Source organism: Chryseobacterium sp. (assembly GCF_041914225.1).
Lineage (GTDB): Bacteria > Bacteroidota > Bacteroidia > Flavobacteriales > Weeksellaceae > Chryseobacterium.
In genome coordinates this window covers 115343-173013 of the sequence record NZ_JAYSDT010000002.1, presented here as the reverse complement: position 1 = coordinate 173013, position 57671 = coordinate 115343, and the positions used below count along the sequence as shown (strand labels likewise).

Genomic DNA, 57671 nt, shown 5'->3' with positions numbered 1-57671 from the left:
TCTTCTCCTTTTTCGGACTTAAGATTTCTTCAGCAAACTCAAACTTTGGTTCTTCGGTTTTAGCAGGCTTTATTTCGATTTTAAGATCAAAATAGCCTTTCATATCTTCCTGGGAAATTAATTTTTCGCTTAATAAAAGTTCCAGGATTTCCTTTCCTGAATCACTGAAAAAATTATGAGAAAGCTCTTCCAGCAGGAATTTTTTGTACTCTTCCAATGGAACAATCGTGGTGTATTTGAAGATTCTTCCTTCTTTTACGGTTGACAGATAGCCTTTTTCAACTAATATTTTCAAATAAGTGGAAACCGTATTCTGATGTGGTTTCGGTTCCGGATGCTGTTCCATAACGTCCTTCAGATAGAAAGATCCCATTTTCCAAAACAGCTTCATAAAGTTTTCTTCTGCGGCAGTAAGATGATGTATTTTCATAGAGTATTCTAATGTTGAAATTGAATATTGCAATAAAGATAGATAAAAGATACCATAAAAGCTATTCCAGCTCCCATAAATACCTCTTTTACGGTGTGTCTTTTTAATATAACGCGGGTAATTCCGACTAAAATTGCGATTCCCAGCCATACCAGACCCATTTTCCAGTCAAGTGAGAAAAACAGTGCTGCTACAAATATATTAAATGCTGTGTGCATCGAGCTTTTAATAAACAGATTGCTAATCTGAAGCGCAAACAGGAGGATCAGAATAAAAAGCATAACCAGATCGATATATCCGTTTCTGATATAATTAAAAATAAGATAGACGATTACACAGACTGCAATAAATATATACAGCGTTTTTCTCTGAACACGGTTGGAAACATCCATGTTGGTATATCTTCCCGTCTTCACATTCCAAACCAGCCATATGATTACCGGCACAATGATCATTAATAATACAGGAATAAAATACAGCATGGAATCTTTAAGGGAATATTCCCTGATGCTCATATATACAAAAAACAGGATCAGAGAGACCAGAGGATTAAAAAAATCAGAGATGATTTTTGAAATTTTGTGTAATAATGAAGATTTCTTTCCTTCCATAATCAGGTTTAATGATCAAATATACCACTATAACCTCAAAAAGCAAGTAAGAACAATGATAGAGAACAGCCGGATAGTGCAGAACTTATTTGATTGTCAATAGCTTTTTGGAAGTAAAATATTTCTCAGTTTTTTAAACGCTCTGCTACATTCACTGATAGAAGTAAGGAAAGAATTTTAAAACTTAAACTTTCATTCATTTAAAAAAAGAAAGCTGGTGAAATAACCAAAAGCTGTGTTAACAATAATTAAAAGTGAAACAAATTGATGGATGAATATGAATCTTTTCTGATGCTTTATATTTATTTGCTGTTTTATAAAAGCCGGATAAACAGGCATATTTTATAGATGTGATAGTAATGAAGAATAATGGATAATACCGTTTTACCGGGACCTGCAGGGCTCGAAAATTAAGAATAATCCATTCAGCCCGCAAATAGATTTTACAGAAAAATCGAAAAGTTATCTATGTATAGAATAAAAACAAAGTTTTTTTCATAATTTTGCTCAACTATTTCATCATAAAAAAGCAAGAGCTAACACATGAAAGAATTTTCTAAAGAGGTATACCTGAAGTGGTATGAAGATATGACAATGTGGAGAAGGTTTGAAGACAAATGCCGTTCTCTTTACCTAAAACAAAAGATCAGAGGATTTTTACATTTGTATAACGGTCAGGAAGCTATCCCTGCCGGGTTTACACATGCAATGGATCTGACAAAGGACAGTATGATTACTGCTTACAGATGTCACATTCATCCAATGGCGATGGGAGTGGATCCTAAAAGAATCATGGCGGAACTTTGTGGTAAAGCTACAGGTACATCCGGAGGTATGGGTGGATCTATGCACATTTTCAGTAAAGAACACCGTTTTTACGGAGGACACGGTATCGTTGGAGGACAAATTCCTTTAGGTGCAGGTATTGCTTTTGCTGATAAATATTTCGACAGAAAGGCCGTAAACATCTGTTTCTTCGGAGACGGTGCTGCAAGACAAGGTTCTTTACACGAAACTTTCAACATGGCGATGAACTGGAAACTTCCTGTTGTATTTGTTGTAGAAAACAACCAGTATGCAATGGGAACTTCAGTAAAAAGAACTGCCAACCACGAAGATATCTATAAATTAGGATTAGGATATGAAATGCCTTGCCTTGCTGTAGATGCAATGGATCCTGAAAAAGTGGCAGAAGCTGCTTATGAGGCTATTGAAAGAGCAAGAAGAGGAGACGGGCCTACTTTCATCGAAGCAAGAACTTACCGTTACAGAGGACACTCTATGTCTGATGCTGAGCCATACAGATCTAAAGAAGAAGTAGCTCTTCATAAAAATGATGACCCAATCGAATTGATAAAACACAGGATTTTAGAAAACGGATGGGCTACTGAAGCAGAATTGGAAACTATCGATAACAAATCGAGAGATTTTGTTGAAGAGTGTATTGAGTTCATGGAAAACTCTCCATATCCGGATCCGGAAAAAATCTATGAGTATGTATATGCTCAGGAAGATTATCCATTCCTAGACAAATTAGAAAACTAAAAGATAATGAGTTAATTTGACAATTTGAGAATTTGAAAATGTGATAGATTATGTCCTTTTTTAATTTTCAAATTTTCAGATTGCTAAATTTTCAAATTAAAATAAATTATGGCAGAAGTAATTACGATGCCCCGCCTGTCCGATACGATGACGGAAGGTAAGGTGGCAAAATGGCATAAAAAAGTAGGGGATAAAGTAAAAGAAGGAGATATTTTAGCTGAAATTGAAACTGATAAAGCAGTTCAGGATTTCGAATCTGAAGTAGAAGGTACCCTTTTATACATTGGTGTAGAAGAAGGAGGTGCTGCTGCTGTAGACTCTGTTTTGGCAATTATCGGAAATGAAGGAGAAGATATTTCAGGATTAACAGGAGGAGCTGCTGCTCCAGGTCCTGGTTCTGAAGAAAAAAAATCAGAAGAACAGCCTAAAGCTGAGGCTCCTGCAACTGAATCTGCTGCTGCAGAAGTTCCGGCTGGAGTAGAAATTATTACAATGCCAAGACTTTCTGATACAATGACAGAAGGTAAGGTAGCTAAATGGCACAAAAACGTAGGCGATACAGTAAAAGAAGGAGATCTTCTTGCTGAAATCGAAACAGATAAAGCAGTACAGGATTTCGAATCTGAATTCAATGGAGTATTATTGAAGCAAGGTGTAGAAGAAGGGGGTGCTGCTCCGGTTGATTCCGTGTTGGCAATCATTGGTCCTGCTGGAACAGATGTTTCCGCTGTAGGTGCTCCGAAGGCTGCTGGTCAGTCAACTGCAAAACCAGCTGAGCAAAAAGCAGAAGCTAAAACAGAAGAAAAAGCTGCGCCTGCTGCAAACACTTCATCTTCGGACAGAGTTGCAATTTCTCCACTGGCTAAAAAAATGGCTCAGGATAAAGGAGTTGATATCAACAGTATTCAGGGATCTGGTGAAAACGGAAGAATCGTTAAAAAAGATATTGAAAACTATCAGCCAGCTGCGAAACCAGCTGCTTCAGCTCCTGCAGCAAGCGCTGCTCCGGCTGCAGTAAGCTTCGTACAAGGTGAAGATACAGAGACTCCTAACTCTCAGGTAAGAAATGTTATCGCGAAACGTCTTTCTGAAAGTAAATTCTCTGCGCCTCATTACTATCTGATGGTTGAGATCAATATGGATAAAGCCATTGAGGCCAGAAAAGAAATCAATTCTTTGCCGGATACTAAGATCTCTTTCAATGATATGATCATTAAAGCAACTGCAATTGCCTTAAGAAAACACCCTCAGGTAAATTCAAGCTGGGCAGGGGATAAGATCATCCACAGAGGAAATATCAACATTGGGGTAGCAGTAGCTATTCCGGACGGATTGGTAGTTCCGGTATTGAAGAATACAGACCAGATGACTTATACTCAGATTTCTGCAGCTGTAAAAGATATGGCTTCAAGAGCTAAAAACAAAGGCCTTAAAGCTAATGAAATGGAAGGATCTACATTCTCTATTTCCAACTTGGGAATGTTCGGAATCGAAACATTTACAAGTATCATCAACCAGCCAAACTCTGCTATCCTTTCAGTAGGAGCAATCATCGAGAAACCAATCGTTAAAGACGGTCAGATTGTAGTTGGAAACACCATGAAACTTTCATTGGCTTGTGACCACAGAGTAGTAGACGGTGCTACAGGTGCTCAGTTCTTACAGACATTAAGAACCTATTTAGAAAGCCCATTAACATTGTTACTGTAATTTCTGAATTGAAAATAATAAAAACCTCCCAAACCGGGAGGTTTTTTTGTGAACTGAAATTCAGATGTCCAATAAAAAATAAAACCTGTAAGTTTTTTGCCAAAAAACTGAAGGAAATAATTAAAAAAATTAATAGAAAAGACTGATATAAATGGATCAGAAAAATCGAATGGAAGTAAAACTAAAATAAAATATAAACAGGTTCAAAAAGCGGTTTTTTATTTGCAGGCAATTCACTATTTTTGAATCATGATTAAAGCAAGAAATATCCATAAATCTTATGGGAATTTAGAGGTACTGAAAGGAGTTGATATTCATATCAAAATAGGAGAGGTGGTTTCTATTGTAGGAGAATCAGGAGCAGGTAAGTCTACATTGCTGCAGATTTTAGGAACGCTGGATCATCCGACCCAGTCTGGTAAGTATGATACTGAAATTGAAATAGCAGGAGAATCATTTATCAATATGAATGATAAACAGTTATCAAAATTTAGAAATCAGAATATCGGCTTTGTATTTCAGTTTCATCAGCTCCTTCCGGAGTTTACCGCTCTGGAAAACGTATTGCTTCCGACAAAAATTGCCGGGGCTAATGAGAGAGAAGCTATTGAAAAGGCTTATGCTTTATTTGAAGATTTAAAGATAGAACAGAGACTGAATCATAAACCTAACCAGCTTTCCGGTGGAGAAGCACAAAGGGTGGCAGTAGCGAGAGCTTTAATCAATTCACCAAAAATTATTTTTGCAGATGAGCCAACAGGTAACCTGGATTCCAAGAATGCGGATGACCTTCACAGATTGTTTTTTGATCTCAGAGACAAATACAATCAAACATTTGTGATCGTTACCCACAACCCGAATCTTGCAGAAATTACTGACCGCAAGCTCGTCATGAAAGATGGAATGATCATAGAATAAAAGTATATAAAACCGGATGATGAAACACTTTATTTTTCTTTTTTTAATTGTAATTTCCCGTTCAAAGGCTGAGCACCGGCAGTTGAATTCACCGGGCGTGCCTCAGGCAAGAATTTCGGAAATTAAGAATTATATTAAAGGGAAAGAGTATAATCAGGAAATGGCTGTTTTTATCAATTTTAAAATACCTTCCGGGAAATACCGTTATTTCATTTATAACCTGAAAAACAACAGGATTGTACAACAGGCTGTTGTATCCCATGGCTCAGGTTCTGTTATTCCAAAATCAGACGCTTTAAAATTCAGTAATACTGAAGGATCTTATCAGTCATCGCTGGGTAAATATGCCATTGGAGAAAGCTATGTAGGAAAGTTTGGCAAAGTCTATCGGTTGATAGGGCTGGACTCTACCAACAATAATGCCATGCAGAGGGCTATTGTTCTTCATTCTTACGGATGCGTCCCCGATATGGAATCCCAGACCCCGGTATGTCTGAGCTTAGGCTGTCCCATGCTTTCGGTAAATGCTTTTAAAGAAACGGCTAAATACATTGATCAGTCTAAGAAACCGATGATCTTATATGCATTTTATTAATTCATAATATCTTATTTCATAATTTTTTCCATGGCTATAAAATTTCTTGCAGAAGATGACAGACCCAGAGAAAAGTTTTTGCAGAAAGGCAAAAGCTCACTTTCTGATTCTGAGCTGCTCGCGATCATCATGGGAAGTGGAAATAGGGAAGAAAATGCCATAGAACTGGCACGAAAGATCTTAAACTCTGTTGGTAACAGCTGGCATCAGTTAAGCTTGCTTTCCGTTCAGGATCTGATGAAATTTAAAGGAATTGGAGAGACAAAAGCTATTTCAATCATTTCAGCCCTGGAAATCGGCAGGAGAAGAGCTGTACAGGAAATTCCTGAAAAAACGATCATAGGTAACAGTCATGATGCTTATGCAGTTCTTAGAAACCAGCTTTCCGATCTGCGGACAGAAGAGTTCTGGGCAATTTTCCTGAACAACAGTAATAAAGTGATTCATATCTCCCAACTTACGCAGGGTGGGATCAGCCAGTCTATTGTAGATGTAAGAACACTTTATAAAGGAGCTCTGGATCATTTTTCAACAGGAATTATCATTGCACACAATCATCCCTCCGGAAGCTTAAAACCAAGCAGGGAAGATATCAATATCACACAGAAAATAAAAGAAGCCGGAAATACCTTAAGTATCCAGCTTTTGGACCATATTATTGTTACGCAGAATTCCTATTTTAGTTTCTCGGACTCAGGATTATTATGATTAGAAGATTAAAATACCATGAAATTGACTTTGTAAAATATGCTCAATGTTTAGAAAATTCCGAACAAAGAAAATATTCTGCTACAAAGCATTTTTTAGATACTACTTCTACAATGCCCTGGGAAATTCTTGTTTACAAAGATTACGAAGCAGTAATGCCTGTTCCTTTTGTAAGAAAATATGGGATGAAAATTGTACATAATCCTAAGCTTTGCCAGCAGCTTGGTGTTTTTTCCGGTAAAGATAATGTGGACCTTAATGAAGCTTTTTTGGAATATCTTGAAAAGAATTACATGATCCGCGCGTATCCATTCAATGATGTCAATCAGCTTCGTACGAAGATCAGAATCAAAAAGAATTTTTTATTGTATCCTGATGCTTATGAGAAAGTGTACGCAAAATATTCACCCAAAAGAAAAAGAAAACTTCGGTTAGATGAAGCTGTTTTAAAAGATTCTGAAATCAAAACAATTCCTTATGAGAAAGCAAAAGCTTTTATTGAATCCAACACAATAGGATTGAACAAAAACCATGATCTGCCTGAATTCATGAGAATTTTTGAAAGCTTTTATAAGTCAGGATATCTTAAGTTTACCGCTTTTTACTATCAGCATAAGATCATCAATGTAATTGCTACTTATTCAGACTGCAATATGGTAGCGCTTTTAGGTAATTTCAATGATAAAAACTATGTGAAGTTATCGGGAGCATCTGTATTGATTGATCATCTCATTAAAGAAAACATTGAAACACATATTTTTGATTTTGAAGGAGGAGAGCTTCCCAATATTGAAGAATTTTTCAGGGGATTCCGTCCCGAGTTGAGACCTTATGGTATTATTGAGAATTCAAAAACAAATCTTTTTAAAAAGCTGGGCTATCTTATCCTGAGAGGAAAGTCTTTTTTATGATGAAAAGCATTGTTTAGATTGGTTCTAATTAAGTAATAATCCGTAACTTTATAAAATCCTTAGTAAAACAGTTATGTTACAACAGATTCGTCAGTACAAATTATCATATATGCTTTATAATCTTTTTAAAAAGAGTAAATTAAAGCATAATATTCCATTGTATAAAAAATACGGAATCAATAAGAGCTATTTCTCAAGCATTTCCAGTAAAGATTTTGCCCACCTGCCGGCCAGTGAAAGGACGTTAGATTATGCAAAGCTTAAGGAAACTCCTTTTTTTAATAAGCTTTCTGAAGAAAACAAAGAAAGTGCTCTTCAGTACGACGATAACGGGTATATGATCCTGAGGAATTTCCTTACTCCGGAAACGGCAGATCAGATCAATTTTGAAATTGATAAACTGATGAAAGACGGGACTTTGAAGTTTATTTACGGAGGAAAGCTGATGTTTGCCATTCACCATTCGGAAATCATTAAAAATATAGGAAGTGATTCGGAACTGTTAGATTTTTTATCTGTTTTACTGGACGGAAAATCCAAACTTTTTCAAAGCATCAATTTTATCAACGGAAGCCAGCAGAAAACTCACTCAGACAGCATCCACATGACTACTTATCCGTTGGGAGGACTGCTTGGAGTCTGGATTGCTCTGGAAGATGTTGATGAAAGCAACGGAGCTTTGCATTATATTCCCAAAAGCCATAAACTTCCTTATTTCCTGAATTCTGATTATGATAATGAAGGCACTGCTTTCAAGATCGGCAAGAAAAGCTACAGAGCTTATGAAACTTTCCTTGAGGAAAAGGTAAAAGAATTAGGATTAAAAAAAGAAATATTTAAAGCAAAAAAAGGAGATTTATTAATCTGGCATGCCAATATTCTTCATGGCGGAGAACCTCACACAGATAAAAACAGAACCAGAAAAAGCCTTGTCTACCACTTCTTTGATGAAAACAGTGTCTGCTATCACGAAGTGACACAAAGACCGGCTCTGTTTGAACTCTAGTATAAGTGACCCTTTCGTAAGCTTTTCATGAGAATACAGATTAAAAGATAGTTTTTTTACATTTGTATTCATATAATATCAGTATATGGAAAAAAAGAATGGTATTCTTGTTTTTATCTTTTCAATCTATGTATGCTTCATGTCATACTATCTGTATACCAACCATTATTACAATACTGATATGGAAGCCTATATGGGGCTGATTTATAAAACGGAATATCCTGATATGAAAATTGAAGATATTCATAAGAAGGTATATGATGAACTGAGGGAAAAGAATCCTGATTTTGCCGGGCTTGGTCCTGTTGATCCAATGGTTGAAGAAATAGCAAAAGGGGAGAGTACATACTATAAAATCATTTCGCAGAATCCCAAAGCCTACGAAGAAGAGCTGCAGCTTTTTGTGGTAAAGCCTTTCTATAACTTTATCAGCTGGTCATTCTTTAAACTTGGTTTCAGTGCTTCTGCCTCGATCTCTTTAATTTCGGCTATTTCTTATGCATGTATTCTTATTCTGATTTTTAGTTTTTTAATAAGGATCCTGAAAAATTATCCGCTTGCCTTTATCCTCACTATTTTAATTTCAATGTTCAAACCTTTGCCGGAATCTGCCCGGCATGTTTCTGCAGACTCTTTATCATGTCTGCTGTTGCTTCTCAGCTTCTATATTTTTTTAATGAGGAAGAATCTTTTCTGGGCAGGTATATTAGGTATGCTATGCGTGCTTACAAGACCGGAATATTTTATTTTTTATTCATTCCTGTATGGCTTTATTTACTTGTACAGAGATAGGTTTCAGATTAAAACAGCGCCGTTTTTGATATCATACGGATATTTGTTTCTTTCCTTCTTTTTGATACAAGCTTTTAATCAGGTGTCGTGGTCTACGCTTTTTATGAATCAGTTTACGAAAGTTCAGATTTATCCCGTTTCACAACCTGATCCGTTTTCCTTTTCAGATTATATTCATTTTATCAAGAGTAAAATAATGCTGGAATTTAACACTTCCTATTTTCCGGTTCTGTTAATTTTTATAGTGGTCATTCTGGCCAGTCATTTTTCATTCCGCAATAAAAAAAATCAGGCCCGGGTCTTGTTTTTTGCTGTTATTTATGGAACTGTTATGTTGAGATTTCTGATTTTTCCGGCTCTGGTAAACAGGATGATGGTTGGCTTTTATCTTATCATTATTCTCTCTTTGATCTATATACAGATTTCTAAAGTGGATATCTTTAAAAACTCTTTAGAAGACGGAAAATAATTAGTAATTTTGCAGTCTAAAATTATGACGAGTCTCTCAGGATATCTACCATATGCATTTGCATTGATTATTGCAATTCCTTTTCTGGTTTTGCTCAGACAATTTGTACACTCATATATTACGCTTAAAAACCAGGAAATCAAACTGCTTACCGTGAAATCAAATTCAGAGAACAAAGCACATTCTTATGAAAGAATGACATTGTTTCTGGACAGGATTAAACCTTCAAACCTTATTCAGAGATTTGACAGAGGGCTGGCCGTTCATGAGTTTATTTTCCTTACAGAAAAGGCAATCAATGAAGAGTTTGAATATAACTCATCCCAGCAGTTATACATTACAAAAAATTCATGGAAGAATATCGTAGATTCAAAAAATGCAATCATTGAACTGCTTCATAAAACTTACGATGGATTGAAGGGAGAGGTTCAGCTGGATGAATTCAAAACGGTTTTCATCATGAATTATATGGAAGGCAACGACTATGTTGCCGAAACAATAGAAGATTTAAGAAAAGAAATTTTAATAATAACTTAAAAAATAACAGATAAATAATGATTCCAAATTTTAAAGCACATCCATGGCACGGAATTTCTGCAGGAGAAGATGCGCCAAATGTTGTAAAAGTATTTGTGGAAATTGTTCCTTCAGATACTATTAAATATGAAGTAGATAAAGAAACAGGATATTTAAAGGTAGACAGGCCGCAGAAATTTTCTAACATTATCCCTGCTTTGTATGGGTTTGTTCCAAGAACATACTGTGATAAAGAAGTGATGAAACTTGCTGTGGAAGCCGGAGCTGATGATGTTACAATGGGAGATCATGACCCGCTTGATATTTGTGTTTTAAGTTCTCACAATATCCACGCCGGAGGTCTGTTGATGGAAGCTATTCCAATCGGAGGTTTCAAAATGATTGACGGAGGTGAAGCTGACGATAAAATTGTTGCAGTAATGATCAATGACCATGCTTTCGGACATTTCAGAGATATTGCTGAATTACCTGAAGCAGAAGTGAAAAGATTGATGCACTATTTCCTTACGTACAAAAACCTACCGGATGAACCGGCAAAGTGTAGAATTCAGGAAGTTTACGGTGCAGAGCATGCAAGAAAAGTGATTAAAGCTTCTCAAATAGATTATGCAGACAAATTCGGAGGATAAAATTCTCTTAATTCAATACAATAAAAAGGATAAACAGCAAGCTGTTTATCCTTTTCTGTTGAATAAGTCATTGCGAACAGAATGTGAAGTTTTCTTATTTCCCGTTCAAATATTCTTCTGAGCCCTATTTAACTCCATTTTTTACAGGTTTTAATTATGGGTACGCCATCTCTGCTCTTCTGTTTTTTTTGCAGATACGCATCATACTGTTAAATTTTTTAATGCTTTGATGGTAATTATTTATTATATTTAATTTTCTATTACCAAAAAAATATTAAACTATGGATCTATTTGTGTTAGTGCCAATTTTTGGTGTCGTAGCTTTGCTTTATACATTTCTTCAGAGCAGCTGGGTCAATAAACAGAATGCCGGAAATGAAAAAATGAAAACAATCAGCGGCCATATTGCAGACGGTGCAATGGCTTTTCTAAAAGCTGAATACAAAATCTTAACGTACTTTGTAGTAATAGTCGCCATTCTGTTGGCAGTGATGGGCTCAACCAATGCCAATTCACACTGGAGCATCGGAATTGCCTTTGTGGTAGGTGCCATATTCTCAGCATGCGCAGGCTTTATCGGGATGAAAATTGCTACCAAAGCCAATGTCAGGACGGCAGAAGCGGCAAGGACTTCACTTTCTAAAGCTCTTAAAGTCTCCTTTACCGGAGGTTCAGTAATGGGAATGGGAGTTGCCGGACTTGCTGTTTTAGGTCTGGGAGCTTTATTTCTGATTATTAAACAGATTTTTGCCCCGGAGGCCACAGTAGATTCCCATGAAATGGAAAGAACCATTGAAATTCTCACCGGATTTTCTCTTGGTGCAGAATCCATAGCGCTTTTTGCAAGAGTGGGTGGTGGTATTTATACGAAAGCGGCAGACGTAGGGGCTGACCTTGTAGGAAAAGTTGAAGCCGGAATCCCGGAAGATGACCCCAGAAATCCTGCAACCATTGCAGATAACGTAGGAGACAATGTAGGAGATGTAGCAGGGATGGGAGCTGACCTTTTCGGATCTTATGTGGCAACGGTTTTAGCCACCATGGTATTAGGAAGAGAAACAGTTTCTGATGATGCTTTCGGAGGTTTTGCCCCGATTCTTTTGCCGATGCTCATTGCAGGAACAGGAATTATATTTTCAATGATCGGTACTTTATTTGTAAAAGTAAATGATAATGAAGGTTCATCCACTTCCAGTGTACAGAATGCACTCAACCTTGGAAACTGGGGGAGTATTGTGATTACTGCCATTGCGTCTTACTTTCTGGTAACTTATATCCTTCCGGAAAAAATGGTTCTCAGAGGCCATGAATTTACTAAAATGGGAGTGTTCGGAGCGATAATGGTCGGGTTGGTTGTAGGAACCTTAATGAGTATCATTACAGAATATTATACAGCAATGGGTAAAAGACCGGTTTCCAGTATTGTGAGACAGTCTTCTACCGGTCATGCAACCAATATCATCGGAGGGCTATCCGTTGGTATGGAATCTACCTTGCTTCCGATTATTGTACTGGCTGGAGGGATCTATGGTTCTTATCTCTGTGCGGGACTTTACGGAGTAGCTATTGCAGCAGCCGGAATGATGGCTACTACAGCCATGCAGCTTGCCATTGATGCATTTGGTCCTATTGCAGATAATGCAGGAGGGATCGCTGAAATGAGTGAGCTTCCTAAAGAGGTACGTGAAAAAACAGATATTCTGGATGCTGTAGGAAATACAACGGCTGCTACCGGAAAAGGATTTGCCATTGCTTCAGCAGCTTTAACTGCATTAGCCCTATTTGCAGCTTTTGTAGGAATTGCAGGAATTGACGGTATTGACATTTACAGAGCAGACGTTCTGGCAGGACTATTTGTTGGCGGAATGATTCCTTTTATTTTCTCATCATTGGCAATCACTGCAGTTGGGCAGGCGGCTATGGCGATGGTAGAGGAAGTAAGGAGACAGTTCCGCGAAATTCCCGGAATTCTGGAGGGAAAAGCACAGCCTGAATACGAAAAATGTGTTGCTATTTCTACAGATGCATCCATCAGAAAAATGATGCTTCCCGGTGCGATAGCCATCATTTCACCTTTGCTTATTGGGTTTATTTTCGGACCTGAGGTTTTGGGAGGATTCCTGGCAGGTGCCACTGTATGCGGAGTGTTGATGGGAATGTTCCAGAATAATGCCGGAGGTGCATGGGATAATGCCAAAAAATCATTTGAAAAGGGAGTGGACATCAACGGACAAACGTATTACAAGGGCTCAGAGCCTCATAAAGCTTCCGTAACCGGAGATACGGTAGGAGATCCGTTTAAAGATACATCAGGGCCGTCTATGAATATCCTGATCAAATTAATGTCAATTGTTTCTTTGGTCATTGCGCCTACTCTGGCAGTATTGCATAAAGATAAAATTGAAGCCAACAGAAGAGCAAAGATTGAAAGCCTTACCGGAGTGTCAGGTGCTGCTGTCGTTAGTGATTCCAAAGCAGTTCAGGTTGTTCCCGGCCAGATTCAGGGACATCTTAATGAAAACGGGGACTTTGTGTATGAAACGGGAAATATTCAGAAAATAAAACTGGAGGGAGGAAAAACAATTGCTATCGGAGACGGAAGCCAGCTTTATCAGCTGTATAATGTGGTTAAACAAAAAGATAAATCTGCCCTGGATCCTAACAAATGGTATACAATAGAAAATCTTTATTTTGAAACAGGTTCAAGCGATTTAAAACCAGGTTATGAACTTCAGTTAAACAATTTGGCTGAAATTTTAAATGCTTATCCTGATCTTAAAATAAAATTAGGAGGCTATACAGATAACAGCGGGAATGAAGAAAGCAATCTTAGTCTATCTAATCTAAGAGCCCAAACTGCCAAACTTAAATTACTTGAGTTAGGGATTTCAGGAGATAGAATAGAAGCAGAAGGCTACGGATCTCAGCATCCTGTATGTGAAGCTAATGATACAGATGAGTGTAAAGCAAAGAACAGAAGAATTGATGTAAGAGTTCTGGCTCTTTAGAATCAATATTAAAATAAATAGGAAAGCATCGCTGTGGCGGTGCTTTTTTTATCATATCTGTTTGTCATTTATGTCAAGAAAGAATCTGTGTGATCTGCGGGAAAAAACAAATATGTGAAATGATTAAAGGTTCTTTCTCAAATATTCCAGTGCCTGAATAATCAGTTCATCCTTTTTAGCAAAACTGAACCTTACATAATCCGAATTCTGTCTTGAATTGTAAAAAGCCGAAAGTGGAAGACAGGATACCTTTTTTTCAACCGTCAGCCACTTGGAAAATTCTACATCCGTCATACTTTTAGAAATGTTCCTGAAATTTACAACCTGGAAAACGCTTCCTTCCGCCAATTGTTCAATCTGAAGTGGTGTTTCTTTAATCATGTCATTAAAAATATCTCTTTTCTTCTGCATGAACTTTTTATTGATATTCGGATCAAATACGTCAAGATATTGTGCGATGGCATATTGAGCCGGAGCATTGGCGCCGTAGGAAATATACTGTTGATGGCATCGAAATTTCTTTGTTAAAGCTTCAGAAGTGAGCATATAGCTTACTTTCCACCCGGAAGTATGAAACATTTTGCCGAAAGAAAAAATACAGAAGGTTTTTTCCCTGAGTCCTGGATGAATAAACGAACTGTAATGTTCCGTTTCATTGTAGCAGTACGTATCATATATTTCTTCGGAAATCAAATAGATATCCCGGTCTTTAATCAGTTCATATAACTGCTACCAGTCTTCCTTTGTCCATACTTTTCCGGTTGGGTTCTGGGGAGAATTGACAATGACTGCTTTTGTTTTTTCAGTAATGCAGTTTTTAAACAAGTCCCAGTTGATTGTAAAGTCTTCTTCAAGATCATAATACACAGGAATTCCTCCATTCATGACAACGGCAGGTCCGTAGGTATAATAAGACGGCTGAATGATGATAACTTCATCATTCTGATTAAGAACAGATTTGAGGGAGGTATATAAAGCAAAGGTTGCACATGGAACAACGGTAACTTCACTGGTGGTAACAGAAATTTTATGGGTTCTTTTTGCGTTGAAACGGATAATACTCTCAATCAGCAGCGGATTTCCTGCAAGAGGTTCATAGTGGTGAGTCTGTTCATCTGCTGCTTCTTTTAAAAACACCTTTAGGCGTTCATCAATATCAAAATCGGGAAGTCCAAGAGAAAGGTCAAAGCTTCCGTGTCTGGCTGCCAGTTCAGACATTTCCGTAAAAAAGGAGTAATGCGTAAATCCGTAAATTTTATCCACCTATTTTGTCTTTTAATCAAATATAATAAAATTTTAATACCAAATTATTTTTTAAGCTAATGTGTTGTTAAATTCATAATGAGTCGTTTATTATTTTGCAATATGATTAATTATAGTGCTATTCCATAAAAATTGTTATTTTTAAGAAATTTATTCTTTATGAAAAAAATACTTATTCCGTTATTTGTAATGGCGATAATGACCAGTTGCGGAACGGCAAAAATATCTGACGGAAACGCTTCACATCCTGTTTCAACAAAACATAACAGAGCATTTAACAAAGCGTATGAAGTGATTAATGCTGATGACCTGAAGAAAAATCTGTATGTAATTGCAGCAGATGATATGGAGGGGCGTGACACGGGAAGCAAAGGACAGAAAAAAGCGGGTGAGTATATCGTTGATTACTATAAAAATCTGGGCATTTCAGCACCTAAAGCATTAAATTCTTACTATCAGAAGGTTCCGTCTGAATTTATGAAAAAAAGAGGGGGAGGAAACCTTCCTGATTCCGAAAATATTCTTGCCTTTATCGAGGGCAGTGAAAAACCTGAGGAAATTGTGGTTGTCTCTGCACACTATGATCACGTAGGTACCAAAAACGGAGTAGTATACAACGGGGCAGACGATGACGGAAGCGGAACGGTTGCCGTAATGGAAATTGCCAAAGCATTCCAGCAGGCTAAAAAATCAGGAAAGGGACCTAAAAGATCTGTTTTGTTCCTGCATGTTACCGGAGAAGAGCATGGGTTGTTTGGCTCAGAATATTATTCAGAAAATCCTGTTTTTCCATTAGCCAATACCATTGTTGATCTTAATATAGATATGATAGGACGTGATGATCCTGCCAACAGGGGAAAACAGTATGTGTATGTAATTGGTTCTGATATGTTAAGTTCTCAGCTTAAAGTAATTAATGAAGCAGCAAATAAAAGAACCAACAATCTGGAACTGAATTATAAATATGATGATTTGAACGATCCTGAACAATTGTATTACCGTTCAGACCACTATAATTTTGCCAAGCATAATATTCCTGTAGCATTTTTCTTTGATGGTATTCATGAAGACTATCATAAACCAACAGATGACCCTGAAAAGATTGATTATCAGTTGCTGGAGAAAAGAACCCAGCTTATTTTTACTACAGCATGGGATATTGCCAACAGGAAAGAAAGGCTGATGGTGGACAGAAAATAATCAGGCATATGATACCAAGATTGAAATCTATCAGACCTTTTATCGGTGCACAGGACTTTGAGATCAGCAGAAACTTTTACAGAGATCTGGGATTTGAAGAAATTGTTCTGGAGCCAAAATTATCCCTGTTTATAAGAGAAGAAATAGGTTTTTATCTTCAGGATTATTATACAAAAGACTGGGTTGACAATACAATGGTTTTTATGGAAGTTGCCAGCACGGATGACTTCTGGAGAGAGCTTTTGTCTTTGAGACTTACAGATAAATATGAAAATGTGAAGCTTACTCCCGTAAGAACAATGGATTGGGGGAAAGAATGTTTTGTACATGATCCATCAGGGATTTTGTGGCATTTCGGTGAGTTTTTTTAAGAAAGGAAATATGATTTACGCATTTGATACCTACTACTATGAAGATTATGCCAATACCGTATGTATTGCATTTGAAGACTGGACATCTGAAAAAGAAGTGGAAACCTTTATAGAACAAACACCTGTAAGTTCGGAATATGAAAGTGGAGCCTTTTACAAAAGAGAATTACCCTGTATTTTAAGTCTGCTGAAAAAAATAGTATTAAGACCCGAAGATATTATCATTGTTGACGGATATGTCACTTTGGATAATGACGGAAAAATAGGACTGGGAGGACATCTTTATGAAGCATTGGAAATAAAATGTCCTATCGTTGGAGTGGCAAAAAATGAATTCACAACACCGGATTCCCAACGCAGAAGTGTATTCCGTGGAGATAGCAAAACACCGCTTTTTGTTACCGCCAGAGGAATTGATATAGATGAAGTTAAATGCATGGTAGAGAAAATGCATGGCAATTACAGAATACCAACACTGCTGAAAAAGCTGGACCAGCTGAGTAGAGCATAAAAAGTTTAAAATCTTACCCTTACAAGTAAGATTTTTTCTGTATTTTTAATATACCAATCGGTATATTTTTATTATCTTTGTTAAGTTCCCTTGCAGATAAAAGGGATTTTTTTAAATTAAAATATACTGATCGGTATATAGTAAAAGTGAAATCTATGAAAGAAGTATTTATAGTAGCAGCAAAACGAACCCCTGTTGGTGGTTTTACGGGAAGTCTTTCCGGCTTTACAGCTCCTCAGCTTGGGGCTATTGCCATAAAGAACAGCTTTGAAAGCCTTGGGCTTACTCCGGAGCATATAGACAGTGTGTATATGGGAAATGTACTGAGTGTAGGACTTGGGCAATCACCGGCAAGACAGGCTGCAATTTTTGCAGGAATTCCTGTTGATAAAGACGCCACAACAATCAACAAGGTTTGCGCATCCGGAATGAAATCAGCCATGATGGGTGCCCAGCAGATTCAGCTTGGATTGGAGAATATCGTCATGACAGGAGGAATGGAAAGTATGAGCAATGTTCCGCATTACGTCAAATTACGACAGGGAAACAAGTTGGGAGATACCAGCCTCACGGATGGATTGATAAAAGATGGGTTGTGGGACGTCTATAATGATTTTCACATGGGAAGTGCAGCAGAATTAGGTGTGAAAAAGTATGGATTAACAAGACAACAGCTTGATGATTATGCACTGCTTTCATATAAGAGAGCTCAGGACGCTGCAAAAACCGGAAAGTTTAATAATGAACTGATCACAATATCGGTGGAAGGGAAAAAAGGAACAACAACTGTTGATAAAGATGAAGATATCGATAAATTGATTCCGGAGAAAATTTCTCTCCTGAAACCTGCATTTGAAGCAGACGGAACACTCACCGCTGCCAACTCCAGTAATCTGAACGACGGAGCCGCAGCATTGCTGTTAGCGTCTAAAGAAGCCCTTGAACATCATCATCTGAATCCGTTGGCCAGAATTGTGCTTATGCAGATGCAGCCCAGGCTCCGGAATGGTTTACCACTTCTCCGTCTGTAGCGATTCAGAAAATCCTGCAACAGACGGGGCTCACTCTATCCGATATTGATTACTTTGAAATTAATGAGGCTTATTCCTCAGTCATCTTGTCCAACCAGCAGATCCTGGGGTACGATCTGAACAAGGTGAATGTATATGGTGGAGCAGTTGCTTTGGGACATCCTATTGGTGCTTCAGGAGCAAGAATCGTTACCACTCTCGTCAATGTACTTCGTCAGGAAAAAGGAAGATATGGTATAGCTGCCATCTGTAATGGAGGAGGTGGTGCTTCTGCAGTTCTTATTGAGAATATGAGCTAAACAGTTTAATACTTAGATGACTATTATATAGAACAGGCCTTTCTTGAATCAATTCAGGATGGGTCTGTTTATTTATATTGATTATCTGCTGTTAAGAATGTTTTTTTATAATTATATGAAGTTATTTTTCATTGAATGATAAATATCATCATGCTATTATTTTTATTAATTCTAAATAAATATAAATTTGCCTCAGGAAAAATAAATAATCATTTTTAAAGCCTTCTTCAGTAACGCAGCAAGGAATTCAGAAAAAATAGTACAGCAGACACATCATATCTAAATCATATCCATATCAATTTTTGTTTTTTTATCGACAGGTCTTTTACCTGTCGGTTTTATTCTTAAAAAACTGTAAAGACTTCTGTTAAGCTATGAAAGATGCGTATTATGAACCGGATCCAAGTAAATCCATGAGATCCTGCTTAGACAGTCCCTGAAGTTTCTTTCCATCGGTAGTGAGGAGATTCTGAGCCAGTTGCTTTTTCTTTTTCTGAAGCGTAAGAATCTTTTCTTCAACGGTATTGGAACAGATCATCCGTACAGCAATTACATTTTTGGTCTGTCCTATACGGTAACTGCGGTCAATGGCCTGATTTTCAGCTGCAGGATTCCACCATGGATCTACAAGATAGATATAATCAGCCTGGGTAAGATTAAGACCAACACCGCCAGCCTTTAAACTGATCAGAAATACACGGATATTTTCATTGTTCTGAAAATGTGCAACCTTTTCTCCTCTGTCTTTCGTCTGCCCTGTTAAATATTCATACCCGATATTGTGGTGCTCCAATTCTGCCTTTATCAGGTCCAGCATTCCGACAAACTGCGAGAAAACAAGGATTTTATGATCTTTTGACTTTCCAAGGATCTGTTCCGTCAGAATTTCAATTTTAACGGCATTTTCACCGGAATATCCCTCTTTCATCAAAACAGGTGAATTACAGATCTGTCTGAGCCTTGTAAGCCCTGTAAGAACGTGCATACTGTTTTTATTCAGGTCATCGTCATCATTGGCTGCAACAAATTCACGGAGCTCTTTTTCATAAGCGTCGTAGATTTTGCGCTGTTCCGTATTCATTTCACAGTAAATGACTGTTTCCGTCTTCTCCGGAAGCTCTTTGGCAACCTGTTTCTTCGTTCTTCTGAGGATGAAAGGTTTTATTTTTTGCTGAAGCTCGATAGCGCGTTTGCTGTATTCAAACTTATCAATGGGAATGGCATAAATATCTTTAAAATACTGCTTGCTACCCAACAATCCGGGACAGGCAAAAGAAAGCTGGCTGTAAAGGTCAAAAGTACTGTTTTCAACTGGAGTACCTGTCAGAACAATCCTGTTTCGTGATTGAAGCAGACGGGCGGCTTTATATCTTTCTGAATTCGGATTTTTAATTACCTGGGATTCATCCAGAAATACATAATTGAAATTAAAACCTTTCAGAAACTTAATGTCTGAAAGCAACATTCCGTAGGTGGTGAGAACTACTTCATAGCCGGACATATGAGCCGTAGTTTTCGGCCTGTCAGCGCCATAATGAAGCAGGACTTTTACAGAAGGTGCAAATCTGCTGATCTCTTCCTGCCAGTTGAACAGCAGGGAAGTGGGAACCACAATCAAATTGGTGGTGTGGCCTCTTTTTTCTCTCTGGGAAAGAATGAAAGCAATAATCTGGATCGTTTTTCCAAGCCCCATGTCATCTGCAAGGCACCCGCCAAAGTTGAAATCATCCAGAAAGTTGAGCCAGTTCAGTCCGTCATGCTGGTAATCCCTGAGTTCTGCTTTCAGTTCAGCAGGAATAGCTGTTTCCGGAATATTCTTTACTTTTGAAAACTTTGCAGAATAGGAGGTCAGTTCTTCCTGAACTTCTTTGCTCAGGATTTCTTTTTCAAACAGCGATGTCACTTCCGTAAAATTGATTTTCGGAATTTTCAGGATTTCTTCATCAATTTCTCCTGCCCGGAAATAGGCGGATATCTTTTCCATCCATTCTTCAGGGAGAATACCCATGCTGCCGTCATCTAGCTGCACGAATTTACTCTTGTTCCGGATCGCACGGTGAAGTTGTTTTAAGGAGGCTTCTTTAGGGCCAAATCCTACTTTTAATTTGGCATTAAACCAATCCAGTCCGCTGGTGATCTGAATATTGATTTTAGCCCGGTGGGCGTTTAATTTATTGTTTTTTAATTCGTTAAAACCAAGTATGGTAATTCCTTTATTTCGCCAGGTCTCGAAAGCATCAAGAAACCAGTTGTTATCCAGGAACTTATCTCTGTGAAGGTAAAAATACTGATATCCGTCCATCTGTTCCTCAAAATCAGGATGCTGCTGCATAACCAGGGAGGTAAAACGGGCTTCAGCTGATTCGTTTCTTTCTATTTTAAATGGATTGCCATTCTGATCAGTATCAAAAATCTGCTTTCTTGAATACACCGGAACTTCGATGTCACCATATTTCATCACCGGTGTAATTCCTATATAATTTTCCTGCTGGCGAAGATAAATGACTTTTTCAACCTGATAATTTTTATCTTCAAGCTGTACTTCTGTTGCAGGTTGTATATAGCTGTAATTGATGTGGATACGTTCTTCGATAGTTGAGAGTATGTTCTGCATAAATGCCTCGTATTTCGAAGCATGAACCAGTAAAATCTCATTATTAGCCTTAAAAAACCTTATGATTTTGAGCATGTCCGGATCATCTACAAAGCTGAAAATGTTGCGGTTATATACAAAATATTCATTTCTAAGAATAACATTTTTAAAAGGGACAGATACATCGTTGAATTGCAGGTTTCCTGTTATTTCGTAAAACGGATCTTTCTTAAATACAGATAATTGTACCTCGGCATCTAAAGTATTTAATTCAACCTTGAAAAGTGATTTTGCAGAAACCGTTTCTGCGATTTCCCGGTCATGATAATAGACTTCCAGTTCCAGAGGGTTCTGTACAATGAGCTTTAAAGCTTCCAGTTCTGCCGGATTGTAATCTTCATTGTAGTTGTTCTGGAAGGAAGTAATGGCTGTATAAAACTTAATATCTGCAGGTTTTTCTGCTTTCCATATCAGCTGCATGGCATCAACAGGGGAAACCGGATTTTTTATCTTTCCTGACTGTGTAGTTTCTGCTTCCATCAGCGAAAAGGTCAGATGGTTATAATACCTGTGTTTACCCATTACCAGGATTTGTTTTTTAGCCGTTTCCTGAACAGCAAGTTCATCCAGCTTTGAAGAAAACTGAGGCAGCAGATCCTTTTTTAAGATGACATCATCTACAGGCAGCATTTCCTTTATTTTGGAAACTACCTCAACTCTGCCGTCAGTATATTGCAGTTCAAAATACTGGTCCAGATCTGCTTCGTTTTCAAGACCATATCCTTTTGCTTTGGGAAGAAAGGTCTTTTTACGGAGCACATCATCGAAAAACAGTTGGTAATTTTTATCTTCTATGATACAGTGGATAATTTCTGCCTGATGAGTGCAAAGCTGCTCCTTTTCATTGTCACAGGTGCAGGAGCAGAGCAATGAACTGCCGATTCTGGTAATGCTTACCATCGGGAAGTCATATAAAGAAGACTGCTTTGTAAATATTGCAGTGTTTTTTTCAATGGCAACGGGGTAAATTTCCCGAAAATCCCTGATCCCGATAAATGTGCTGTCTGAGATATGTTTCAGCAGGTCGTATACGGAAAGTGTACTGATATTGACGTTGTCAAGAATATATTCTGCCATAAAATTGATAGGGCAAACTTACAAAAAACAAATCTATTTCCTATCCGTTTTGGCTACAGCTTACCCCATTTTGGCAACTTCAGGATTTCTTCCATTGCAGAACTTTGTCATGTAATTTTAAAACAAGAAAAAAATGAAAACAATTTTTATAACAGGTGCTTCTACAGGATTAGGAAAAGCAACTGCCCAATTATTTCAAAACAAAGGATGGAAGGTAATCGCTACTATGAGAAACCCTGAAGCGGCGGCTGATCTTGCTGCTCTGGAAAATGTAACTGTACTTCCGCTGGACGTTACCAAACCGGAGCAGATCAAATCAACCGTTAAGCAGGCCCTTGAGCTGGGAGACATTGATGTGGTTTACAATAATGCAGGATATGGACTTATAGGACCTTTGGAAGCGCTTTCTGATGATCAGATCGTAAAACAGCTGGACACTAATTTATTAGGTGTTATCAGGGTAACCCAGGCATTTATTCCTTATTTCAGAGAGAAAAAGAATGGAATGTTTATTTCCACCACTTCGATTGGGGGGCTGATTGCTTTTCCGTTAGGTTCTACTTATCATGCAACCAAATGGGCACTGGAAGGCTGGAGTGAAAGCCTTGCGTTTGAGCTTAATCCATTTGGTATAGATATTAAAACCGTGTCTCCGGGAGGTATCAAAACAGATTTTGTAAGCCGTTCCCTGGATTCAGCATCCACTCCGGCTTATGATGAAATGACGAATTCCCTGTTTTCTAAGATGGGAGAGATGATGGAAACTGCTTCTACACCGGAGCAGATTGCAGAAGTGGTATATGAAGCTGCTACAGATGGTAAAAAACAGTTGAGATACGTTGCCGGTGAGGATGCAAAAGCATTATATGCACAGCGTATTGAACTTGGCGACGAAGCTTTCAGAGAAGAATTCCGTAAGCAGTTTATGTAATCAAAACTTAAAGACAGTATAAAGTAAATCACATTTATACTGTCTTTTCCTCTAATAATTTATAATTTTATATCATGGAAAAGAAAGACAACGCCCCTCAGAAAATTTCATCCATATCGGAACTGCATGACATACTGCAGCTCCCCAAACCTCTTCATCCGTTGGTAAGCCTTGTAGACAATACAGAAATGAAGGTTAATAAAGAGATGCTTAAGAGAAGTTTTATTCTGGATTTTTATAAAATTTCCTATAAATATTCTACCACCGGAAAAATGGGTTATGGACAGGGATATTATGATTTCAATGAAGGAGGAATGATGTTTACGGCTCCGGGGCAGGTTCTTTCAACCGATGAGAATGCTGAATATTCCGGTTATACTTTACTTGTACATCCTGATTTTATCAGAAGTTATCCTCTCGCCAGGAACATTAAGAACTTCGGTTTCTTTTCTTATGATACCAATGAGGCTCTTCATCTTTCCGATCTGGAAAAAACAACAATAACAGGACTTCTGGATAACATCAGATATGAGCTGAATACAGCGATTGATGAAGTAAGCCAGGATGTTATCATTTCTTATATTGAAGTGCTTCTCAATTACAGCAATCGCTTTTATAAAAGACAGTTTATCACAAGAAAGGCTGTCAGTCATGATTTACTGACGAAAATGGATACTGTGCTGGAAGATTATTTTAATAAGCAGGAAACGCTGAACAAGGGACTTCCTACAGTTGAATTTCTGGCTTCCACGCTGAATTTATCACCTCATTACCTGAGTGATATGCTCCGTAATCTTACCGGGCTGAATGCTCAGCAGCACATTCATGAAAAACTGATTGAAAAGGCAAAAGAATATCTTACCACTACAGCTTTCTCCGTATCAGAGGTAGCCTATGCACTCGGATTTGAGCATCCGCAGTCATTCAATAAGCTGTTTAAAAAGAAAACGGATAAAACACCTCTGAGTTACAGACAATCATTCAATTAAAACTATATCACCCGGCCGGGCACCGGGTGTTTTTTTGTTCACAGAAAATAATGATTTATGTTGATGTAAAAAATACCTGATTTCAGGTAGATAAAAATACTTTTTTTTCAGGATTGATAGCTTTTGAAACTAAAAATACATTTGTTATAGCCAAATTTTAAACAAAACAATATGAAAAAGCTAAATTCTGTTTTATTTCTTGTTGCAGGAATTATAGCGTATGCTCAGCCTTCCGTGACGAGAGCTGCTGTTGACAGGGTCAATATACCCTATACGTTCAGAGCAGGAGATGTTGCACCTACAGTGACTGCAGGTCCTTCCGGAGCAAATGTCACATGGGATTTTTCTGCCTATGCAGCTCCCAATGCCAATACAAACACTACAAAAGCCTGCCCGGGTGAAACCAACTGTTTCAGGTTTCCGACGGCTAACAGGATAACCAAGCCGACCCTTTCTGACGTCTACGATTTTACTTCCATATCTGATACACAGGATGTAATGCTTGGCACTTATGCCAATACGGGAGATATGCTGATGGCTTATTCGGATCCTTTAATTAACTTTAATTTTCCGGTTACCTATCTGCAGCAGTTTACAGATACTTATCAGATCAATATCACTTCAGGAGGAGTATCTAACGGGGCAGAAACAGGACAGGTAGAATATACTGTGGATGCCTATGGAACCATTACGACTCCTACGGGAACTTACCCGAACGTTCTTAGAATAAAAAGAATGAGGACAGCTACGCAGACACCAGGGCCTTTCAACTATACCAATGAATCTTATATGTGGGTAAGCCAGAGTGCAGGGATTGTATTTAATTTTGCCATTAATACTTTTACCATCAACGGGAATACAAGCGTTGTAAAAAGTGTTTCTTATCCTGAAACGGTTACTTTGTCTACCGCCGATCCGGAAACCCGACATAAAGAGGTATCCGTTTATCCGAATCCAGGGGTCGATTTCATTACATTAAGCTCTAAAGAAGATATCAGCAAAATAACAGTGACATCGTTAGATGGTAAAACGGTTTTAACAGCAGAGAATTCTAAAGTTGTCAATATTTCCAGCCTTCCGAAAGGAGTATATATTCTGCATGGGGAATTGAAGGGCGGCGGTTCCGTTTCAAAGAAGATTATCAAAAAATAGCAGGGAATCAGTTTTAAAGCCTTTATAAAGTGGCAGTATGATGTCTCCATTGGAGTAGATTCATACTGTCTTTTGTTATGTATGGACTTTATTGTTTTTCATGGATCAGTCTTTCGATTTTAAGCTTCGCATCATTCCATTCATCATCGATAATACTGTAATAGGCAGCATTTCTTGTGGTTCCATCACTTGATACCTTGTCTTTTCGTAAAATACCTTCAAATACACCGCCAATCTTTTCAATGGCCTTTCTTGACCTGAAATTATTATCTTTTGTCCTTAATTGTACTCTGTTGGTTTTGAGAATTTCAAAACAGAAGGTCAAAAGCAACAATTTACATTCAGGATTGATGGATGTTCCCCAGAACTCTTTTGTAATCCATGTCCATCCGATTTCCAGTTTTTTATCTGCAGGATAAATTTCAAAAAAACGTGTAGAGCCAATCAGTTTCTGAGTTTCTTTATGACGTATTACAAACGGGTATTGATTTCCGGTTTCTCTTTCACTAAGGGCAAACTCATAGGTTTTATGAAATACAGTTCTGTCTGAGTAGTCTGCAGGAAGCAGTTCCCAAAGTTCTTTATCTGCAGCGGCAATATATAATTCTTCAAAGTGTTCTTTTTCAAGAGGTACCAGTTCAATTGCTGTTCCTTCTAAAATCGTTGGATAGGGAATCCATTTCTCTTTCATGGTTTATTTTTTGTGAAACGAATTTAATGAAAATTGAAGATCTGAGGATCAAGTAAAATGATATTTTGCCATAACACCAGGTGGTTTATTCTTTATTGGTTAAAATGGAACGTAAAAATGACAAAAACGGATTATATTTTAACAGATGTGTGTATTTAACTTTGCAATGGAATTTTATCACCCTGTATAATGAATGAGAGAGAATCTTTTAATGCAAAAATCCCGACAGCCTGCTTCTTACTTTTCTTTGCCCACGGACTTGTTTTTTCTTCCTGGGCCAGCCGGATTCCTATCATTAAAAATGCCCTTTCCATCAGTGAGGCAGAATTAGGAACACTTTTACTTCTGATGCCGATCGGGCAGCTTTCCACAATGGTTCTGGCTGGGAAGCTGATCAGTATATACGGAAGCAGTTGGATCATTAAAAGATGTTTTTTGCTATATCCTTTTTTTCTTTTACTGATCGGTTTATCACCTTCCTACTGGACTCTCGCAGCGGTTCTGTTCTTCTTTGGAATATCCGGGAACATGTGCAATATTGCAATTAATACTCAGGCAATCGAAATAGAATCTCTTACCAAAAGAACTCTTCTTTCTTCTTATCATGGAGCATGGTGTTTTGCCGGGCTTACGGGAGCAGTTCTCGGCTTATTGATGATCAATCTTCATGTGGGAACTTTTTATCACTTCGTGATTATTTTTCTTCTTGTAGGAATACTCTGGTTATACAGCCGGCAGAATCTGACCAATATTATCCATAAAGCGGAGCCGCAGACCCGTTCAATTTTTAAATCTGTAAATCCTACATTGGTTGGACTGGGAATTATAGGCTTCCTGAGTATGGCAATTGAAGGGGCTATGTTTGACTGGAGCGGAGTTTATTTTCAGACTATAGTTAAAGCACCTGAAAATCTTGTTATATTGGGGTATACGAGTTTTATTTTAATGATGACTTTAGGTCGGTTTATCGGAAACAGAATTATTGAAAAATACGGGAAAAAGATTGTTCTGCAATGTTGCGGGTTACTGATGAGCGGAGGGCTTTTTCTTAGTGTTTTCTTCCCGGAGCTCTGGATCTGCATTATCGCTTTCATGATCATCGGACTTGGAAGTTCCCTGAGCGTTCCGTCTGTTTACAGTACGGTGGGAAAGGTGAGTACGGTAGCTCCGAGTATTGCACTGTCATTTGTATCCAGCATTTCATTTTTAGGATTTTTAATAGGACCGCCTCTTATCGGATATATTGCTGGAAGTTTTGATCTCAGGTATTCATATGCTCTTTTTGCCTGCTTTGGAATTTTGCTTGCTGTAATGGCCGGACAGATGAAAGTATTCAGGAATAAGAATTGATTTCAGGACATTTTGATATCTGTCAGGAGATTATCATATGAAAATTTATATCCATTCTTCTATGAGATGAAACCAAAGCGCTTTTTCTTCATTGAGCAGAAAAACGGCTGATGATGCTCTTCTGGTAACAGTTTCTCCCGTAATCTGGGTTTCAGTATAGGTAGCAAGTCCATGATACTCAGAATGGTTTACTTCTATGTTTTCTACCTGGATAGTACGTTCCGGAAATTTACCGAATACGGTTGGAAGCCAATCGGAGAGCATAGGCAAAGTGACTGTATCACCATTTCCATTAAGCATTTTGAATTCCGGCGAGAATCCTGACAACAGTTTTCTGTAAAGATTTTCCTGGTTTTCTGCTTTACCCTGGAACCATTTCTCAATATTTTTATGGAATTCTACAATCTCCCAAATGATTTTTTCTGTATGCTTCATGCTTAAAAGTATTATATTTTTTTGGTATTCATGCGGCTTTTCGGAAAATAATACTAATTGTTTCAAAACGGCAATCAAAAAAATATAAAGTTAACTATATAGTTGACTTTATATTTTATATATTTGCTGTAAATATATTTCAAATGGATTTTGACTTTATTAAAGAATTAGGATATAAAGCTTTAGACAGCAGGCTGAAGAGAATCAGTGACCGGATGTCTCATGATGTCAGAAAATTTTATAAAGAATTCGGAATTGATGTAGAACCGAACTGGTATCTCATCTTCATGCTGCTGCAGAAGAAAGGGGAAATTTCAATTACCGATATTGCTGAATCGTTGGGATATTCTCATCCCTCCGTAGTGGTCATCGTTAAAAAAATGACTGAAAAGGGTTATCTGACTATCAAAAAAGACAGTGTGGATAAACGGAAGCAGATGATTTCATTATCACATAAAGCAATAGAAATGCTGCCTGAGCTGGAAAAGGTATGGGACAGCTGTGAAAAAGCCATATTGAAAGTATTATCGGATGATCTTTCGGTTTTCACGTATCTGGACCATATCGATCAGGAGCTGAAAAATGAATCTTTCCATCATCGTTTCAAAAAAGAATATTTAAAATCAAACGTATCATGAAAACATTACTTCTTATCACAGCATTCATTTTTTCCCATATGATGGTTTCTGCAACGGAAACAAAAATCATGGTGAGGGCCAAAGCAAGGGATGCCAAATTCATCGGAACCTCATTGGGAGGAGCACACATTATTATCAGAAATAAACTGAATCAAAGAATACTGGCGGAAGGAAAAACTTCAGGAAGCACCGGAAACACAGATCTGATAATGAAAACGCCTAAAATCAGAGGAAACTCCATTGCAGATGAGCAGACAGGAGGTTTTATGGCTGCGGTAGATATTGATGAACCTACATTTGTGAATATAGAAGTGATTTCTCCTTTGAACAGTAAACAGGCACAGGCGGTTGTCAGTACAGAACTGTGGCTGATTCCCGGGAAGCATATTCTTGGGGAAGGAATTATCCTTGAAATTCCGGGGTATATTATTGATATTCTGAAGCCAAGAACCCATCAGTATATTGCATTAAACAGCATTAAAGACAAACCTTTTCAGTTCCAGGCCAATATTGTTATGATGTGCGGATGTGTCATTGATAAAGGAGGTGTATGGAATTCTGATGAAATTGAAGTAAAAGGGATCCTGAAGAAAGACGGAAAATTTGTGAAAAACATAGATATGTCTTTGGTTTCAACCAACCTTTTTGAAGGAAGTCATATCATCAGTTCTCCCGGTAATTATGAGCTTGTGCTATACGCTTATCACGAGAAAACAGGAAATACGGGTGTTGATAAAGTAAACTATGTTGTTTTCGAATAATAAATTATTACTCTTCTGAAAGAATAATTCCCCAGAAAGCATCATCCGGAGGAAGTGAATCCCAATGATTAAAAGCATGTCCTGAATCCGATTTATAATGAAGTGTATACTTTCCGGCAGGTAAAATGATTTTTTGAGCAACCTTTTGATTTTTCAATGCTCCACCGGCATGAAGAGCGGGTTGCTTTTGCATTTGCCATATGATTTTTCCTGAATGGTCTTCTATCCATCCATAGTCACACCATGAACTGCTGTCTCCTGAGCAATTTTCACCTACACCATATACTTTTACTGAAACAGGCTTTATTAGCGTAAATGAATGGCTAAGATTTTTGTTAATACTGACGTTACTTATTTCTGCAATGACCTTTCCAGAATGTATCAAGGCCTTACTATCTTTATTATTGATATTTCTGTATTCACCATAAAGTTTTTGAGCTTTCAGGGAATCTCCTTTTACAATAGCGATTGAAGCCTGACTTATTAATTCTTTCTTTCTAAGTTCGGGATCATGAGCTGCAGTATTAATAAAACAATGATAAAATAAACTGGCAACGGGAGACATGAACAGATCCCCGTCTCCAAGTGGAAATGGTTGGCTAAGTTTATCGGTATTACATAAGACTACCAAGGTAAGTCCTAAAGAAGGGACTTTCACAAAAAGAGCTGATTCACCTTGAGTCTGCCCGTAATGCCAGTAATAGTCTTTATTCTTATAAGACTGTACAAACCAACCCAGCCCGTAAGGTGTTATAGCACCATTATCAGTTCGGTTTGGAGTAAAAACCTGCCTTTGAGTAGATTGGGAAAGCAGTAGATTATGGTCAATAGCATCAGAGTATTTCAATAAGTCTTCGACATTAGTAATAAGACCTCCAAACGCTCCGAATTCATTAAGATATTCAATGCGTTTCACTGTTCCGGGGCCGGTCAATTCATAGGGTTTTGCTAATCTGGTGAATGCTGTGTCAAAAAACGGAAGAATTGCAGGATTGATTGTTTTGTATTCATAAAACTGACTCAACGAGATTGATGGAGCAGAAGAAACCATACTTACGGGAATAAGTATTCTTTCTGTTATTAAACGGTAGAAAGGGATACCGGTTATCTTTTCAAGAACAGGACCTAATAAACCATAACGATAACCATTGTATTGAAAATACTTTCCGGGTGTTCCATCAGAAGTATGTGTAAGTAGTTGTCTTACTGTGATTGAAGAATTTTCTAAGTTGATATCATATTTGGTAATCGGATCATCCAGATTTAGTTTTCCTTGTTCTACAAGCTGCATGACCAAAGTAGAGGTCAGTGTTTTAGTTACTGATGCCACACGGAAGGTTGTTTGCGGAGTAGTAGGAATTTTCTTTTCCAAATCTACATATCCATAACTTTGCTTCAGCAGAATTGTGTTTCCTTGTTTTACAGCAACGGCCATTCCAGGAATATTTAACTGAGTACGAATAGAATCAAGTCCTGTGATGAATTGTTTTACATTGCTTTGCTGTGCAGAAAGCGAATGAGAGATCATAATCAGAAAAAGAAAAATAGGTTTTCTCATATCACATTATGTTAGATGTAAACAGTGATTTATTCTGAAAATAAAGCTAATCAGTTTTTTTCAGCTTTGCAATGAAATATTTTTTACAGAGGCTGGTTATTTTCCTAGCCTGTTTCTATAAAACCTGAAGCTCTCTGAATACCTCAACAATTGCTTCTATAAGCCCCTTATCTACGTTTTTTTCTGAGGCAGCATCTGGCAGAAGAGCTCTTAAGTCGCCGTGGTCATCGCGTTCAATAACAACTTCAGTTCCATCAACATCCACATACAGTTTATAACCATAAGAGAAAGTAGCAAGCTTTCCGTTGAAAAGCAGGTCCTGCCCTTTATAAGTTACCGGTACTTCAAATTCTTCCATTGCTGAGAGGTTCTTTCTTTTAAATCCCTGTAAAGATCGGAAATTTTAATGGATATGGTCAAATAAATTGATATGATAAAGCTTAATTGAGGTATATCTTAAGATTTTATGCGATAATCAGTATCTTTATCTTTTGTGAGAACATTCCAGACAAAGGAATAATAGAAGTAGTTTGAATTTGAAAAATCATGAAAAGTAAAATCACCCTGTTCTGGCTGAGACGTGATCTGAGGCTGGAAGACAATATCGGACTCCACTATGCGCTTCAGTCAGGTGCTCCGGTAATGCCTGTTTTTATATTTGATACCGATATTCTCGGAAAGCTGGAAGATAAAGAAGACCGGCGGGTTGATTATATTCACCAGGTTTTGTCGGAGATCAATATTTCATTAAAAAAATACCATTCAAAGCTCAATACATACTATGGCAAACCTATTGAAATATTCAGGAAATTGTCTGAAGAATATGATATTGAAAGTGTATTCTGTAACCGGGATTATGAGCCTCAGGCGATTGAAAGAGACAAGGAAATCTATTATTTTTTTACTGAAAAGAAGATTCCTTTTAAAGCCTGTAAAGATCAGGTGATTTTTGATAAAGACCAGATTGTTAAAAAAGACGGCACTCCATACACGGTGTACACGCCTTATACAAAGAAATGGCGGGAATTATTAACGCCTGAACATTATCAATCGGTTACATTAAATTTTAAAAACCTCTTTTCACAGGTATACTCTGATATCTTAACGTTAGAGGAAATTGGTTTCAAAAAAACAGATTTTAAATTTTCTAAGCCTGTTCTGGATGCTTCCATTATTGATGATTATGACCAATACCGTGATTATCCGGCATTACAGCATACAACACAGCTGGGAATTGCCTTGCGCTTTGGAACCATCAGCATCAGAAAATGTGTGGCTTTTGCGTTGAAGCATAATGCTGTATGGCTTTCGGAACTGATCTGGCGTGAATTCTTTACGCAGATTTTATATCATTTTCCGCACGTTGTTCATCAGTCTTTTAAAGAAAAGTATGATGATATTCAGTGGCGGAATAACGAAAAAGAGTTCAGACACTGGTGCGAAGGAACAACAGGATATCCCATAGTAGATGCCGGGATGAGAGCGCTTAACCAGACAGGATATATGCATAACCGCGTGAGGATGATTGTGGCAAGTTTTTTATGTAAACATCTGCTGATAGACTGGAGGTGGGGCGAAGCCTATTTTGCTTCAAAACTGAATGACTATGATCTTGCAGCCAATAACGGGAACTGGCAGTGGGCGGCAGGAAGCGGCTGTGATGCAGCACCTTATTTCAGGGTTTTTAATCCGACAGCACAGGCTGAAAAGTTTGATAAAGACCTGCAGTATATTAAAAAATGGCTCCCCGAATGGAATACTCCTGAATATCCTTCACCCATAGTAGAACATACGTTCGCCCGTGAAAGAGCTTTATCTGAGTATAAGAAAGCACTGGCATAATATGATCAATAAAAATGTTATCTGGAACAGATTTACTCCTTGCCATATGATTGAGATCATATTCCTATGATATAAGCGCTTATTATATTTGGCCCATTGAAAATTTCATATTTCTGACAAATTACAGTATGACCTCTCAGTGATTCGGGAGGTTTTTTTGTGGAAATCTCAAAAATATTGATAAACTAATTCTAAAATCAGGAAAAATATCAATCAGAAAAGATTGCTACACAGATCTTACGGTTTTCCGTAGAGTTATGACTACAATCATAACCGTAAAAATACGGAGGTATTATATTTGGAACGATAATTAAAATTGTTTGAAAAGAGACATTTTTTACCTCCTGATATATTGGGAGGTTTTTTTGTAAAAGATTTTTAAATATCAGATTCTGCGGTATATTATTCTTTTGGAGAATAATTTGTAATTTTATTATTCAAACCAGGCCTCATAGTTCAATGGATAGAATAGAAGTTTCCTAAACTTTAGATCCAGGTTCGATTCCTGGTGGGGCTACAATCCATGTTACAAAAGGGTATATAGATAAAAGAATCTGCCCTTTAGGGGCAGATCCAGTAGATAATACATCTCATTTTTTTAATTAGACAACAATAAAAAGCACAGCCGACAATGCTGTGCTTAAATTTTTATTTCAAATTTAATTGCAATTTCAATAGTAGTAAGAAAAGCAAATAAAGTTTCCACTTCGATTTTTATTACATAGTAAATGTAGTGATAATTTTAATACGAAATATGAATTAAATGTTAAAATTCACAAGTTATCCACATTTTTTTGTGGATAACTTGTGAGCATCTTGAAAACTACTGCTGTGAAAGATATTGTAAGACAAAATCATTTAGGGTCCGCTTTTCTTCATCACTTCCCTTATTATCCATATGATCATGATTGATCAAAGTAGGCTGCACTGTGATATGATATTTTTTCTGTTCTCCTTCATCAGGCAATACGCCCTGATCCGCCGGGTAATCATTGGAACGTAAAGTATAAATTTTAGGTATGGAAGTCCTCGGCAGAAACATTCTACGGTTATCCATTGTGATCAGCTTATACACCATATTAGGATGCTGGTTGCTGAACAATGCAGCCATATCACCGCCATTGGAGTGTCCTATTAAGGTAAGATGCCGGAAATCGAGATCAGGTTTTGTTTTTTTAAGTTCATTAATCACAAACAGAATATTGTCCGAGCCACTTTGCCAGAAGGGTCTTCTCACGATCTGCGGAATTCCTTCCGTAGGAATTAAATTGTCTGTCGCAAGTTCATGCTGAATACTTACCGTGAAATATCCTTTTGAAGCCAGCTTTTCCGTTAAATAAGAATAAACAAAATAATCTCCGCCTTTGTTGAAGCCATATCCATGGTTGAAAATAATCACTTGTTGGTTGGGAATCTTTTTATTGGTTTCAGGCTGATAAATGGCAACCGGAATCTTACGGTGTCTGCTTTGATCAAACAGGGTTAAGGTATCCAGTTATACCTCGTAATCCTTGTGTTCAGTTTTCTTTTTTTGAACAGAACAGCTTGTGATCAACAAAGGAATTGTAAAAATAGCAGATATGGAATATTTCATGGTTTGATTTTTATATGACAGAATAAAAGAATGACCTTAGCTCGTCTGCAAATATATGAGGTAATTCCAGTGCGGCAAAATGTCCTCCTTCATCCATTTTTTTAAAGCTGGTTACATTTACAAACCGTTCTGCCCATTCTTTGGGAAACTGAGCTTCACGGGGAAATACAAGCACACCTGCGGGCACGCTACTTTTCTGATGAACCTGAGTTCCGCTCCATAAAGCAGCTGCGTCTTCCTTATACATTCTGGCAGAAGAACCTATGGTTTGGGTTACCCAGTAGATCATAATATTGGTAAGCATTTCGTCTTTTCCGCCAAATGCAGTTTCAATGAGTTCCGGAGGGGCGCCTGTGTTCACAAAACTTATGATCCAGCCTGCAAGTCCTGCAGGAGAGTCATTAAGGCCGTACGCAAGCGACTGAGGTTTGGTAGACTGTACCATCGCATAAGCACCTTCACTATACCACCATTGCTGCACAAACTGCGCGAATTTCTTTTCTTCCTCACTCATTGTTGACGGATCCTCCTGACCTGTTGGATATCCTACGTCTGTAAGATGAACGGCTTCCATGACTTCAGGATACTTTGAAGTCAGAGATTTTACAACTCCCATGCCTATATCTCCTCCGGCAGCACAGAACTTTTTATATCCAAGTACTTCAGTCATCAGCTTTTTCCATAAATCTGCTACCTTTTCACTGCTGACAGCTGTTTTATCAGAAAATCCGAATCCCGGGATGGAAGGAATAACCAGATCAAAGCTTTGTTCACCTTCTGTGAGCAATGGAATGATCTTATGGAAACGGTAGTAACTGTCCGGCCAGCCATGAGTAAGGATTAAGGGTTTAGGATTGGGACCTTTTCCCCTGATGTATTGAAAATGAATCAGAATACCGTCTATACGTGTTGTATACTGAGGATGTTGGTTCAACTGCAGCTCATTGATCCGCCAGTCATAATCATTGATCCAGTATTGAATAAGTTCTTTCAGATAGGTTTTGTTGGTTCCGTAATGCCAGCCGGCGTTTTCCGGTTCGTCGGGCCAACGGGTATTTTGTAAACGGGCTTTCAGGTCGGTTATTACCGATTCAGGAATGTTAACAGTAAATGGTTCCATATAATTATATTTTTATTTGGTGTAGGTGGAATGTGTTGATAGTAAGATTGTTATCAAAGTTAAATACTTTATGTTTTATAAAGTGTTGTCAAAATCATAAATTTTTTGATTTTTTAATGCTGAAAAAAATGTAACTTTAATTCATTAAAATCTCGTAATACATATTACTCTTGTTCAGGGTGTATTCTGACCCCTGAAATCTTAGGTTCAAAGTTCTGAACCCAATACATTATTATATCATTATCAAAGCAAAAACAATGTGTTATTTGCTTTATCAATGGTCATTTGCGGATAGTCTGCTTTTGATTATTGATGTTTACTATTAAAAAAAATCATTATGAAAACATATACAATTGCCGTTATCGGCGGAACGGGAAAATCCGGACAATATCTGGTAAAACACCTTCTTGAGAAAGGACATTCTCTTAAGCTTTTACTGAGGCATCCTGAAAACTTTACTCTTCAGAATCCTTTAATTGAAACGGTGAAAGGAGACGCGAGGGATGAAGCAGCTGTCCATAAACTGATCATGGAAACTGATCTTGTTATAAGTACTTTAGGCCAGCCAAAAGGGGAGAAGTCTATCTTTAGTGATGCTGCGAAAAATATAATTAAAGCAATGAACTCATATGGAATCACCCGGTATATTGTCACTACCGGATTGAGCGTAAATACCTTATCCGATCAAAAAAATAAAAGAGTAAAAATGGCTACAGAATGGATGTATCAAAACTATCCTGAAACTACTGCAGATAAGCAAAAAGAATATGAACTCCTTCTGGAAAGTAATCTGGACTGGACTCTGATCAGGTTACCATTAATCAACCTTACAGATGAAAACTTCACAACTGAAGCAAATCTGACAGATTGTAAGGGAGAGAATATCAGTGCTGCGGATCTTGCCGGGTTTTTGGTTTCTCAGATCGGGAATTCTGATTTTATACGGAAGAGTCCGTTTTTATATAATAAAGTTGTTTAAACTTTACCAAACCACAAAAGTCACAAAAGGTTTGGTTCTGAAAAAACCTAAGTGTTTAAAACTTTTGCGCCTTTTGTGGTTAAAATAATGAATATAAAAGTTTAAACAACCTCAATCTGAAAAATTAAAGAATGCTAAAAATAAGCTGTCACAAAATCGTGACAGCTTATTAATAGATAAAGATCTTTATTTCTTACGCCCATACATCAGAATACGCTTAAAGGCATAAATGGCCGGATATTTTGTAAATCTTTTTGCGATACGGGATTTAAATTCGGTGATGAAACTTTCTTTCTGTTCTCCTTCCAGACGTTCAAGATAAGGCAGTAATGCAGTTCCTGAGATAAAGGCATATAAAGCTTCGTGATCATCTGCAATAATAGGATAAACCTTCTGGAAGATTTCTATATCCTGAATTCCGTTGTCAAATAATATCTGTGCATAATCATCCATGGAAAGTATCGGGGAATCCCGTTTGAAATGATTCAGATAAGATGCATAAGGTTCTTCATCTGTCATTTGCGCCAGGATCTGATTCAGTATATTTTCATTCTGAACAGGCATCTGTATGGCTAACTGGCCTTCTGGTGATAACAGTTCAATGATTTTAGGAAATAAAGTCTCATGATCATCCACCCACTGCAAAGCGGCATTACTGAAGACAAGGTCCCACTTCTGGCCAGATTGTGTTGCTTCTTCAATAGTCTGGAGCTTAAAATGCAGATTATCACTTTCATACTTCTTCGATTTTTCAAGCATTTCTGCTGATGAGTCAATTCCTAAAAATGCAGAACCTGTTAGTTTTTCTGTCAGGATGGAGGTTTGTTCTCCGGTACCGCAGCCTAAGTCAATCGCTTTAATATTGTTTTCAGGCTTGATTAGTGCAGCTAAATCGTAAAAAGGTTTGTAACGCACATCTTTGTACTGATCGTATAGTTCGGGATTCCAGGGCATAAAATAATTTTTGTAATGGTTTAATAAAGATAGATAATCTGAATAAAAAATCGGCTGTTTTTAAAACAGCCGATTTTTTTATTGTTCAAGTTTTTCTTTGATATATTTTGCAGTGTAAGATTTCTTGTTTTTAGTAAGATCTTCAGGAGTTCCTGCAAAAACAACTTCTCCACCATGCTTTCCTGCCTCCGGACCGATATCAATAATATAGTCGGCACATTTAATGATATCAGGCTGGTGCTCAATAACAATCACCGAATGTCCGAGATCGATAAGTGCCTGTAATGATTTCAGCAGTTTCTGAATATCATGGAAGTGAAGTCCTGTAGAAGGCTCATCAAAAATAAACAGCGTTTTGTCTGTTGTTACTCCTTTTACAAGGAACGAAGCCAGCTTCACACGCTGAGCCTCACCTCCGGAAAGGGTAGATGAGCTTTGTCCCAATTGAAGGTAACCCAAACCTACTTCCTGAAGAGGTTTCAGCTTCGTTACGATTTTTTCTTCATTGTTATCTTTAAAGAATTCCAACGCCTCATCTACGGTCATGTGAAGGATATCTGAAATATTTTTCTCATCAAATTTCACTTCAAGAATTTCGTTTTTGAATCGTGTTCCTTTACAAACCTCACATTCAAGCTCGATGTCTGCCATAAACTGCATGGAAACGTTGATCACACCTTCTCCTTTACATTCATCACATCTTCCGCCATCTACGTTGAAAGAGAAATGTTTAGGCTTATAACCCATCATTTTGGCTACTTTCTGCTTGGCAAACAGATCTCTGATATCATCGTAGGCTTTCAGATAAGTTACCGGGTTTGAACGGGATGATTTTCCAATCGGATTCTGGTCAATCAGTTCAATATTTTTAATCAGTTTTTTCGGGAATTCTACAGAATCATAATCTCCTTTTTTACCTCCCATTCCAAGCTGGATCTGAATATCGTTGGTAAGAATCTCTTTCATCAAAGTAGATTTTCCGCTTCCTGAAACTCCCGAGATTACAACAAGGTTTTCCAGAGGAACGTCTACATCAATATTCTTAAGGTTATTCTGACGGGCACCTTTAATGTGAATCCATTCTTTTGCTTTTCTTCGTTTTTGCGGTACTTCAATTTCCAATTTTCCTGTAAGGTATTCTGAAGTAAGGGTGTTGGCTTTTTTCAGATCCTTATAATCTCCGGAAAATACCAGCTCTCCACCAAGATAACCAGCCTCCGGCCCGATATCAATAATGTAGTCTGCTGCTCTCATCACATCCTCGCCGTGTTCTACTACAATGACGGTATTTCCAAGGTCACGGAGATTTTTCAATACTTCGATGAGATTTTCAGTATCTTTGGAATGCAGCCCGATAGAAGGTTCATCCAGAATATAAATAGAACCTACCAATGAGCTTCCCAGGCTTGTTGCAAGGTTGATTCTCTGGCTTTCTCCTCCCGAAAGCGTATTGGAAGTCCTGTTTAAGGTCAAATATCCTAATCCTACCTTTAATAAAAATTCCAGACGGGTTGTAATTTCATATAATAACCGTTTTGCAACCTCTTTATCGTGCTCTGAAAGCTTGAGTCCATTGATCAGCGGAGCGAGCTCATCCAGAGGAAGCTCGATCATCGACTGGATATTATGCCCGTCTACTTTTACCCAGCTTGTTTCTTCACGAAGTCTCAATCCTTCACATGTCGGGCAAAGGGTTTTTCCTCTGTAGCGGGAAAGCATTACCCTGTACTGGATTTTATAGAGGTTTTCCTCAAGCATTTTGAAGAAATTATTGATGCATGGGAAATTACTCCTGCCATCACCTTTCCAAAGGAAGTTTTTCTGTTCTTTTGTTAGCTGGTGATAAGGTTTGTGAATAGGGAAGTCACCCGCTTTTTTGATGAAATCTTTTTTCCATTCACTCATGGTTTCTCCTCTCCAGCATACCACCGCATCTTCGTAGACCGACAGTGTTTTGTTAGGAACGACAAGATCTTCATCAATTCCGATGACCTTTCCGTATCCTTCACATGCCGGACATGCTCCGTAAGGGTTGTTAAAGCTGAAAAAGTGGACATTTGGTTCAAGAAATTCCATTCCGTCCAGCTCGAATTTATTAGAGAATTCTTTCACCTTTCCGGTATCTGTGTTCTTCAATGAACAATAACCGCGTCCTTCATAAAATGCCATCTGAATAGAATCCGCAAGCCTTTGTAAAAAGCTTTCATCCTCTTCATATGAAAAACGGTCAATCACAAGATTGATGGTCATACCTTTTTCAGGGGTAAAACCAAAACTTTCCAGATCTTCAATGCCTGCTATATTTCCATTAATTTCAAGTCTTGTGAAACCTGCCAGTTTTAAAACATTTAAAGTCTCTTTAAAATTATCCGTATCATATTCCAGTGGCGCTGTCAGCAGGAAAGAACTGTCTTTTTGGGATGCTTTAATAAAATCTACCACATCGGAAACCGAATCTTTTTTTACTTCTTCTCCGGAAACGGGAGAAAAAGTTTTTCCGATCCTTGCAAACAAAAGCTTCATATAATCATAAATCTCCGTAGAAGTTCCTACAGTAGAACGGGGATTGGATGAAATTATCTTCTGCTGGATTGCAATAGACGGTGCAAGCCCTTTGATGTCGTCTACTTTTGGTTTTTCTAATTTTCCCAAAAACTGACGGGCATAGGAGCTTAAACTTTCAACATATCTTCTCTGTCCTTCTGCATAAATGGTATCAAAAGCCAAAGATGATTTACCGCTTCCTGAAACCCCGGTAATAACGATCAGTTTGTTCTTCGGGATCAGGACGTCTATATGTTTCAGATTGTTAAGATGTGCATTCTTAACAAAAATCTGTTTTTTTATGTCTATTTCTGTTGTGTTAGCCATATTTTGTTTATTCATAAAGTATCTGTACAGCAATAAGGCTGTCAGAATAATGGTGTTTTGCCTCAGTATATGCCAGGGCTGTCATCAATTGAAACATTGAATATATTCCTGAATTCGTCTGTCAGTTCGCAGCAATATTTTTTAGAATGCTGTTTCAATATACAGTTGAAAAAGAATGTTTTTCATCGTAAAATTAAGACCCACAAAATTACGAAATTTTAGTGAAAATCTTATGTATATCTTATTGTTAAAAATTGTTATAGCGAATGTTAAATCTGACCGTTAAAATCGGAATATACTTCTCAAAAAACAATAAAAAAGAGCTTGTTTTACGGACTTACTTTTATTTGACTATTTATTTTAGGGTATTTTATCTAATTTTTTTTAATATGTTGTATTTTTTTATTTAACTATTGTTTATATTGTAAAATTATTTAAAATTGTACCCGTAAATATGTAATATAGAAATGAGAAAATTATTCAGAGATCTAGTTACACATTTAATGAGAAAAAGATAGAAATTACTCCCTCACACAGATGCAGCATAATGTTGCATCTTTTTTTATGACAACTATCATTTGCCTGTCTTGGTGAACTCCCTTACTTTTGGAGCCTGTTAAAAAAACTACGGAAACGATTATGATCAAAAAGATAGGAAGTGCTTTTTTTCTGGGATCTCTACTTTGGGTAAATGCACAGGAAAAGACAACAGATATTGAAAGCATTGAATTTCAGGGAAAATTTATCTCTACACCTTATAAAAGCGCCAACCAGAACATCAGTGTTATTACCAGAGAAGATATTGTAAATTCTCCTGCCAAAAGTATCGACGAAATTCTTCAGCAGGTGCCGGGAATGGATATCAGGAGGAGAGGAGCCAATGGCGTGCAGAGTGATATCGGTTTCCGTGGAAGCTCTTTTGAACAGGTTCTCCTGTTGTTGAATGGCATCAGGATGAATGATTCCCAGACCGGACATAATAATATGAATCTCCCGGTAGATCTGGATGATGTAGAAAAAATAGAAGTGATAAAAGGCCCGGCTGCAAGACGTTTCGGGCAAAACGCTTCTTATGCCGGAGTTATTAACATCATTACGAAAACTGCTCCAGGAAAAAAAGTGAAGATCAGTGCGGAAGGAGGAGATTACGGCTCATATGGTCTTGGATTTAGTGCACAGGTGGGAAATGAGAAGTTTACCAATTCTCTTCAGGCCAATTCTGCTTCTTCAGAAGGTTATATGTTCAATACGGATTACGAAATCAGGAATGTATTTTACCAGGGAAAACTGAATATCAAAAACGGAGATGTAAGAGTACAGGCTGGTTTTTCAGAAAAGAAATTCGGGGCCAATGGTTTTTATGCTTCCAGTACTGCCACAAAACAGTATGAGGAGACGCAGGCTTCTATTGTAAGTGTGGCTCACCAGCAGACTTTCGGAAAGCTTAAACTTAACTCAAATGTGTATTGGAGAAGAGGGCAGGATATGTATCTTTATGACAGATGGAATCCTGACTTTTACAGAAATATGCATATCGGGAATAATGTAGGCGGGGAAGTAAATTCCAGCTACCAGTGGGGATTGGGAACAACCGGAATTGGAGTTGAGCTTAGAAAAGAGTTTCTGGCGAGCAGTAATTTAGGGAATAGAAACCGTTTTGTTTCCCAGGTTTTCTTTGAACATCATTTTTCATTACTGGACAAAAAACTGAATATCAGTCCGGGGATTTCGTGGGCCAATTATTCTAAGGAAGGTAATTTCTTTTATCCGGGGCTGGACGTAGGATATAACTTTAATGCCAATAATAAAATCTACGGAAATATTGCAAAAGTACATCGTATACCAACCTTTACCGAACTGTATTATGTGAGCAGAACAGAACAGGGAAATCCTGATTTGCAGCCTGAAAATGCGGTTTCATCTGAGGTAGGATATCAATATCAGGACAACAGGATTTTAGCTAAAATCAGTGGATTTCTAAGAAATTCCAGTAATTCTATCGACTGGGTGAAAAATGATATCAGTGATAAAGTATGGTTTGCCCAGAATGTAGGAGATATCAAAACGAAAGGAATAGAAGCAGAGTGGAGCCACAGACCGGTTGACTGGCTGAAATATACGGTAGGATATACTTATATTGACAGTAAATATGAAGAAAAAGAAGGTCTGGTTTCAAGGTATGTTCTGGATAATCTGAAACATCAGTTTATCTCGAAGCTGGAGGTCAGATTCCTGAAAAACTTTGTCAATGAGCTTGTTTACCGTTATAATGAGAGAGTAAATCTGGGAACTTATAATCTGGTAGATGAGAAACTGAGCTTTGCTGGGAAAGATTACTCTGTTTATGTGCTGATTAACAATCTTACCAATACAAATTATACGGAAGCCTTTGGTGTGGCAATGCCTCAAAGGTGGTTCCACATAGGGTTTTCTTATACGATTAATATTAAGTAGCTGTTAATTTAATATTAATGAAAGTTAATATTAACAAATTGTTAAAAAATATACATTTGCAAAAATTTTTTATGAAACGTCTTATAGGCTTAGGTTTACTACTTGGAATTTCTTTTTTTAAAGCACAGGAACACATTTCCAGCTTCAATGCAGTAACTCTGACCTATAAGTTTCATCCTAAATTTTTCCTGTATGCAGAAGGACAGCTGCGTGGTAATGAAGATTATACATACCCTGATTATTACGAAATAAAAGGAGGATTGGGGTATAATCTCACCAAAAACCATAAACCTTTCATAGGACTGGGAAGATACGTCAATTATAAGGATCATAGTTTAAGCAGGGAAGAATTCAGGGTATGGCTTCAGGATGTTATTGATCTTAAAAAAGGCATCGTGAAGTTTGAAAACCGTTTCCGTGCTGAAAAGAGCTGGTTCTATGAGCCTAAAACAGATCAGACTTCCCAGAGAATGCGTTACAGGTACCGTCTGAACGTAAGTGTTCCTTTAAATGCCAAAACCATCAAGAAAGGAACTGTTTTCGCCAATGCGTATGACGAGGTTTTCTTTGTCTCTCCGATGAAGCCTACTTTTGCCAGAAACAGAGTCTATGGCGGTTTCGGCTATCAGATCGATGATTATTTCGGTATCTTGAGTGGCTATCTGTGGCAGCGTGAATTTGAAGCAAAAGGAAATAAAAATCTACATTTTATCTACCTTGCATTAAACATCAACATCGACGGAACAGACCACCATACGAAAACTTACGATTTTCCGGGAGCAGATTAATATTTCTCTATCAGATAACGATAGGCTTTAAGGTATTTATTGAATCTTTTAATATCCTTAGGAGTAAGCTCCCGGTTTACTCTTCTAAGGTCCATATTGTCACGAAGGTCATTCAGTTTTACGGCAACGGAAAGAAGAGATCTTTCTGTTCTTTTGATAAATTCATCATAATCTTCTTCCGGATCAAGCTTTGTCAGGCAGCTGATGGCGAAGATAATATATTCGGGAAACCCTTCCGATCTTAAATAATCCAGGCTAAACTCCTGTGGATGGTCTTCTACCACATCATGCAGTACCCCAACAATTTTTTCATCCAGTGTTTTACCATAGTTCATTACACGCATTACATGGGCAATGTATGGAGCATGGTATTTATCGGTTTGTCCTTTATGAGCCTTATCGGCGATTTTGATTGCTTTATTCAGTAATTCTTCTTTTGTCATTTCTAATGAAAAATAGAGTACAAAAATAAAAAATGCCTTAAAAACTAAAGCATTTTTATCCATAATATTTCAGATGATTTTTACATCGTTGTTTCATCCTCTATATGAGCATGCGGAGCATTGTTTTTTACAGATTCTATTCCGTTTTCCATGCCATTATCGGATTCGTACATCTGGCTGGTTCCTATGATCTGTCCGTTTCCTGCTTTCAGGTTAAAATAACATCTGCCGTCATTGGCTGTGTTTCTTTCAAATTTTGAATCTTCCTGAGCGTTGGTTTTTACCGATGTAATTCCGTTTTCGCATGAAGGTTTGGTGCTGTATCCCTGGCTGGTTAAAATAACCTGACCGTTTCCTGCTTTAAGGTTGAATTGAAAGTCACCGTTTGACCGTTTTGAGATAATAAATTTTCCCATGGTAATAGTTTTTAGTTGGTGTTGTTTATTTTATTTGTGTTGTGTTGTTTTTTTCGGGTTTATATCGAGTTTTTCCCGTGTAATGGCATTCGGAATTTTATATTTTGAATAATCTTTTGCAGGTTCTTTTAAAGCCAGATAAAGGGTTGTATCTTTAGGGGTAAGGGTCAGTATTTTATACAGTTCTTTCTGTGGGTGATCTGATTTTAGCGCAAAATATCCCGGCAATTTATCCTTATTGAGCATTTTTGTGGTATCTGATTCAGGAACTGGTACTGGATTATCCTTTTTTTGTGCTGTAAGCGTAAGGGAAATAAAGAAAAGGGGGAGTAATAATGTTTTCATCAGTTTGTTAATTTAAAATAAAAATACTGATTTTTTTTGAATTATATTTATGAGATAACGATAAATTCAATGTTAGTAATAACAGATAGTGGTAAAAAATAAAAACGCCTCAAAAAAATGAGGCGTTTTAAATCAAATTTATGTTATTAAAGACTAATAAGATCCTTTTTCAATATAATGGGCAGCAATTTTTTCAGTTAAAGCTACTACATTAGGGTGGTTGGTATACTTCGTGAATCTTCTTAAACCGGAAAGCATCATTCTCTGCTCATCTCCTTCAGCAAAAGATACGATTCCTTCCTTAGCAGCAGTGATAATTTTCTCAACCGCTTTATAAAGGTTCAATTGAGCCATAGCTGCTTCTACAGAATCAGGAGAGAAGTGTTTCTCTGCTCTTAATACTGCGGATTCCGCCATATAGATCTGGTTCAGGATTTCAGAAGCATTCAATAATAAATGCTGCTGTTTCTCAATATCCATCATATATTTCTGAAGAGCAGCTCCGGAAACCATTAAGAATACTTTCTTAAGGTTAGCAATAATTGCTTTTTCCTCACTCATAAATTCTGAATAATCAGGAACTTCAAATGAAGGGATACCCATCAATTCTTTGCTGATGGCCATTGCAGGAGATAGCAGGTCTAATTCACCTTTCATGGCTCTCTTGATAAGCATTCCTACTGCTAACAATCTGTTGATTTCGTTCGTACCTTCATAGATTCTTGAAATTCTTGAATCTCTCCATGCAGCTTCCATAGGAGTATCTTCAGAGAATCCCATACCTCCGTATACCTGAATTCCTTCATCTGCCGTGTGCTGGGCAAGATCAGATACAAATACTTTAAGGATTGAACATTCTACAGCGAATTCTTCAACTCCTTTTAATTCTGCTTCCTGGTGGCTTAGTCCCGCTGCTACCAATTCATCAATTTTATCCTGAACATTTTTAGCAGCTCTGTAAGAACCAGCCTCACTTACAAACACTCCGGTTGCCATCTCAGCAATTTTCTTTCTGATAGCCCCGAAAGTGGAAATTGATACACCAAACTGCTTTCTTTCGTTAGAGTACTGGATAGAGTGGTTTAAGATTCTTCTCTGTGCATCAAGACACGCTGCAGCTAATTTGATACGGCCTACGTTCAATGCATTTAAAGCGATTTTAAAACCGTTGTTTCTCTCTCCTAAAAGATTTTCCACAGGGATCTTCATGTCATTAAAGAACACCTGGCGTGTAGATGAAGCACGAATACCCAATTTATGCTCTTCTTCACCGAAAGTTAAACTTTCAGGGTTTTCAAGCTCAGATCTGTTGATTACAAATCCGGTAATGTTTTTATCATCATCAATTTTAGCGAATAATGTAAATGTATCTGCAAATCCTGCATTAGAGATCCACATTTTCTGTCCGTTGATGATATAATGTTTTCCGTCTTCGGAAAGTTTTGCTCTTGTTTTACCTGAGTTGGCATCAGAACCTGCATCAGGCTCTGTCAGACAGTAAGCCCCGAATTTTGTTCCTGTTGCTAAATCCGGAAGGTATTTTTTCTTTTGCTCTTCGGTTCCGTAAAGAACGATAGGAAGGGTTCCGATTCCGGTATGCGCTCCGTAAGCTGTTGCCAAAGAACCAGTTGTTCCGGAAAGATAATCGCAGGCAAGCATTGTGGTCACAAATCCCATTCCAAGGCCTCCGTATTCTTCAGGAACAGCGATACCCAACATTCCTATTTCGCCCAGTTTACGCATTGTTTCTTCCGTAAATGCATAATCTTTCTTTTCGAAACGCTCTTTTTGAGGAACTACCTCTCTGTCTATGAATTCTTTTGCTGAATCACGAAGCATCTTTTGCTCCTCATTCAGTTCTTCAATACTGAAAATTTCGTTTGCAGGAATTTGTTTGATCAGGAATTCCCCGCCTTTTAATGTAGCCATATGTTATTTTGTTATTTAATTTTTGAGACATTTAGAAAATAGACAAATAGATGATAGACTTTCATCCTTGTCTATTTTCTTTCGGTCTATTATCTCTTAGTCTTTTTCTTAATCTCTGTTTAAAGTATTCTGAAATACCATTGTTGCTTTTTGAAATTCTTCAATCTTAATTTCAAAGATTTCAGTTTTTTCATCAGATAAATATTTTCTATGATTTGCTAACAATATTTGTGTTTGCAATTCAAATGAAGAACCTAAAGAAATATCTAAAAAATGACTAAAAGACTTATTCGTCCTGCTTGAACCTTCAGCTATATTTGATGGAATTGAAATTGCACATCTGTCCATTTGATTTTTCAAACCATACTTTTCATAAGTCGGAAAAGTATCTGTAAAATCTAAAGTTAATCTTGATAATTCCATACTCATTTGCCAAATTTTAAGCTTCTTAAAATTGTGCCTCTTAAAATCATTCATACATTTTTGGTGTCTTTAAGTCTATTATCTATCCGTCTATTCTCTATTTGTCTATTAAAGAAGCTCAAAAATAGAAGCTGCTCCCTGTCCGGTTCCTACGCACATAGAAACCATTCCGTATTTGTTGCCGCGTTTTCTCATTTCATCAAGAAGCTGAATCGTAAGTTTGGTTCCTGTACATCCAAGCGGGTGGCCAAGGGCGATGGCTCCTCCGTTTACGTTTAAGATGTCAGGATTTAAACCTAATTCTTTCTTGATCGCAACTGATTGAGAGGCAAAAGCTTCGTTAAGTTCGATTAACTCAATATCTTTTAATTCAAGACCGGCTTGCTTTAATGCCTTCGGGATAGCGTAGATAGGCCCCATTCCCATGATTCTTGGCTCCAGTCCGGCTGCTGCATAAGCTACTAATCTTGCTTCAGGCTCTAATCCTAATTCTTTCACCATTTCCTCACTCATTACCATTACGAAAGCTGCCCCGTCACTCATCTGAGAAGAGTTTCCGGCAGTTACACTTCCTCCGTTGGCAAATACAGGTCTTAATTTTGCCAGGCCAGCTAAAGAAGTATCAGCTCTTGGACCTTCATCTACTGAAAAATCAAACTTTTTAGTCTGCAGTTTCTGATTTTCATCAAGAAAGTTATATTCTACAGGAATCGGAACGATCTGGTTAGCAAACCTGCCTTCCTGATTCGCTTTTAAAGCCTTCATGTGAGATTCAAAAGCAAACTGATCCTGTTCTTCTCGTGTAATTTTATATTGTTTTGCGACTTCTTCAGCCGTGTAGCCCATTCCCCAGTAATAGTCAGGGTTGGTTTTTGCGATATCCGTTTCAGGAACAGGTTTATAACCCCCCATTGGAATGTATGACATCGATTCGGTACCACCAGCGATGATACAATCCGCCATGCCAGCCTGGATTTTTGCAGAAGCAATGGCAATTGCCTCACTTCCTGAAGCACAGTATCTGTTTACGGTAACTCCCGGAACTTTATCGGTATTTAATCCCATCAGAGAGATCAGACGTGCAACGTTCAGCCCTTGTTCAGCTTCAGGCATTGCATTACCTACGATAAGATCATCAATTCTGTTTTTATCTAATTGCGGAAGCTCAGCCATTAATTTTTCAATAACGGTAGCCGCCATGACATCAGGGCGTGTAAAACGCAGAGAGCCTTTTGGCGCTTTTCCTACTGCTGTTCTGAATCCTTTTACTATGTATGCTGTCTTTGACATTGTTTTATTAATTAATTGTTATAAAAAATTAATCGTACTGTTTGTCATGCTGGAAGTATCTCTACAAAGTTTAGATTCCTTCGGAATGACAAAGTGTTCGTTAATCTTTTTTTGAAATGATTAGTTTCTCAACGGTTTTCCATTCTGCAACATGTACTGAATTCTCTCCAGAGTTTTTCTCTCTCCGCAAAGCTGTAAGAAAGTTTCTCTTTCAAGGTTCAGCAGATATTGTTCTGTAACAACTGTAGGTTCAGACAGGTTTCCACCTACCATTACGTTGGCTAGCTTATCTGCAATTTTCTTATCGTGCTCAGAAATATAGTTTCCGGTTAACATCTGGTCTGTTCCCACATAGAACATTCCTAATGCATCTTTACCTAAAACTTTCACTTTCTGTTCAATAGGCTGGGTATAACCTTGTTCTGCCAGTAGTTTGGCTACTTTTTTAGCCTCAGCAATCTGTCTGTTTTTGCTTACTGAGACAATGTCTTTTCCTTTTTCAAGGATTCCCATATCATAAGCTTCATAGGCTGAAGTGGCAACTTTACCCATAGCGATGTTCATGAAAGCATCACGAAGTCTGTTATTTTTAACATCATCGTTGTGGAATTCTCTGGAAGTTCTTAAAGTCAGTTCTTTAGTACCACCACCGCCAGGGATTACCCCAACTCCGGTTTCTACCAGTCCGATATATGTTTCTGCGGCTGCAACCACCCGGTCTGCATGCATTGTCATTTCGCAGCCTCCACCTAAAGTCATTCCGTGAGGAGCAACTACTACAGGAATAGAAGAGTAGCGTACTCTCATCATGGATTTCTGGAAGTAGGCGATAGCCATATTCAGGTCATCCCAATCCTGCTCAATAGCCATCATAAGGATCATCGCAAGGTTAGCTCCTACAGAGAAGTTGGCTCCCTGGTTTCCGATTACCAATCCGTCATATTCTTTTTCTGCTAAATCAATCGCTCTGTTCAATCCGTCAAGAACTTCGCCTCCAAGAGAATTCATTTTTGAGCGGATCTCAAAGTTGATAATTCCGTCTCCCAAATCTTCAATAGCAGCCCCTGAATTGCTCCAAAGTGTTTTATTTTTTCTGATATTATCTAAAATGATGAAAGCATCCTGACCTGGAATTTTATTGTATTCTCCTGAATTTTTATCCACATAAATACTTTGTCCCTCATCATTAACTTTATAGAATGTTTCTACATTTTTTACCCAATCCGAAACTTCATATCCTGCATCTTTTGCCAGTTCAATACCTTTCTGAACACCTACGGCATCCCAGATTTCGAACGGTCCGTTTTCCCATCCGAAACCGGCTCTCATGGCATCGTCTATTTTATAAACTTCGTCAGAGATTTCAGGAACTTTGTGCGACACATAAGCGAACAGTGCTCCCAGAGATTTTCTGTATAGTTCACCGGCTTTATCTTTACCGCCGATCAGCACTTTGAACCTGTCTATCGGCTTATCAATAGATTTTGTTAATTCCAGGGTAGGGAATGATGATTTTCCCTGAAGCTCATATTCTAAAGTATCAAGGTTTAATCCGTGAATTTCAGATTTTCCTTCTGCATTTTTTACTTTCTTATAGAATCCCTGCTCCGTTTTTGAACCCAGCCACTTGTTATCCATCATCTTCTGGATATAGTCAGGAAGTGCAAAAACGTCATTAAAATCATTGGCTTCAGCACCGCTCTGGCGAACTCCGTTGGCTACCATTACCAATGTATCAAGACCTACCACATCAGCTGTTCTGAATGTTGCAGATTTCGGGCGTCCTATAACCGGACCTGTTAATTTATCAACATCAGAAACGGTAAGTCCTAATTTCTGTACATTGTGAAGAAGATCCATCATAGAGAAAACTCCGATTCTGTTGGCAATGAATGCCGGAGTATCTTTCGCCAGAACCGTTGTTTTGCCTAAGAATTTTGCTCCATAATTCATATAGAAATCGATGATCTCAGGATCTGTATCGTTAGTAGGGATAATCTCTAAAAGAGGAAGATATCTTACCGGGTTGAAGAAGTGCGTCCCGGCAAAGTATTTTTTGAAATCCTCGCTTCTGCCTTCTGTCAGCAGGTGAATAGGAATCCCGGATGTATTGGAGGAAATTAATGTTCCCGGTTTTCTGAACTGTTCAATCTTTTCGTACACTGACTTTTTGATATCAAGCCTTTCTACTACTACTTCAATGATCCAGTCTGTATTTTTGATTTTCGGCAAATCGTCATCGAAATTTCCGATTTTGATCCTGTCTGCAAACTTTGGTGAATAAAGAAGTGCAGGACTTGCTTTTTTAAGTTTTTCAAAGTTTTCGGAAGCAATTCTGTTTCTTACTACCTTATCATCTTTGGTCAAACCTTTTTTCTGTTCAGCTTCAGTAAGTTCAAAAGGAACAATATCCAAGAGTGATACTTCAACACCGATGTTGGCGAAGTGAGCTGCGATACCGCTTCCCATAATTCCTGAACCAAGAACCGTTACATGTTTGATTCTTCTTTTCATATGTAAATTTTTATTTTGAGAAGATTAGATGGAACCGAAAGGTTCATCATAATTTATTTTCTGTTATTTAATAATTCGTTTGCTATTTTCATGATTTCGCTCATTACATCTTTGAACGTTTCCATTTTTTCAGGAGAGATCTTTTCCATGACCTTCTTGTTAAAGTTGACAACAACTTCTTTAGACATGTTTCTGGAGTTTAACCCTTTATCTGTAAGTTTAATGATAACCTCTCTCTTATCGGTGGTTGTTTTTTCCTTATAGATATAACCGTTATCTTCCAGAAGTTTGATGATTCTCGTTAAAGAAGTCGGCTCAATAGCCATCTTTGGACCAAGATTGGTACTGCGGGTTCCTTCTTTAGGGTCTATTTTAAGAAGAGTAAGGGCCTGTACAGCCGTTGAATCATGTTCCTGAGCTAATTCTGTGTACATTTTTGAAACAGCCAGCCAGGTCTGCTTTAAAATTAAATCTACGTTTTCTATTTTTTCCTTATTATTATCCATCATTTTTGCGCCAATGGTTTTACCCAAATTTAATAAATATTATGCATGCATAATATTTATTAACGTTAAATTTTGTTAATAGGCTGATAGTAAACAGATTAAATTGTATGATTAGCATAATACTATGCATGCATAGTATATGAATTAATCAAAGAAAATCCAGTATTAATGAATGTTTGGGATTAATTTGGTGATTTCTTCAAAAGATTCACATTGGTAATACATGGAATCTTTAGTAATTACCCAAAATGGGTCCTGAAATTCAAAATTCAGGTCAGACAGGTCTTTTTGGAAGTTTTTTTGAAGCAGAGAATACAGCATTTCCTTGTGAAACTGAGGAGCGGAAATAAAAGGCGGAATAAAAGTTTCGTTGATTTGAAATAAGGAAGCATTGGTAAGCTCACCATGCTGAAGTAAAATGTCCTCAACAATCCCGGAATACAGATGGTTTTCTTTTACATACCAGATTTTGTCTGCAAACTCTTTGGCCAATCGCCAGTCATGGGAAGAAAACAGGATAAGTTTATTCTGGTCCTTGGCCAATTTTCTAAGGGTTTTAAGAATGATGATTTTGTTTTTTTCATCCAGATGGGTTGTAGGCTCATCCAGAATAATGATAGGAGAGTTCTGGGTAATGGCACGGCCGATAAATGCTTTTTGCAGATTTCCGTCTGAAAGGTTTTTAAGAAGGGTATATCGGTATTGATTTAGGTCCAGTTCTTCAATAATATGGGCAACTTCTTCGCGGTCTTGTTTGGTTAATTCAAAATAAAAAGGATAGTAAATATACTTTCCCAGGGAAATGAGATCCTCAACCGTATAATGCTGCGGTATTACCGACTTTGAAAAAACAATGGCAATGTTTTCTGCAATTTCCTTTACCGAAAGATTCTTCACATTTTTCCCATTAATAGAAATTTCCCCATCCAGTAACGGAAGCTGATTCAGAACAGACTTGATAAGCGTTGTTTTTCCTACACCATTATTACCAATCAGCAGGCATACATCACCAAGCTTTAAATCCGCATTAGCATTGGAGATTAGTGTTGTATTGTAACCGATATTAGCTTGTTTGATCTGTAGGTGCATATTTGTTTCTTTCTTTATTTTCTATGGACTTATGAATTTGCTATCTGATTCTGCTTTGTTTTTTCATGTTGAAAGCATCTCGGCAAAGTAATTTAGATTCCTCCGGAATGACACAGTATGATTGATTTCCTTTTTACTCACTGAAGTAAGTTATAAAATTATTCTCAAATTCTATGAGTTATTTTCCTGACCTGTATTAATTTTGAAATTGGTTGTTCGGTTTATATACACCATCATTACACTTTATTCTGTTTCAATAGCATCATCAGAATCACAGGTATTCCAAAAACAGAGCTTATCACATTCAAAGGGATCTGTGTTTTTTCTGCAATGACAGAGAAAAGCAGCATGATCAGCATTCCCAGAAACATATTAAGAATCCATTGCTGCCATAGTCTGGATGGGTTATAAACCAATCTGCAGAAGTGAGGAACAATGATTCCGATAAATAAGATAGGTCCCAGAAATGCAGTAATAGAAGCAGATAGGAGAGAGGATGCAATGATGATTAAAAGCTTCAGCTGCTTCAGGTTTACTCCTAAACTTTGTGCGTAAGAATTGCCGAGAGAATTCCCGATAAGTGGCTTTATAGCCTTAAAACAGATGAACATACCAATGAAAACAAGGACAGACAATACATAAATCTGGTTTCTGGTCACCATATTATTCGCTCCGAAAGACCATAGAATATAGTTTTTAAGACTTTGATTTTCCGCATAAAACTGAAGTAATGACACAATAGCACCGGCAAAAGCAGATATAAGAAACCCGAAAATAATAAGGTATGATTTATCCTGAAATCTGTTGGACATGGACAGCAATATCAGCATCAGCAGTAAACTCCCGCCAATGGCCGATAAGCTCAGGAAACTGTTCTGTAAAAACTCAGGCAGCAGAATATTATGGGAGAAAAAAATATAAAAGGCGACCGATAAACTGGCGACCGATGTTATTCCCAATATATCAGGTCCTGCCAGCGGATTCTGGAAATATTCCTGCATCAGAAAACCCGAAGTCGGAATTGAAATTCCGGCTAGCATCATTACCAGAACACGGTTGATACGGATTTCAGCAATCTGGTTATGAGCTGAATCCTGAAAGAAATCCCCGAAACTTAAACTTAAAAATCCTGTGTTCATATTAATGACAGCACTGATAATAATAGCGGTCACAAATAATAAACACAGGATTTTAAATCTTTTTGACATGATTCAGAAAGAGTTCAGTCTATTTATTTTAAGAAAGAATCGATTTTTGAATTCAGGACATCTTCCGTCATCATTCCCAGATATTCATCAGTTTTATCACCTTTTCTCATGAAAGTAAAAGGAATAGAACCTCCGTCCCACTGTTTGAAGTTGTTATGAAAGAAGTTTTGATCTAATTTTTGTCCATCCAGTAAGATAATGCTGTTTCCGAGTTTGTTTTCTGCAGCAAAATTCTTAACAGCACCAGCCCATTCAGCTTTGTCATCAAGGTTTACGAAGGTGAATTTTACAGGCTTTCCTTTTAATTCCTCCATTTTACTTTTAAAACTTGGAATTTCTCTCATACACGGGCCGCACCAGGTTGCAAAGAAATTGGTAACATATAAAGTGTCATTATTTTTTGCCAGATGCTGGCTTACATTTTCCGGGGAGAGTTCTTTGGGAAGAACTGTACTTCCTTCAGCTTCTGTAGTTTGAGATACAGAAAGAGAATCTGCTGCAGCAGTGTTTTCAGTTTTCTGACCTTCTTTTTTACAGCTGTACAGTGCAGTAAGAAGTAACGTGGATAAAATTATCTTCTTCATAAATTATTTTTTATCTATTTTTGAATTGAAGTTATGGAACAACAAATCTATAAAGGGAAACTGATACAGTTTCATCCGTTAAAAATAGCGAAAAAGGAACAGCTGACCAAAAATACTTTTTCTCTGGAGTTTGATATTCCCGGGAATGTAAAGGAAAATTTCAGGTTTGAAGCAGGGCAGTTCGTCAGTATAAGATTTCAGTCACATGGGAAAGAGGTTATTAATGATTACTCAATGACTTCAGCACCTTATGAAGGAAAAATAAGCCTGGGCATAAAGATCAACTCTTCTGAAGGAGCTACATCCCAGCTGTTTCAAAACTATAATGTGGGTGATGTTCTATGGGTAAGCGAACCGGCGGGAAGATTTACACTGGTCTCCAAGCCAAGCGAATTCAGAACGATTGTTGCTTTTGCAGCCGGAATCGGGATTACTCCTATTTTAAGTCATTTTAAAAATATCCTTCACAACGAGCCCAGAACCCGTTTGTTTTTATTCTTTGGAAATAAAAGCTCGGATGATCTTGTGTATCGTGATCAATTGGATAACCTTGCCAGAACGTGTGGTGACAGACTTCAGATCTTTTACTTTTTTTCACAGGAGAAAATTGCCGATCAGTTTTTTTACGGCCGGCTGGATGAGAAGAAATTGAATCTTATTATTAATCAGATCCTCCATTTGGATGATACTGATGAAGAATCTACCATCTGGGATGCGGTAGACGAGGTATTGATCTGCGGAAAAGGAGAAATGATCAAAACCCTGGCTAATGCCTGCTATCACCATGGCATTCCGAAAAAGAACATTCATTTTGAGCTTTTTGAAGAATTCAATGATGATATTTATCCCGTAGAAAAAGAATTTCCTCTTATTGAAAATATAGAAGTTGAATTTACCATGCTGGGAAAAAAATATACAACCCGGCTTCCTGATAATAAGGATAAAATCCTTCAACAGCTTCTGATTCAGAAATTCCCGGTACCTTATTCCTGCAAGTCGGGAATATGTGGTAGCTGTGAATGCTCTTTGGAAGAAGGAGAAGTGGAACTGCTGGAGAATGAGTATCTTACTGAAAAAGAGGAGGCGCAGGGACATATTTTAGCTTGTATGTCTATTGTGAAAAGTAAAAAAATAAAGCTTAACTTTGATCTTAGTTGAGAGTTATTAAGAACATATTTAATCTTGGGTTTATATCACTGGAATTGGGGATTCTGATGATATGCCTGTGTAATGCGTGGGTTTTCGGGCTTACCAACGGGAGAACCTATACCAAAATCTCAAAAATACCACCCAGGGAAATCGCTTTGGTGCTGGGAACATCTCCTAAAATGAGATCAGGAAAATCCAATCCTTATTTTACCAAAAGAATGGACGCTGCAGCACTTCTTTATCATCACGGGAAAATCAAAAAGATTATAGTGAGCGGGGAGAAGAGCAAAGGATACAATGAGCCGGGAGCAATGAGAAATTATCTGGTGAATCAGGAAGGTGTTCCGGAAGATATTATTGTGGAAGATCCGAAAGGATTCAATACCTATAAAAGTATTCTGCGCTGTAAGGATGTTTATAAAAAGAAAAATGTCATCATTGTATCTCAGGGATATCATAACCTCAGAGCATTGTTTTTTGCAAGAAATAATGATATGAATGCTTTAGGATTTGATGCGCAGGATGTCACAAAACCTGAAAGCTTTTACAGAAACCAGGCGAGGGAAATCCTCGCCCGTGTGATTGCTGTAGTGTATTTTATTTTAGGCGTTTCTCCGGATTAGAAAGGATATCCGAACGCGATATTAACTGTTGGCTTGAAAGGCTGGATGTATTTGATTCTCCATCGGTCACCTTCAGGTTTATTTGGGTCATAGATTTTGTAGGCAAGGTCGATTCTTGCAGTAACGTAGGCAATGTTTAACCTTAATCCGAACCCGCTTCCGATACCAACCTGTTTCCAGAACTTACCGAATTTAAACTCATCACCATACCCGTCGTTATAGTTACGGAGACTCCATGTATTCCCGATATCCGTAAATAAAGCTCCTTCATAAGTCTTATTGAAAGGAATTCTGTATTCAATATTGGTCGTAAGCTTTACATTGTCTGTCATATAGGTACGAACTCTTTCATCCACCTGAGAATCTGCAGGACCCAATCCTCCAAAAGCTACCCAGGCCCTGATATCGTTGGAACCTCCGTTGAAATAAGATTTGATAATAGGCATATCCTGGGAATTTCCATATGGTATTCCTACTCCGATAAACTGGCGAAGAACTAATGTCTGGTTCCCGTTAAATCTGAAATATTTCCTTGTATCAATATCAAATTTTACAAACTGCGCATATGGCAGTCCGAAAATAGTTCTTTGCGGACCGGTAACCACACCTCCGCTGTTGTCTTTTTTATTGAATATACTTAAGATATTACCCGCAAGCTCAACTTTCCCGTTGAAATAAAATGCATTTGGATATTCTTTTTTTCCGATTTCACTATAAACAAAGTTATAGATCATGGAAGAAATAAGGACATCCTGTGTCTGCCTGTCTTTATTGACCAATGTTCCTCTGAAGGCTGTCAGCAGATCTGTGCCCTGCTGGTTAAGACTTGCACGGTAAGCTTCATTATCGATAATCTGTTTGGAAACTTCATCTACACTCAGTTTTCCATCTTTGTAATCCTGGCCGACCTGTGCTGTTTCTGCATTGAACATGAAATAATTCCCGAAAACTTCATCTTTTACCCTTCCGTCATTCACAAAATAATCGTAGTAGGCATCTTTATTCTTTGTAAGGCTGACCTGAGTATTAAATAAAGTAAGTTTATGATATACCTGGTCATTTACACTTGCCTGATAATTGAGCCCTGTATTGAAAATTAACCTTCCCAGACCAATATTATTCTGGATTGATGCTCCAAGCAAAATAGAAGATGTAGGAGTATATCGTTTCGGAATCAGTTTGTAATAATTAAACGGCAGCAACAGTCTCGGGAAATTCAATGAGGCCTGTGTTGATATTTCATACGCAGCCACCCTTTTGCTGATATCCTTCGTACTTCTTATGGATCCGAACGTTCCGGAAAGGCTGGTAGAAAGGTTTTCCGCACCTCTGAAAACATTTCGTGTGGTAAGGTCAACAGAAGGAGAGATCCCCAGATTCAGCACCTGGGAATAATTAATATCTGTTCCCACTTTCAGTTCATATTTTGGAAGTGGTTTCAGTACATATAAAAGATCAACAATGCTGTCGTTAGGTGAGGACATTCCACCTTGTCTCAGAGAGTCTCTTGCTTTAACGATACTAAAGTTGTTCATTGCCAAAAGATTTCTTTTGGTGACATCCAGTTTAGATTGGTCAAAGACTTTTTTACTGTCCGGAATGATAGCTCTCCAAATGGATGAAATTTTATATTTGTCATTCACCGTATGGAATCTTATTCTCCTTAAGCTGTCTTTTTTTGTATTTTTAGGATAATCACCGGGTTCATCCACAATGGCAACATCAATATTCCCAAAAGTAGCAATCTTATAGGGGGTATCCAGCGAGTCTT

Annotated in this window: 49 protein-coding genes, 1 tRNA gene and 2 pseudogenes (2 of these 52 running past the window's edge); 28 read left to right on the top strand and 24 right to left on the bottom strand. The window is 37.7% G+C overall.

Features of this window, described 5'->3' with window-relative positions; all coding sequences use genetic code 11:
• Positions 1 to 430, bottom strand: partial view of a BlaI/MecI/CopY family transcriptional regulator gene (locus ACE3RB_RS01760; RefSeq protein ID WP_374462607.1) — the 5' portion only. The gene continues 56 nt to the left of window position 1, outside the view; only the first 430 of its 486 coding nucleotides appear in the window; it begins with the start codon at positions 428 to 430; its stop codon lies beyond the left edge, outside the window.
• Positions 431 to 438: 8 nt separating this feature from the next.
• Positions 439 to 1041 (bottom strand): phosphatase PAP2 family protein, encoded by a 603-nt coding sequence (locus ACE3RB_RS01755; protein WP_374462606.1) that lies wholly within the window; start codon positions 1039 to 1041, stop codon positions 439 to 441.
• A gap of 543 nt (positions 1042 to 1584) precedes the next feature.
• Here ACE3RB_RS01755 and pdhA point away from each other — a divergent pair.
• From pdhA to ACE3RB_RS01700, 11 genes are all read left to right on the top strand, one after another.
• Entirely contained in the window at positions 1585 to 2586 is a 1002-nt protein-coding gene (pdhA, locus tag ACE3RB_RS01750) for a pyruvate dehydrogenase (acetyl-transferring) E1 component subunit alpha (RefSeq protein ID WP_002979899.1), read from the top strand.
• A gap of 108 nt (positions 2587 to 2694) precedes the next feature.
• Positions 2695 to 4296, top strand: coding sequence for a 2-oxo acid dehydrogenase subunit E2 (locus tag ACE3RB_RS01745; RefSeq protein ID WP_374462605.1), 1602 nt, complete (start codon positions 2695 to 2697; stop codon positions 4294 to 4296).
• A 249-nt stretch (positions 4297 to 4545) separates the two neighbouring features.
• Positions 4546 to 5214, top strand: a complete 669-nt coding sequence (locus ACE3RB_RS01740) for an ABC transporter ATP-binding protein (protein ID WP_374462604.1) — start codon at positions 4546 to 4548, stop codon at positions 5212 to 5214.
• 16 nt (positions 5215 to 5230) lie between these two features.
• Positions 5231 to 5809: a murein L,D-transpeptidase catalytic domain-containing protein gene (locus tag ACE3RB_RS01735; protein WP_374462603.1), complete on the top strand. Its 579-nt coding sequence runs from the start codon at positions 5231 to 5233 to the stop codon at positions 5807 to 5809.
• A gap of 30 nt (positions 5810 to 5839) precedes the next feature.
• Positions 5840 to 6517 (top strand): DNA repair protein RadC, encoded by a 678-nt coding sequence (gene radC / locus ACE3RB_RS01730; protein WP_374462602.1) that lies wholly within the window; start codon positions 5840 to 5842, stop codon positions 6515 to 6517.
• A complete protein-coding gene (locus ACE3RB_RS01725; protein WP_374462601.1) occupies positions 6514 to 7428 on the top strand; it encodes a hypothetical protein in 915 nt (304 codons plus the stop codon). Before radC ends, ACE3RB_RS01725 begins: the two co-directional genes overlap by 4 nt.
• Positions 7429 to 7537: 109 nt before the next feature.
• On the top strand, positions 7538 to 8434 hold the full coding sequence (locus ACE3RB_RS01720; RefSeq protein WP_374462600.1) for a phytanoyl-CoA dioxygenase family protein: 897 nt from the start codon (positions 7538 to 7540) through the stop codon (positions 8432 to 8434).
• A gap of 85 nt (positions 8435 to 8519) precedes the next feature.
• Complete coding sequence (locus ACE3RB_RS01715; RefSeq protein ID WP_374462598.1) at positions 8520 to 9695, top strand: hypothetical protein; 1176 nt, start codon at positions 8520 to 8522, stop codon at positions 9693 to 9695.
• A 24-nt stretch (positions 9696 to 9719) separates the two neighbouring features.
• The gene (locus ACE3RB_RS01710) at positions 9720 to 10232 is read left to right on the top strand and encodes a hypothetical protein (RefSeq protein ID WP_374462597.1); all 513 of its coding nucleotides are present in this window, start codon (positions 9720 to 9722) and stop codon (positions 10230 to 10232) included.
• A gap of 17 nt (positions 10233 to 10249) precedes the next feature.
• Entirely contained in the window at positions 10250 to 10861 is a 612-nt protein-coding gene (locus tag ACE3RB_RS01705; protein ID WP_374462596.1) for an inorganic pyrophosphatase, read from the top strand.
• Between the two features lie 281 nt (positions 10862 to 11142).
• On the top strand, positions 11143 to 13869 hold the full coding sequence (locus ACE3RB_RS01700; RefSeq protein ID WP_374462595.1) for a sodium-translocating pyrophosphatase: 2727 nt from the start codon (positions 11143 to 11145) through the stop codon (positions 13867 to 13869).
• A gap of 123 nt (positions 13870 to 13992) precedes the next feature.
• On the opposite strand, the pseudogene ACE3RB_RS01695 reads toward ACE3RB_RS01700, so the two are convergent.
• Positions 13993 to 15087, bottom strand: a pseudogene (locus tag ACE3RB_RS01695) (aminotransferase class I/II-fold pyridoxal phosphate-dependent enzyme).
• A gap of 204 nt (positions 15088 to 15291) precedes the next feature.
• Between ACE3RB_RS01695 and ACE3RB_RS01690 the strand changes: the two are divergent.
• The 4 genes and pseudogenes from ACE3RB_RS01690 to ACE3RB_RS01675 all read left to right on the top strand — a co-directional run bounded on the left by ACE3RB_RS01690 (position 15292) and on the right by ACE3RB_RS01675 (position 18544).
• Positions 15292 to 16332: a M28 family metallopeptidase gene (locus ACE3RB_RS01690; protein ID WP_374462594.1), complete on the top strand. Its 1041-nt coding sequence runs from the start codon at positions 15292 to 15294 to the stop codon at positions 16330 to 16332.
• An 8-nt stretch (positions 16333 to 16340) separates the two neighbouring features.
• Positions 16341 to 16703 carry a VOC family protein gene (locus tag ACE3RB_RS01685; protein WP_374462593.1) on the top strand — a complete coding sequence of 121 codons (363 nt, stop codon included), beginning with the start codon at positions 16341 to 16343 and terminating at the stop codon, positions 16701 to 16703.
• 10 nt (positions 16704 to 16713) lie between these two features.
• Entirely contained in the window at positions 16714 to 17214 is a 501-nt protein-coding gene (locus ACE3RB_RS01680) for an endonuclease V (RefSeq protein WP_374462592.1), read from the top strand.
• Positions 17215 to 17369: 155 nt separating this feature from the next.
• A pseudogene (locus ACE3RB_RS01675) lies at positions 17370 to 18544 on the top strand (acetyl-CoA C-acyltransferase).
• Positions 18545 to 18932: 388 nt separating this feature from the next.
• On the opposite strand, the gene ACE3RB_RS01670 reads toward ACE3RB_RS01675, so the two are convergent.
• Positions 18933 to 22274 (bottom strand): DEAD/DEAH box helicase, encoded by a 3342-nt coding sequence (locus tag ACE3RB_RS01670; protein WP_374462591.1) that lies wholly within the window; start codon positions 22272 to 22274, stop codon positions 18933 to 18935.
• A 133-nt stretch (positions 22275 to 22407) separates the two neighbouring features.
• Here ACE3RB_RS01670 and ACE3RB_RS01665 point away from each other — a divergent pair, with 133 nt between their 5' ends.
• From ACE3RB_RS01665 to ACE3RB_RS01655, 3 genes are all read left to right on the top strand, one after another.
• Entirely contained in the window at positions 22408 to 23205 is a 798-nt protein-coding gene (locus ACE3RB_RS01665) for an SDR family oxidoreductase (protein ID WP_374462590.1), read from the top strand.
• 74 nt (positions 23206 to 23279) lie between these two features.
• Positions 23280 to 24194 (top strand): helix-turn-helix domain-containing protein, encoded by a 915-nt coding sequence (locus tag ACE3RB_RS01660; RefSeq protein ID WP_374462589.1) that lies wholly within the window; start codon positions 23280 to 23282, stop codon positions 24192 to 24194.
• Between the two features lie 171 nt (positions 24195 to 24365).
• Positions 24366 to 25346, top strand: a complete 981-nt coding sequence (locus ACE3RB_RS01655; RefSeq protein WP_374462588.1) for a T9SS type A sorting domain-containing protein — start codon at positions 24366 to 24368, stop codon at positions 25344 to 25346.
• Positions 25347 to 25434: 88 nt separating this feature from the next.
• Here the strand turns inward: ACE3RB_RS01655 and ACE3RB_RS01650 are convergent, their stop codons facing one another.
• The gene (locus ACE3RB_RS01650; RefSeq protein ID WP_374462587.1) at positions 25435 to 26037 is read right to left on the bottom strand and encodes a GNAT family N-acetyltransferase; all 603 of its coding nucleotides are present in this window, start codon (positions 26035 to 26037) and stop codon (positions 25435 to 25437) included.
• A gap of 189 nt (positions 26038 to 26226) precedes the next feature.
• Between ACE3RB_RS01650 and ACE3RB_RS01645 the strand changes: the two genes are divergently transcribed.
• The gene (locus ACE3RB_RS01645; RefSeq protein WP_374462586.1) at positions 26227 to 27387 is read left to right on the top strand and encodes an MFS transporter; all 1161 of its coding nucleotides are present in this window, start codon (positions 26227 to 26229) and stop codon (positions 27385 to 27387) included.
• 45 nt (positions 27388 to 27432) lie between these two features.
• Here ACE3RB_RS01645 and ACE3RB_RS01640 read toward each other — a convergent pair whose 3' ends face one another.
• Positions 27433 to 27822 carry a hypothetical protein gene (locus ACE3RB_RS01640; RefSeq protein ID WP_374462585.1) on the bottom strand — a complete coding sequence of 130 codons (390 nt, stop codon included), beginning with the start codon at positions 27820 to 27822 and terminating at the stop codon, positions 27433 to 27435.
• A 143-nt stretch (positions 27823 to 27965) separates the two neighbouring features.
• Between ACE3RB_RS01640 and ACE3RB_RS01635 the strand changes: the two genes are divergently transcribed.
• Together ACE3RB_RS01635 and ACE3RB_RS01630 are read left to right on the top strand one after the other, a co-directional pair.
• Entirely contained in the window at positions 27966 to 28460 is a 495-nt protein-coding gene (locus ACE3RB_RS01635; protein WP_374462584.1) for a MarR family winged helix-turn-helix transcriptional regulator, read from the top strand.
• Entirely contained in the window at positions 28457 to 29221 is a 765-nt protein-coding gene (locus ACE3RB_RS01630; RefSeq protein WP_374462583.1) for a hypothetical protein, read from the top strand. The genes ACE3RB_RS01635 and ACE3RB_RS01630 overlap by 4 nt, the downstream gene beginning before the upstream one ends.
• Before the next feature lie 7 nt (positions 29222 to 29228).
• Here the strand turns inward: ACE3RB_RS01630 and ACE3RB_RS01625 are convergent, their stop codons facing one another.
• Positions 29229 to 30779 carry a serine hydrolase domain-containing protein gene (locus ACE3RB_RS01625; RefSeq protein WP_374462582.1) on the bottom strand — a complete coding sequence of 517 codons (1551 nt, stop codon included), beginning with the start codon at positions 30777 to 30779 and terminating at the stop codon, positions 29229 to 29231.
• Between the two features lie 115 nt (positions 30780 to 30894).
• Positions 30895 to 31137 carry a hypothetical protein gene (locus tag ACE3RB_RS01620; RefSeq protein ID WP_374462581.1) on the bottom strand — a complete coding sequence of 81 codons (243 nt, stop codon included), beginning with the start codon at positions 31135 to 31137 and terminating at the stop codon, positions 30895 to 30897.
• Positions 31138 to 31325: 188 nt separating this feature from the next.
• Between ACE3RB_RS01620 and ACE3RB_RS01615 the strand changes: the two genes are divergently transcribed.
• Together ACE3RB_RS01615 and ACE3RB_RS01610 are read left to right on the top strand one after the other, a co-directional pair.
• The gene (locus ACE3RB_RS01615) at positions 31326 to 32621 is read left to right on the top strand and encodes a deoxyribodipyrimidine photo-lyase (protein ID WP_374462580.1); all 1296 of its coding nucleotides are present in this window, start codon (positions 31326 to 31328) and stop codon (positions 32619 to 32621) included.
• Positions 32622 to 33066: 445 nt separating this feature from the next.
• Positions 33067 to 33138, top strand: a tRNA-Arg gene (locus tag ACE3RB_RS01610).
• A gap of 306 nt (positions 33139 to 33444) precedes the next feature.
• Here ACE3RB_RS01610 and ACE3RB_RS01605 read toward each other — a convergent pair.
• Positions 33445 to 34062: an alpha/beta hydrolase gene (locus ACE3RB_RS01605; RefSeq protein WP_374462639.1), complete on the bottom strand. Its 618-nt coding sequence runs from the start codon at positions 34060 to 34062 to the stop codon at positions 33445 to 33447.
• A 163-nt stretch (positions 34063 to 34225) separates the two neighbouring features.
• Positions 34226 to 35335, bottom strand: a complete 1110-nt coding sequence (locus ACE3RB_RS01600; RefSeq protein WP_374462579.1) for an epoxide hydrolase family protein — start codon at positions 35333 to 35335, stop codon at positions 34226 to 34228.
• Positions 35336 to 35672: 337 nt separating this feature from the next.
• Between ACE3RB_RS01600 and ACE3RB_RS01595 the strand changes: the two genes are divergently transcribed.
• Positions 35673 to 36314 carry an NAD(P)-dependent oxidoreductase gene (locus tag ACE3RB_RS01595; RefSeq protein WP_374462578.1) on the top strand — a complete coding sequence of 214 codons (642 nt, stop codon included), beginning with the start codon at positions 35673 to 35675 and terminating at the stop codon, positions 36312 to 36314.
• A gap of 186 nt (positions 36315 to 36500) precedes the next feature.
• On the opposite strand, the gene ACE3RB_RS01590 is transcribed toward ACE3RB_RS01595, so the two are convergent.
• Both ACE3RB_RS01590 and uvrA read right to left on the bottom strand, forming a co-directional pair.
• On the bottom strand, positions 36501 to 37268 hold the full coding sequence (locus ACE3RB_RS01590) for a methyltransferase domain-containing protein (protein WP_374462577.1): 768 nt from the start codon (positions 37266 to 37268) through the stop codon (positions 36501 to 36503).
• A gap of 78 nt (positions 37269 to 37346) precedes the next feature.
• The gene (gene uvrA / locus ACE3RB_RS01585; RefSeq protein ID WP_374462576.1) at positions 37347 to 40139 is read right to left on the bottom strand and encodes an excinuclease ABC subunit UvrA; all 2793 of its coding nucleotides are present in this window, start codon (positions 40137 to 40139) and stop codon (positions 37347 to 37349) included.
• A gap of 639 nt (positions 40140 to 40778) precedes the next feature.
• On the opposite strand from uvrA, the gene ACE3RB_RS01580 reads away from it, so the two are divergent.
• Both ACE3RB_RS01580 and ACE3RB_RS01575 read left to right on the top strand, forming a co-directional pair.
• A complete protein-coding gene (locus ACE3RB_RS01580; RefSeq protein WP_374462575.1) occupies positions 40779 to 42593 on the top strand; it encodes a TonB-dependent receptor plug domain-containing protein in 1815 nt (604 codons plus the stop codon).
• Between the two features lie 71 nt (positions 42594 to 42664).
• The gene (locus tag ACE3RB_RS01575) at positions 42665 to 43381 is read left to right on the top strand and encodes a DUF2490 domain-containing protein (protein WP_374462574.1); all 717 of its coding nucleotides are present in this window, start codon (positions 42665 to 42667) and stop codon (positions 43379 to 43381) included.
• Here the strand turns inward: ACE3RB_RS01575 and ACE3RB_RS01570 are convergent.
• The 11 genes from ACE3RB_RS01570 to ACE3RB_RS01520 form a co-directional block, all read right to left on the bottom strand.
• Positions 43378 to 43824, bottom strand: coding sequence for a phosphohydrolase (locus ACE3RB_RS01570; RefSeq protein ID WP_041461800.1), 447 nt, complete (start codon positions 43822 to 43824; stop codon positions 43378 to 43380). The genes ACE3RB_RS01575 and ACE3RB_RS01570 overlap by 4 nt on opposite strands.
• 80 nt (positions 43825 to 43904) lie before the next feature.
• The gene (locus ACE3RB_RS01565; RefSeq protein ID WP_002979847.1) at positions 43905 to 44240 is read right to left on the bottom strand and encodes a YegP family protein; all 336 of its coding nucleotides are present in this window, start codon (positions 44238 to 44240) and stop codon (positions 43905 to 43907) included.
• 30 nt (positions 44241 to 44270) lie between these two features.
• The gene (locus ACE3RB_RS01560) at positions 44271 to 44585 is read right to left on the bottom strand and encodes a hypothetical protein (RefSeq protein ID WP_374462573.1); all 315 of its coding nucleotides are present in this window, start codon (positions 44583 to 44585) and stop codon (positions 44271 to 44273) included.
• A gap of 153 nt (positions 44586 to 44738) precedes the next feature.
• Positions 44739 to 46514 (bottom strand): acyl-CoA dehydrogenase family protein, encoded by a 1776-nt coding sequence (locus ACE3RB_RS01555; protein ID WP_374462572.1) that lies wholly within the window; start codon positions 46512 to 46514, stop codon positions 44739 to 44741.
• Positions 46515 to 46622: 108 nt separating this feature from the next.
• Positions 46623 to 46991 (bottom strand): four helix bundle protein, encoded by a 369-nt coding sequence (locus tag ACE3RB_RS01550; RefSeq protein WP_374462571.1) that lies wholly within the window; start codon positions 46989 to 46991, stop codon positions 46623 to 46625.
• 54 nt (positions 46992 to 47045) lie between these two features.
• The gene (locus tag ACE3RB_RS01545; protein ID WP_374462570.1) at positions 47046 to 48227 is read right to left on the bottom strand and encodes an acetyl-CoA C-acyltransferase; all 1182 of its coding nucleotides are present in this window, start codon (positions 48225 to 48227) and stop codon (positions 47046 to 47048) included.
• A gap of 120 nt (positions 48228 to 48347) precedes the next feature.
• Positions 48348 to 50741, bottom strand: coding sequence for a 3-hydroxyacyl-CoA dehydrogenase/enoyl-CoA hydratase family protein (locus ACE3RB_RS01540; RefSeq protein ID WP_374462569.1), 2394 nt, complete (start codon positions 50739 to 50741; stop codon positions 48348 to 48350).
• 53 nt (positions 50742 to 50794) lie between these two features.
• Positions 50795 to 51247, bottom strand: coding sequence for a MarR family winged helix-turn-helix transcriptional regulator (locus tag ACE3RB_RS01535; protein ID WP_041461799.1), 453 nt, complete (start codon positions 51245 to 51247; stop codon positions 50795 to 50797).
• Positions 51248 to 51412: 165 nt separating this feature from the next.
• Positions 51413 to 52336, bottom strand: coding sequence for an ABC transporter ATP-binding protein (locus ACE3RB_RS01530; protein ID WP_374462568.1), 924 nt, complete (start codon positions 52334 to 52336; stop codon positions 51413 to 51415).
• A gap of 236 nt (positions 52337 to 52572) precedes the next feature.
• Positions 52573 to 53544 carry an iron chelate uptake ABC transporter family permease subunit gene (locus tag ACE3RB_RS01525; RefSeq protein WP_374462567.1) on the bottom strand — a complete coding sequence of 324 codons (972 nt, stop codon included), beginning with the start codon at positions 53542 to 53544 and terminating at the stop codon, positions 52573 to 52575.
• Positions 53545 to 53567: 23 nt separating this feature from the next.
• Positions 53568 to 54128, bottom strand: a complete 561-nt coding sequence (locus tag ACE3RB_RS01520; protein WP_374462566.1) for a TlpA family protein disulfide reductase — start codon at positions 54126 to 54128, stop codon at positions 53568 to 53570.
• Positions 54129 to 54161: 33 nt separating this feature from the next.
• Between ACE3RB_RS01520 and ACE3RB_RS01515 the strand changes: the two genes are divergently transcribed.
• Together ACE3RB_RS01515 and ACE3RB_RS01510 are read left to right on the top strand one after the other, a co-directional pair.
• A complete protein-coding gene (locus ACE3RB_RS01515) occupies positions 54162 to 55286 on the top strand; it encodes a 2Fe-2S iron-sulfur cluster-binding protein (RefSeq protein ID WP_374462565.1) in 1125 nt (374 codons plus the stop codon).
• Positions 55283 to 55900 carry a vancomycin high temperature exclusion protein gene (locus ACE3RB_RS01510; RefSeq protein ID WP_002979829.1) on the top strand — a complete coding sequence of 206 codons (618 nt, stop codon included), beginning with the start codon at positions 55283 to 55285 and terminating at the stop codon, positions 55898 to 55900. Before ACE3RB_RS01515 ends, ACE3RB_RS01510 begins: the two co-directional genes overlap by 4 nt.
• Here the strand turns inward: ACE3RB_RS01510 and ACE3RB_RS01505 are convergent.
• Positions 55897 to 57671, bottom strand: partial view of a BamA/TamA family outer membrane protein gene (locus ACE3RB_RS01505; RefSeq protein ID WP_374462564.1) — the 3' portion only. 835 nt of this gene lie beyond the right edge of the window; only the last 1775 of its 2610 coding nucleotides appear in the window; the start codon falls outside the window, past its right edge; it ends in the stop codon at positions 55897 to 55899. The two genes, ACE3RB_RS01510 and ACE3RB_RS01505, sit on opposite strands and share 4 nt — an antisense overlap.

What these genes read in the sequence shown, in the direction of transcription:
- ACE3RB_RS01735 (WP_374462603.1), top strand. Translation starts at nt 5,231, where the DNA reads ATGATGAAACACTTTATTTTTCTTTTTTTAATTGTAATTTCCCGTTCA.
- ACE3RB_RS01725 (WP_374462601.1), top strand. Translation starts at nt 6,514, where the DNA reads ATGATTAGAAGATTAAAATACCATGAAATTGACTTTGTAAAATATGCT.
- ACE3RB_RS01570 (WP_041461800.1), bottom strand. Translation starts at nt 43,824, where the DNA reads ATGACAAAAGAAGAATTACTGAATAAAGCAATCAAAATCGCCGATAAG.
- ACE3RB_RS01715 (WP_374462598.1), top strand. Translation starts at nt 8,520, where the DNA reads ATGGAAAAAAAGAATGGTATTCTTGTTTTTATCTTTTCAATCTATGTA.
- ACE3RB_RS01555 (WP_374462572.1), bottom strand. Translation starts at nt 46,514, where the DNA reads ATGGCTACATTAAAAGGCGGGGAATTCCTGATCAAACAAATTCCTGCA.
- ACE3RB_RS01530 (WP_374462568.1), bottom strand. Translation starts at nt 52,336, where the DNA reads ATGCACCTACAGATCAAACAAGCTAATATCGGTTACAATACAACACTA.
- ACE3RB_RS01635 (WP_374462584.1), top strand. Translation starts at nt 27,966, where the DNA reads ATGGATTTTGACTTTATTAAAGAATTAGGATATAAAGCTTTAGACAGC.
- ACE3RB_RS01580 (WP_374462575.1), top strand. Translation starts at nt 40,779, where the DNA reads ATGATCAAAAAGATAGGAAGTGCTTTTTTTCTGGGATCTCTACTTTGG.
- ACE3RB_RS01705 (WP_374462596.1), top strand. Translation starts at nt 10,250, where the DNA reads ATGATTCCAAATTTTAAAGCACATCCATGGCACGGAATTTCTGCAGGA.
- ACE3RB_RS01665 (WP_374462590.1), top strand. Translation starts at nt 22,408, where the DNA reads ATGAAAACAATTTTTATAACAGGTGCTTCTACAGGATTAGGAAAAGCA.
- ACE3RB_RS01575 (WP_374462574.1), top strand. Translation starts at nt 42,665, where the DNA reads ATGAAACGTCTTATAGGCTTAGGTTTACTACTTGGAATTTCTTTTTTT.
- ACE3RB_RS01690 (WP_374462594.1), top strand. Translation starts at nt 15,292, where the DNA reads ATGAAAAAAATACTTATTCCGTTATTTGTAATGGCGATAATGACCAGT.
- ACE3RB_RS01515 (WP_374462565.1), top strand. Translation starts at nt 54,162, where the DNA reads ATGGAACAACAAATCTATAAAGGGAAACTGATACAGTTTCATCCGTTA.
- ACE3RB_RS01630 (WP_374462583.1), top strand. Translation starts at nt 28,457, where the DNA reads ATGAAAACATTACTTCTTATCACAGCATTCATTTTTTCCCATATGATG.
- ACE3RB_RS01620 (WP_374462581.1), bottom strand. Translation starts at nt 31,137, where the DNA reads ATGGAAGAATTTGAAGTACCGGTAACTTATAAAGGGCAGGACCTGCTT.
- ACE3RB_RS01595 (WP_374462578.1), top strand. Translation starts at nt 35,673, where the DNA reads ATGAAAACATATACAATTGCCGTTATCGGCGGAACGGGAAAATCCGGA.
- ACE3RB_RS01520 (WP_374462566.1), bottom strand. Translation starts at nt 54,128, where the DNA reads ATGAAGAAGATAATTTTATCCACGTTACTTCTTACTGCACTGTACAGC.
- ACE3RB_RS01755 (WP_374462606.1), bottom strand. Translation starts at nt 1,041, where the DNA reads ATGGAAGGAAAGAAATCTTCATTATTACACAAAATTTCAAAAATCATC.
- ACE3RB_RS01625 (WP_374462582.1), bottom strand. Translation starts at nt 30,779, where the DNA reads ATGAGAAAACCTATTTTTCTTTTTCTGATTATGATCTCTCATTCGCTT.
- ACE3RB_RS01700 (WP_374462595.1), top strand. Translation starts at nt 11,143, where the DNA reads ATGGATCTATTTGTGTTAGTGCCAATTTTTGGTGTCGTAGCTTTGCTT.
- ACE3RB_RS01600 (WP_374462579.1), bottom strand. Translation starts at nt 35,335, where the DNA reads ATGGAACCATTTACTGTTAACATTCCTGAATCGGTAATAACCGACCTG.
- ACE3RB_RS01565 (WP_002979847.1), bottom strand. Translation starts at nt 44,240, where the DNA reads ATGGGAAAATTTATTATCTCAAAACGGTCAAACGGTGACTTTCAATTC.
- ACE3RB_RS01685 (WP_374462593.1), top strand. Translation starts at nt 16,341, where the DNA reads ATGATACCAAGATTGAAATCTATCAGACCTTTTATCGGTGCACAGGAC.
- ACE3RB_RS01660 (WP_374462589.1), top strand. Translation starts at nt 23,280, where the DNA reads ATGGAAAAGAAAGACAACGCCCCTCAGAAAATTTCATCCATATCGGAA.
- ACE3RB_RS01615 (WP_374462580.1), top strand. Translation starts at nt 31,326, where the DNA reads ATGAAAAGTAAAATCACCCTGTTCTGGCTGAGACGTGATCTGAGGCTG.
- ACE3RB_RS01645 (WP_374462586.1), top strand. Translation starts at nt 26,227, where the DNA reads ATGAATGAGAGAGAATCTTTTAATGCAAAAATCCCGACAGCCTGCTTC.
- uvrA (WP_374462576.1), bottom strand. Translation starts at nt 40,139, where the DNA reads ATGGCTAACACAACAGAAATAGACATAAAAAAACAGATTTTTGTTAAG.
- ACE3RB_RS01525 (WP_374462567.1), bottom strand. Translation starts at nt 53,544, where the DNA reads ATGTCAAAAAGATTTAAAATCCTGTGTTTATTATTTGTGACCGCTATT.
- ACE3RB_RS01720 (WP_374462600.1), top strand. Translation starts at nt 7,538, where the DNA reads ATGCTTTATAATCTTTTTAAAAAGAGTAAATTAAAGCATAATATTCCA.
- pdhA (WP_002979899.1), top strand. Translation starts at nt 1,585, where the DNA reads ATGAAAGAATTTTCTAAAGAGGTATACCTGAAGTGGTATGAAGATATG.
- ACE3RB_RS01745 (WP_374462605.1), top strand. Translation starts at nt 2,695, where the DNA reads ATGGCAGAAGTAATTACGATGCCCCGCCTGTCCGATACGATGACGGAA.
- ACE3RB_RS01550 (WP_374462571.1), bottom strand. Translation starts at nt 46,991, where the DNA reads ATGAATGATTTTAAGAGGCACAATTTTAAGAAGCTTAAAATTTGGCAA.
- ACE3RB_RS01545 (WP_374462570.1), bottom strand. Translation starts at nt 48,227, where the DNA reads ATGTCAAAGACAGCATACATAGTAAAAGGATTCAGAACAGCAGTAGGA.
- ACE3RB_RS01540 (WP_374462569.1), bottom strand. Translation starts at nt 50,741, where the DNA reads ATGAAAAGAAGAATCAAACATGTAACGGTTCTTGGTTCAGGAATTATG.
- ACE3RB_RS01590 (WP_374462577.1), bottom strand. Translation starts at nt 37,268, where the DNA reads ATGCCCTGGAATCCCGAACTATACGATCAGTACAAAGATGTGCGTTAC.
- ACE3RB_RS01650 (WP_374462587.1), bottom strand. Translation starts at nt 26,037, where the DNA reads ATGAAAGAGAAATGGATTCCCTATCCAACGATTTTAGAAGGAACAGCA.
- radC (WP_374462602.1), top strand. Translation starts at nt 5,840, where the DNA reads ATGGCTATAAAATTTCTTGCAGAAGATGACAGACCCAGAGAAAAGTTT.
- ACE3RB_RS01710 (WP_374462597.1), top strand. Translation starts at nt 9,720, where the DNA reads ATGACGAGTCTCTCAGGATATCTACCATATGCATTTGCATTGATTATT.
- ACE3RB_RS01670 (WP_374462591.1), bottom strand. Translation starts at nt 22,274, where the DNA reads ATGGCAGAATATATTCTTGACAACGTCAATATCAGTACACTTTCCGTA.
- ACE3RB_RS01680 (WP_374462592.1), top strand. Translation starts at nt 16,714, where the DNA reads ATGATTTACGCATTTGATACCTACTACTATGAAGATTATGCCAATACC.
- ACE3RB_RS01655 (WP_374462588.1), top strand. Translation starts at nt 24,366, where the DNA reads ATGAAAAAGCTAAATTCTGTTTTATTTCTTGTTGCAGGAATTATAGCG.
- ACE3RB_RS01640 (WP_374462585.1), bottom strand. Translation starts at nt 27,822, where the DNA reads ATGAAGCATACAGAAAAAATCATTTGGGAGATTGTAGAATTCCATAAA.
- ACE3RB_RS01740 (WP_374462604.1), top strand. Translation starts at nt 4,546, where the DNA reads ATGATTAAAGCAAGAAATATCCATAAATCTTATGGGAATTTAGAGGTA.
- ACE3RB_RS01535 (WP_041461799.1), bottom strand. Translation starts at nt 51,247, where the DNA reads ATGGATAATAATAAGGAAAAAATAGAAAACGTAGATTTAATTTTAAAG.
- ACE3RB_RS01560 (WP_374462573.1), bottom strand. Translation starts at nt 44,585, where the DNA reads ATGAAAACATTATTACTCCCCCTTTTCTTTATTTCCCTTACGCTTACA.